At 30.9% G+C, this 57,671-nt stretch carries 54 protein-coding genes (2 of these 54 cut by a window edge); 27 read left to right on the forward strand and 27 right to left on the reverse strand.

Translation table 11 applies throughout. From position 1 onward, the window contains the following. The 9 genes from ABWO08_RS01250 to ABWO08_RS01290 all read left to right on the forward strand — a co-directional run. Window positions 1-1,491, forward strand: the 3' portion of a protein-coding gene (locus ABWO08_RS01250; RefSeq protein ID WP_353083193.1) for a T9SS type A sorting domain-containing protein. The gene continues 285 nt to the left of window position 1, outside the view; only the last 1,491 of its 1,776 coding nucleotides appear in the window; the start codon falls outside the window, past its left edge; it ends in the stop codon at window positions 1,489-1,491. A 124-nt stretch (window positions 1,492-1,615) separates the two neighbouring features. Then, window positions 1,616-4,435: a helix-turn-helix and ligand-binding sensor domain-containing protein gene (locus ABWO08_RS01255; protein ID WP_353083195.1), complete on the forward strand. Its 2,820-nt coding sequence runs from the start codon at window positions 1,616-1,618 to the stop codon at window positions 4,433-4,435. 279 nt (window positions 4,436-4,714) lie between these two features. Beyond that, window positions 4,715-7,840 (forward strand): glycoside hydrolase 5 family protein, encoded by a 3,126-nt coding sequence (locus ABWO08_RS01260; RefSeq protein WP_353083197.1) that lies wholly within the window; start codon window positions 4,715-4,717, stop codon window positions 7,838-7,840. Window positions 7,841-7,856: 16 nt separating this feature from the next. Then, window positions 7,857-9,302 (forward strand): immunoglobulin-like domain-containing protein, encoded by a 1,446-nt coding sequence (locus ABWO08_RS01265; RefSeq protein WP_353083198.1) that lies wholly within the window; start codon window positions 7,857-7,859, stop codon window positions 9,300-9,302. A gap of 13 nt (window positions 9,303-9,315) precedes the next feature. After that, the gene (locus ABWO08_RS01270) at window positions 9,316-10,128 is read left to right on the forward strand and encodes a glycoside hydrolase family 16 protein (RefSeq protein WP_353083200.1); all 813 of its coding nucleotides are present in this window, start codon (window positions 9,316-9,318) and stop codon (window positions 10,126-10,128) included. 99 nt (window positions 10,129-10,227) lie between these two features. After that, complete coding sequence (locus tag ABWO08_RS01275; protein ID WP_353083201.1) at window positions 10,228-13,704, forward strand: 1,3-beta-D-glucan phosphorylase, GH149 family; 3,477 nt, start codon at window positions 10,228-10,230, stop codon at window positions 13,702-13,704. Between the two features lie 48 nt (window positions 13,705-13,752). Continuing rightward, window positions 13,753-15,225, forward strand: a complete 1,473-nt coding sequence (locus ABWO08_RS01280; protein WP_353083203.1) for an MFS transporter — start codon at window positions 13,753-13,755, stop codon at window positions 15,223-15,225. A gap of 19 nt (window positions 15,226-15,244) precedes the next feature. Then, the gene (locus tag ABWO08_RS01285; protein ID WP_353083205.1) at window positions 15,245-16,942 is read left to right on the forward strand and encodes a family 16 glycosylhydrolase; all 1,698 of its coding nucleotides are present in this window, start codon (window positions 15,245-15,247) and stop codon (window positions 16,940-16,942) included. Window positions 16,943-17,166: 224 nt separating this feature from the next. Continuing rightward, entirely contained in the window at window positions 17,167-17,751 is a 585-nt protein-coding gene (locus ABWO08_RS01290) for an RNA polymerase sigma factor (protein ID WP_353083207.1), read from the forward strand. Window positions 17,752-17,960: 209 nt separating this feature from the next. Here ABWO08_RS01290 and ABWO08_RS01295 read toward each other — a convergent pair whose 3' ends face one another. Further along, window positions 17,961-18,620: an endonuclease III domain-containing protein gene (locus tag ABWO08_RS01295; RefSeq protein WP_353083208.1), complete on the reverse strand. Its 660-nt coding sequence runs from the start codon at window positions 18,618-18,620 to the stop codon at window positions 17,961-17,963. 67 nt (window positions 18,621-18,687) lie between these two features. Between ABWO08_RS01295 and bcp the strand changes: the two genes are divergently transcribed. Beyond that, the gene (gene bcp, locus ABWO08_RS01300; RefSeq protein ID WP_353083210.1) at window positions 18,688-19,146 is read left to right on the forward strand and encodes a thioredoxin-dependent thiol peroxidase; all 459 of its coding nucleotides are present in this window, start codon (window positions 18,688-18,690) and stop codon (window positions 19,144-19,146) included. Here bcp and ABWO08_RS01305 read toward each other — a convergent pair. Both ABWO08_RS01305 and ABWO08_RS01310 read right to left on the reverse strand, forming a co-directional pair. Beyond that, window positions 19,143-19,709 carry a helix-turn-helix domain-containing protein gene (locus tag ABWO08_RS01305; protein WP_353083212.1) on the reverse strand — a complete coding sequence of 189 codons (567 nt, stop codon included), beginning with the start codon at window positions 19,707-19,709 and terminating at the stop codon, window positions 19,143-19,145. The genes bcp and ABWO08_RS01305 overlap by 4 nt on opposite strands. A 247-nt stretch (window positions 19,710-19,956) precedes the next feature. Next, the gene (locus tag ABWO08_RS01310; protein WP_353083213.1) at window positions 19,957-21,429 is read right to left on the reverse strand and encodes a TonB-dependent receptor; all 1,473 of its coding nucleotides are present in this window, start codon (window positions 21,427-21,429) and stop codon (window positions 19,957-19,959) included. Window positions 21,430-21,549: 120 nt separating this feature from the next. Here ABWO08_RS01310 and ABWO08_RS01315 point away from each other — a divergent pair, with 120 nt between their 5' ends. Genes ABWO08_RS01315 through ABWO08_RS01325 form a run of 3 tightly spaced genes read left to right on the forward strand, consistent with a single transcriptional unit; the run spans window position 21,550 to window position 23,325 of the window. Continuing rightward, the gene (locus tag ABWO08_RS01315; RefSeq protein WP_353083215.1) at window positions 21,550-22,314 is read left to right on the forward strand and encodes an MBL fold metallo-hydrolase; all 765 of its coding nucleotides are present in this window, start codon (window positions 21,550-21,552) and stop codon (window positions 22,312-22,314) included. 2 nt (window positions 22,315-22,316) lie between these two features. Further along, complete coding sequence (locus tag ABWO08_RS01320; RefSeq protein ID WP_353083216.1) at window positions 22,317-22,808, forward strand: hypothetical protein; 492 nt, start codon at window positions 22,317-22,319, stop codon at window positions 22,806-22,808. A 37-nt stretch (window positions 22,809-22,845) separates the two neighbouring features. Further along, window positions 22,846-23,325: a hypothetical protein gene (locus ABWO08_RS01325; protein ID WP_353083218.1), complete on the forward strand. Its 480-nt coding sequence runs from the start codon at window positions 22,846-22,848 to the stop codon at window positions 23,323-23,325. 32 nt (window positions 23,326-23,357) lie between these two features. Here the strand turns inward: ABWO08_RS01325 and ABWO08_RS01330 are convergent, their stop codons facing one another. The 9 genes from ABWO08_RS01330 to ABWO08_RS01370 all read right to left on the reverse strand — a co-directional run bounded on the left by ABWO08_RS01330 (window position 23,358) and on the right by ABWO08_RS01370 (window position 33,099). Further along, a complete protein-coding gene (locus ABWO08_RS01330) occupies window positions 23,358-23,996 on the reverse strand; it encodes an alpha/beta hydrolase (RefSeq protein WP_353083220.1) in 639 nt (212 codons plus the stop codon). Between the two features lie 8 nt (window positions 23,997-24,004). Then, on the reverse strand, window positions 24,005-24,331 hold the full coding sequence (locus ABWO08_RS01335; protein ID WP_353083222.1) for a magnetosome magnetite crystal formation protein family: 327 nt from the start codon (window positions 24,329-24,331) through the stop codon (window positions 24,005-24,007). Next, window positions 24,331-25,584 (reverse strand): dihydroorotase, encoded by a 1,254-nt coding sequence (locus ABWO08_RS01340; protein WP_353083224.1) that lies wholly within the window; start codon window positions 25,582-25,584, stop codon window positions 24,331-24,333. Before ABWO08_RS01340 ends, ABWO08_RS01335 begins: the two co-directional genes overlap by 1 nt. A gap of 40 nt (window positions 25,585-25,624) precedes the next feature. Beyond that, window positions 25,625-27,553 (reverse strand): BatA domain-containing protein, encoded by a 1,929-nt coding sequence (locus tag ABWO08_RS01345; protein ID WP_353083226.1) that lies wholly within the window; start codon window positions 27,551-27,553, stop codon window positions 25,625-25,627. A gap of 97 nt (window positions 27,554-27,650) precedes the next feature. Further along, window positions 27,651-28,997: a DEAD/DEAH box helicase gene (locus ABWO08_RS01350; RefSeq protein WP_353083228.1), complete on the reverse strand. Its 1,347-nt coding sequence runs from the start codon at window positions 28,995-28,997 to the stop codon at window positions 27,651-27,653. Window positions 28,998-29,052: 55 nt separating this feature from the next. Further along, the gene (locus tag ABWO08_RS01355) at window positions 29,053-30,846 is read right to left on the reverse strand and encodes a BamA/TamA family outer membrane protein (RefSeq protein ID WP_353083230.1); all 1,794 of its coding nucleotides are present in this window, start codon (window positions 30,844-30,846) and stop codon (window positions 29,053-29,055) included. 161 nt (window positions 30,847-31,007) lie between these two features. Further along, window positions 31,008-32,066: a nucleoid-associated protein gene (locus ABWO08_RS01360; protein ID WP_353083231.1), complete on the reverse strand. Its 1,059-nt coding sequence runs from the start codon at window positions 32,064-32,066 to the stop codon at window positions 31,008-31,010. A 43-nt stretch (window positions 32,067-32,109) separates the two neighbouring features. Beyond that, window positions 32,110-32,469 (reverse strand): four helix bundle protein, encoded by a 360-nt coding sequence (locus ABWO08_RS01365; RefSeq protein ID WP_353083233.1) that lies wholly within the window; start codon window positions 32,467-32,469, stop codon window positions 32,110-32,112. 84 nt (window positions 32,470-32,553) lie between these two features. Beyond that, window positions 32,554-33,099 (reverse strand): IS1096 element passenger TnpR family protein, encoded by a 546-nt coding sequence (locus ABWO08_RS01370; protein WP_353083235.1) that lies wholly within the window; start codon window positions 33,097-33,099, stop codon window positions 32,554-32,556. A 130-nt stretch (window positions 33,100-33,229) separates the two neighbouring features. Here ABWO08_RS01370 and yaaA point away from each other — a divergent pair, with 130 nt between their 5' ends. Then, window positions 33,230-33,991 carry a peroxide stress protein YaaA gene (gene yaaA, locus ABWO08_RS01375; RefSeq protein ID WP_353083237.1) on the forward strand — a complete coding sequence of 254 codons (762 nt, stop codon included), beginning with the start codon at window positions 33,230-33,232 and terminating at the stop codon, window positions 33,989-33,991. A 113-nt stretch (window positions 33,992-34,104) separates the two neighbouring features. Here the strand turns inward: yaaA and ABWO08_RS01380 are convergent, their stop codons facing one another. The 4 genes from ABWO08_RS01380 to ABWO08_RS01395 all read right to left on the reverse strand — a co-directional run bounded on the left by ABWO08_RS01380 (window position 34,105) and on the right by ABWO08_RS01395 (window position 36,434). Continuing rightward, window positions 34,105-34,671: an anthranilate synthase component II gene (locus tag ABWO08_RS01380; RefSeq protein WP_353083239.1), complete on the reverse strand. Its 567-nt coding sequence runs from the start codon at window positions 34,669-34,671 to the stop codon at window positions 34,105-34,107. 77 nt (window positions 34,672-34,748) lie between these two features. Next, window positions 34,749-35,312, reverse strand: a complete 564-nt coding sequence (locus ABWO08_RS01385) for a YceI family protein (protein ID WP_353083241.1) — start codon at window positions 35,310-35,312, stop codon at window positions 34,749-34,751. A 25-nt stretch (window positions 35,313-35,337) separates the two neighbouring features. Next, on the reverse strand, window positions 35,338-35,970 hold the full coding sequence (locus ABWO08_RS01390; RefSeq protein WP_353083243.1) for an NAD(P)H-dependent oxidoreductase: 633 nt from the start codon (window positions 35,968-35,970) through the stop codon (window positions 35,338-35,340). A gap of 5 nt (window positions 35,971-35,975) precedes the next feature. Further along, the gene (locus tag ABWO08_RS01395) at window positions 35,976-36,434 is read right to left on the reverse strand and encodes a MarR family winged helix-turn-helix transcriptional regulator (protein ID WP_353083245.1); all 459 of its coding nucleotides are present in this window, start codon (window positions 36,432-36,434) and stop codon (window positions 35,976-35,978) included. Window positions 36,435-36,589: 155 nt separating this feature from the next. On the opposite strand from ABWO08_RS01395, the gene ABWO08_RS01400 reads away from it, so the two are divergent. Both ABWO08_RS01400 and ABWO08_RS01405 read left to right on the forward strand, forming a co-directional pair. Beyond that, window positions 36,590-36,904: a rhodanese-like domain-containing protein gene (locus tag ABWO08_RS01400; RefSeq protein ID WP_353083247.1), complete on the forward strand. Its 315-nt coding sequence runs from the start codon at window positions 36,590-36,592 to the stop codon at window positions 36,902-36,904. A gap of 215 nt (window positions 36,905-37,119) precedes the next feature. Then, a complete protein-coding gene (locus ABWO08_RS01405; RefSeq protein WP_353083249.1) occupies window positions 37,120-37,320 on the forward strand; it encodes a hypothetical protein in 201 nt (66 codons plus the stop codon). Between the two features lie 138 nt (window positions 37,321-37,458). On the opposite strand, the gene ABWO08_RS01410 is transcribed toward ABWO08_RS01405, so the two are convergent. The 10 genes from ABWO08_RS01410 to ABWO08_RS01455 all read right to left on the reverse strand — a co-directional run bounded on the left by ABWO08_RS01410 (window position 37,459) and on the right by ABWO08_RS01455 (window position 47,211). After that, window positions 37,459-38,028 (reverse strand): TPM domain-containing protein, encoded by a 570-nt coding sequence (locus ABWO08_RS01410; RefSeq protein ID WP_353083251.1) that lies wholly within the window; start codon window positions 38,026-38,028, stop codon window positions 37,459-37,461. 22 nt (window positions 38,029-38,050) lie between these two features. Next, the gene (locus tag ABWO08_RS01415; protein WP_353083253.1) at window positions 38,051-38,749 is read right to left on the reverse strand and encodes a hypothetical protein; all 699 of its coding nucleotides are present in this window, start codon (window positions 38,747-38,749) and stop codon (window positions 38,051-38,053) included. A gap of 11 nt (window positions 38,750-38,760) precedes the next feature. Beyond that, the gene (locus ABWO08_RS01420; protein ID WP_353083255.1) at window positions 38,761-39,375 is read right to left on the reverse strand and encodes a hypothetical protein; all 615 of its coding nucleotides are present in this window, start codon (window positions 39,373-39,375) and stop codon (window positions 38,761-38,763) included. Window positions 39,376-39,379: 4 nt separating this feature from the next. Then, window positions 39,380-40,708: an ATP dependent DNA ligase gene (locus tag ABWO08_RS01425; protein WP_353083257.1), complete on the reverse strand. Its 1,329-nt coding sequence runs from the start codon at window positions 40,706-40,708 to the stop codon at window positions 39,380-39,382. A 184-nt stretch (window positions 40,709-40,892) separates the two neighbouring features. Next, entirely contained in the window at window positions 40,893-41,579 is a 687-nt protein-coding gene (locus tag ABWO08_RS01430; RefSeq protein ID WP_353083259.1) for a hypothetical protein, read from the reverse strand. 63 nt (window positions 41,580-41,642) lie between these two features. Further along, window positions 41,643-43,490, reverse strand: coding sequence for a fibrobacter succinogenes major paralogous domain-containing protein (locus tag ABWO08_RS01435; protein WP_353083261.1), 1,848 nt, complete (start codon window positions 43,488-43,490; stop codon window positions 41,643-41,645). A gap of 50 nt (window positions 43,491-43,540) precedes the next feature. Beyond that, complete coding sequence (locus ABWO08_RS01440) at window positions 43,541-45,373, reverse strand: fibrobacter succinogenes major paralogous domain-containing protein (protein ID WP_353083263.1); 1,833 nt, start codon at window positions 45,371-45,373, stop codon at window positions 43,541-43,543. Between the two features lie 76 nt (window positions 45,374-45,449). Then, the gene (locus tag ABWO08_RS01445) at window positions 45,450-45,911 is read right to left on the reverse strand and encodes a hypothetical protein (protein WP_353083265.1); all 462 of its coding nucleotides are present in this window, start codon (window positions 45,909-45,911) and stop codon (window positions 45,450-45,452) included. Between the two features lie 12 nt (window positions 45,912-45,923). Further along, window positions 45,924-46,268 (reverse strand): hypothetical protein, encoded by a 345-nt coding sequence (locus ABWO08_RS01450; protein WP_353083267.1) that lies wholly within the window; start codon window positions 46,266-46,268, stop codon window positions 45,924-45,926. A 13-nt stretch (window positions 46,269-46,281) separates the two neighbouring features. After that, window positions 46,282-47,211, reverse strand: a complete 930-nt coding sequence (locus ABWO08_RS01455) for an FISUMP domain-containing protein (protein ID WP_353083269.1) — start codon at window positions 47,209-47,211, stop codon at window positions 46,282-46,284. Window positions 47,212-47,327: 116 nt separating this feature from the next. On the opposite strand from ABWO08_RS01455, the gene ABWO08_RS01460 reads away from it, so the two are divergent. After that, entirely contained in the window at window positions 47,328-48,161 is an 834-nt protein-coding gene (locus ABWO08_RS01460) for an ion transporter (protein WP_353083271.1), read from the forward strand. A gap of 46 nt (window positions 48,162-48,207) precedes the next feature. On the opposite strand, the gene ABWO08_RS01465 is transcribed toward ABWO08_RS01460, so the two are convergent. Further along, window positions 48,208-48,777: a hypothetical protein gene (locus ABWO08_RS01465; RefSeq protein WP_353083273.1), complete on the reverse strand. Its 570-nt coding sequence runs from the start codon at window positions 48,775-48,777 to the stop codon at window positions 48,208-48,210. Window positions 48,778-48,875: 98 nt separating this feature from the next. Here ABWO08_RS01465 and ABWO08_RS01470 point away from each other — a divergent pair, with 98 nt between their 5' ends. The 10 genes from ABWO08_RS01470 to ABWO08_RS01515 form a co-directional block, all read left to right on the forward strand. Further along, complete coding sequence (locus ABWO08_RS01470) at window positions 48,876-49,580, forward strand: SIR2 family NAD-dependent protein deacylase (RefSeq protein ID WP_353083275.1); 705 nt, start codon at window positions 48,876-48,878, stop codon at window positions 49,578-49,580. A gap of 134 nt (window positions 49,581-49,714) precedes the next feature. Beyond that, entirely contained in the window at window positions 49,715-50,374 is a 660-nt protein-coding gene (locus ABWO08_RS01475) for a hypothetical protein (RefSeq protein ID WP_353083277.1), read from the forward strand. A gap of 21 nt (window positions 50,375-50,395) precedes the next feature. Further along, window positions 50,396-51,652 carry a DUF4407 domain-containing protein gene (locus ABWO08_RS01480; protein ID WP_353083278.1) on the forward strand — a complete coding sequence of 419 codons (1,257 nt, stop codon included), beginning with the start codon at window positions 50,396-50,398 and terminating at the stop codon, window positions 51,650-51,652. A 28-nt stretch (window positions 51,653-51,680) separates the two neighbouring features. After that, window positions 51,681-52,829 (forward strand): hypothetical protein, encoded by a 1,149-nt coding sequence (locus ABWO08_RS01485; protein WP_353083279.1) that lies wholly within the window; start codon window positions 51,681-51,683, stop codon window positions 52,827-52,829. Beyond that, a complete protein-coding gene (locus ABWO08_RS01490) occupies window positions 52,822-54,210 on the forward strand; it encodes an OmpA family protein (RefSeq protein WP_353083280.1) in 1,389 nt (462 codons plus the stop codon). Before ABWO08_RS01485 ends, ABWO08_RS01490 begins: the two co-directional genes overlap by 8 nt. A gap of 6 nt (window positions 54,211-54,216) precedes the next feature. Next, window positions 54,217-55,923, forward strand: a complete 1,707-nt coding sequence (locus ABWO08_RS01495; protein ID WP_353083281.1) for a hypothetical protein — start codon at window positions 54,217-54,219, stop codon at window positions 55,921-55,923. Between the two features lie 13 nt (window positions 55,924-55,936). After that, window positions 55,937-56,443, forward strand: coding sequence for a DUF350 domain-containing protein (locus ABWO08_RS01500; RefSeq protein WP_502902941.1), 507 nt, complete (start codon window positions 55,937-55,939; stop codon window positions 56,441-56,443). A 2-nt stretch (window positions 56,444-56,445) separates the two neighbouring features. Further along, complete coding sequence (locus ABWO08_RS01505) at window positions 56,446-56,994, forward strand: acyl-CoA thioesterase (protein ID WP_353083283.1); 549 nt, start codon at window positions 56,446-56,448, stop codon at window positions 56,992-56,994. Between the two features lie 33 nt (window positions 56,995-57,027). Then, window positions 57,028-57,378 (forward strand): hypothetical protein, encoded by a 351-nt coding sequence (locus tag ABWO08_RS01510; protein WP_353083284.1) that lies wholly within the window; start codon window positions 57,028-57,030, stop codon window positions 57,376-57,378. Window positions 57,379-57,385: 7 nt separating this feature from the next. Next, window positions 57,386-57,671 carry the 5' portion of a hypothetical protein gene (locus tag ABWO08_RS01515; RefSeq protein WP_353083285.1) on the forward strand. It continues 206 nt past the right edge of the window, so 286 of the gene's 492 nt are visible here — the first part of the coding sequence; its start codon is at window positions 57,386-57,388; its stop codon lies beyond the right edge, outside the window.

Here is a 57,671-nt window from a genome sequence, read left to right on the forward strand (position 1 = left end):
ATTATATGTGGTTTAGGGCAAACAGGCGCTCCTTTTGCAGCTTTAACTTCAACCATTACCTTAACACCTAATCCTCAAACTTTCACTTTCGAATATACAATTAATTATGGTAATACAGTTTCGGACAGAGTTATTTTTGATATGGGTGCAGCAACAGGATTTGTATTTATTGATAATGTATCTGTTGTAGAGGTATTACCATTAATTCAAAATTTTGAGAATGCAGCAAGCTATACTGCAGTTAATGGTTTTCAAGGTGCTTCAGCTTCTTTAGTTGCAGATCCTTTTACTGGTGGAACTAATGGTCAAGTTTTTAGGGGTGTTCAAATTTCTGGAAGTGCGCCAGCAGTTCAAACATATCAAGGTATTGAATTTCAACAAACTATTAAAAAAGCTAAATTAACAACTAACAAAACAATGTCTGTAGACGTATTTTGTTCTCAACCATTTAATGTTTTAGCAAAAGTAGCTCAAGGAGGAGCAGGTGTTCCTGAATCAGCAACTGCACAAGCTTATACTACCCCAGGGCAATGGCAAACATTAACATTTAATTTTGCGGTACCTATGGATAATACTGGAGTAGCCAATGGAGAATATGAAAAAATTATTTTCTTTGGAAATTGGAATTCTGGTAATACCGGTTTTAACAATCCAATTGTACCTTTAACTTTTTATGTTGATAATATTAGAGCTGAAGAGGCTGCATTTCCTCTTCCACCTGCTGGACCTTCAGTAGCAGCGCCAACTCCACCAGCAAGAAATGCCTGGGATGTTATTTCTTTATTTAGTAATGCATACAATAATATAGCTATTGCTGAATGGGGAACATCATGGGATACCGCTTCTATTTCAGATCTTGTTTCTGTACCTGGTGATGATATTAAAAGAATTACTTATGGAGATTTTATAGCTGTTCAATTTGCAAATTATGAAAATGCTACAAGCATGACTAATTTTCATATGGATTATTTTATTACAGCTGGTACAGATTTAGTGGGTAAAGTATTAAATCCAAAATTTTCTAATCATGCTGCAATGGCTGGTGAAACTAACGCTATTTTATTAACTCATTTGCCTACAACTGCAGGTTCATGGTTTTCAATTGATGTAGCGCTTTCTTCTATGTCACCGCAAGGTCCTGGTGTAGCTTTTGCTAGACAAAATCTATTACAATTTTTAATGCAATCAAATTTAGGAATTGTATATGTTGATAATATTTATTTATACAGAGCAGCTACTGCTTCAGCAGATACATTCAATACATCTAATGTTAGATTATATCCAAATCCAACTTCAACGAGTTTAACAATTGAGGCTAAGGATGCTATTGAGAGTATTTCAATTTACAATGTTTTAGGACAAGAAGTAATTAGTAAAAACCCTATGTCAAGTACAATGACTTTGGATGTATCTAATCTTCAAAACGGACTTTACTTTGTAAATTCTACAATAGATGGTAAAACAGCTACAACAAAATTTATCAAAAATTAATTTAAGTTAAGTTTTTTAATGATTAAAGCACGCTATTTATAGCGTGCTTTTTTTTATATTACTTTTTGATATTTAGCAATATTGTATATCTTTAGGCCTTATAAATATTAAATAATAAAAAAATATGCCCAAAGTATTTTGTGTTAGAATATTAACAATTATTATTTTATTAATTTCTTTTTTTGGATTCTCCCAAGAATTACCCCCTATAGTAAAATTTAATCCGGTTACCTACAATGCAGGCAATCAAAACTGGATGGTGTCTCAAGATAAAAACCATATCCTATATTTTGCAAATAACGAAGGATTACTTGAATATAATGGAACCAACTGGACTTTATATAAATCTCCAAATGAAACGATAATAAGGTCTGTAAAAGCCATTGATGATATGGTATATACAGGAAGTTATATGGAATTTGGATATTGGAAAAGAAATTCAAATGGCCGATTGGTATATTATTCATTAAGTAAAAGTATTAAAGACAAGCTTATTGATGATGAACAGTTTTGGAATATCCTAAATTTTGATAAATGGGTTGTTTTTCAATCTTTAAATAGAATTTATATTTATGATTTAGAATCCAAAAAGTATAAAATAATTACACCAAAAAATAACATTACCAAGTCATTTAAAACTGATAATGCAATTTATTTTCAGGTTTTTAACGAAGGTTTATTTGAAATTGAAAACGGAAAAAGTAAATTAGTTTCTAATGATGCACTTTTTAAAAACAACAAAATTGTTAATGTTGTTGCAGATGCTTATGGTTTAATTGTTCATACTCAATCAAACGGTTTTTTTAGATTAAATAGGAATGGAATTTCAAAATTTAGCACTGCAGCTGATTCCGAATTAAGTTTTACCAGTATTTACAGTAGTTGTCAATTAAATAATGGAAGTTTTGCAATAGGAACTATTTCAGATGGGATTTATATTGTTTCCAAAACAGGAAACATAGATTATCATATCTCACAAACAAATGGTTTAAGTAATAACACCATACTTTCATTATTTGAAGATGCAGATCGAAACTTATGGATTGGACTTGATAATGGTATTAATTGTATTAATCTACAATCACCAATAAAAAGTTTTTCTGACGAATCGGGTAAATTAGGTACGGTATACGCTTCGGTTTTATTTAACGGAAAATTATATATAGGAACTAACCAAGGCTTGTTTTATAAACTAAATAATTCTTCGGATACATTCCATTTAATCAGTGGTACAAAAGGTCAGGTATGGTCTTTGTTTGTGTATCAAAATGTATTATTTTGTGGCCATGATTCAGGGACATTTATTATTGATAATTTTTCAGCCAAATGTATATTTAATCAATCGGGAACCTGGAAATTTCAAAACATTTCAAATTCTAATTTAGTACTTCAAGGTAATTATTATGGTATTTCAGTTCTGGAAAAAAAGAACAACCAATGGACTTTTAGAAATAAAATTTCTGGCTTTGATTATTCATCGAAATATTTTGAATTAAGCACACCCAATGAAATTTATGTGAGTCATGAATACAAAGGAGTTTTTAAATTTAAAATCGATAATGACTTTTCAAAAGCAGTTAATGTTGTTAAATTAAAATATCCATCAAAAGGTAAAAATGCTAGTTTAATTAAATATAACAATACCATTTACTATGCTTATAAAGAAGGGGTATTGAAGTTAAATAATAAAAATAAAACTTTTGTTAAAGATGCTACATTAAGTAAAATTTTCACCGATGATGAGTTTACTTCAGGAAAAATGATTGTAGATAAATCAAATAAAATTTGGTTCTTTTCTAAACATTACATCTATTATTTTTATAGAAATAAGTTTAATTATGAACTTAAACAGAATGCAATTCCTATTCCTTCTAAGTTTACAAATGCATTAACTGGGTATGAAAACATAACCCAACTTAATGATCATAGTTATTTAATTGGAACTACAGACGGTTATAATACAATTAACATAAACGACCTTAGTTTTAAAAATTATAAAGTTTTTATTTCTACAATTAGTGTTAATGAGTTAAATAAAAAATCAAATTTTATTTCTATTAATGAAGAAGTAGAATTAAATCACGATGAAAATAATGTTACTATTAATTACTCTGTTGCTCAATTTAATAAATATATCGCTGCAGAGTATCAATACAAACTTGAAGGACTTCAAGATAATTGGAGTCATTGGAACAACAAACCATCAGTAAGTTTTAAAAATCTTTCTCCGGGAGATTATAAATTTGTAGTTAGATCGAAAATAGCAAATACAAACCTTGACAACAATGCTGTTTATAAATTTACTATTTTAAAACCTTGGTATATTACTAATTTTGCGTTGTTTATTTATTTAATTGGATTTGTTTATTTAGCTTTTTGGATAAACAAAAGATATCAAGATTATTACCATCAACAAAGGTTAAAACTTATTGAAGAAAATAATTTATTATTAGAAATTAAAGAGTTAGAAAACGAACAGCAATTAATGAAGTTACGAAATGACCAATTATCTATGGATGTTGATGCAAAGAACAAGGAATTGGCTGTTTCCAATATGAGTTTGATTAAGAAAGATGAACTCCTTACTCTTATTAAAGAAGATTTAAAGAAAACAACCGACGAAGAAAATAAAAATACGAGTATAAAATCGGTTATTTCAACCATTACCAAAAATATCAATAATGAGGACACTTGGAATGTTTTCAAAGATGCATTTGACACTGTAGATAAAGACTTTTTGAAAAAACTAAAGGGTCTTCACCAAACTTTAACTCCAAATGATTTAAGGCTTTGCGCTTATTTAAGATTAAATTTATCATCAAAAGAAATAGCTCCGTTATTAAATATTTCTGTTCGAAGTGTGGAGATAAAACGATATCGATTGCGTAAAAAAATGAATTTAAGCCACGAAAACGGTTTAGCTGAGTATATTTTATCTATTTAATACAGTAGTTTATATCGTTTTCACCTATACAATAACTCAACAAAATTGTAGTTTAAGTTAAAATTATTTATTATATTTTTACATTTTATTTTATTTAATTAATTGATAATTAAATATTTAACATTGAGCTTCAATACTTTCCTTTAGGGTTGTTAAGTGTATGTTTTTTGTTGTATTTATTTTTTATCATTTTAAATATATATCCTATACTTTTACACTAATTTTATAAATTAAATCAAGCCAAGTTTTATATTACAAACAACAAATTGTGTACATCTTATGAAAAAAATTATTTTACTATTTTCATTATTAATTTATTCTTCTTCTATTTTTTCTCAAGCAGATAAAGTAGCAGTCGAGAAAAGTAATTCTGGATTTAAACTTAAAGTTAACGGAAAAGACTTTATTATTAATGGAATGAATTGGGATTACTATCCAATTGGCACTAATTATTCTTACAGCTTGTGGAGTCAAACAGATGCTTTTATTCAAAATGCACTAGATGATGAAATGGGATTGTTAAAAAATATGGGGGTAAATACCATTCGTGTTTACACAGGAATACCAAAAAAATGGATTGAATACATCTACAGTACCTATGGAATTCATACCATGCTAAATCACTCTTTTGGAAGATATGGTTTAACAATTGATGGAGTATGGAAGCCAAATACAGAATATTCTGATGCTAAAACTCGAGATCTTCTACTTAAAGAAGTAAATCAATTGGCTAATGAATATAAAGATACAAAAGGATTGTTATTATTTCTTTTAGGAAATGAAAACAACTATGGCTTGTTTTGGGATGGAGCTGAAACAGAAAATATACCAGTTAAAGATAGAAAGTCTACAGCAAGAGCTCATTCAATGTATAAATTATTCAATGAAGCTGTTGTTAAAATGAAATCTATTGACACTAATCATCCAATCGCAATATGTAATGGTGATTTACTTTTCTTAGATATAGTTGCCCAAGAATGTAAGGATGTTGATATATTGGGTTCTAATGTTTATCGTGGAGTTTCTTTTGGAGATTTATTTGAAAGAGTTAAAAATGAGTATGGTAAGCCAATTATATTTACTGAATTTGGTTCTGATGCATTTAATGTTCTTACAAATCAAGAAGATCAAAATGCTCAAGCATTCTACCTTAAAGGTAATTGGAAAGAAATTTACGAAAATGCCGCAGGAATGGGGAAAGTTGGTAACTCTTTAGGTGGATTTACTTTCCAATTTAGTGATGGATGGTGGAAATATGGTCAAACTAAAAATTTAGATACCCATGAAAACAATGCCTCATGGTCTAATGGTGGTTATCAAAAAGATTTTACTGAAGGTGAGAACAACATGAACGAGGAATGGTTTGGTATATGTGCCAAAGGACCAACAAATGAAAAAGGGTTTTATCAATTGTATCCGAGATCAGCTTATTATGTTTTAAAAGAAATCCATAAATTTAATCCCTTTTCAGAATCAGCAAATAAAGCGATAATGAATACTCAATTTGATGAAGCAAATCTTATTGACGCTTCATTAAGAGCTAGAGCTGATAAAGCTGCACTGGAAAGTAATAAAGGGGGAATTTTAAATATTAGTAATCTTAGAGCTGAATTTACAACCTTTAATACTGGAGGAAGTTTAATTTCAACACCAAAAAGTGATGATCCTGCAACAACTAATTTCCCTAATAAGTTAGGTTTTGATCACATGCAATCATATTTTGTTGGTGTTGAGGGTAATCCATCTTCTAATATGAAAGCAAATGTAAATTTTAATATTTTAGGAAGAGTTGCTGAAAATCCTATCAACGAAATTTTTTATGAAAATAGAGGTAGAGCTCAGGCTTTTAGCACACCAGATGGTCCTCTTGTTGTAAGTGATTTTAATAGAGTACAAGTTTATAATGCATCATACACATGGAATGCAAAGGATTTTGATGTGAAAGGTTTTTACAGAACAGGTCATTATCATTGGGGTTATGAAGGCGATTTCTTTGCTTTATATTCAGAAGCTAATTATGGACCTAATTTAGACATATATAATGGAGAAACTTTAGGGTTTGAAATTGATGGAAAAAGAAGTTTAAAAGGTTTAAAAGCCGCTTTTGGTCCGCAGCTTTGGTGGGGAGCAAATCCAGCTTACCTTGTAAAATATGGAACAAAAATAGGTAATGTTGATGCTACAGCAGTATATCATGAAGATATTAATCAAGTAGAAATTTCTGAAACGGTTTCCTCTATTGCTTTTCCAGTTCCCAAAACAAGAAGAGCAACTATTCACTTTAAAACAAAGTTAGGTAACCTTGGAGTTGAAGCAGGTGGAATTTGGGCTGGACAACCACTAAATGGTAGAGAGTTTCAAATGATGGATGGTGACATTGTTAAAGTTGACAAGATAAATAATAAAGACAATTGGGGAGCAAAGGCAAAGTTTACATTTTCTAAAGGTAGAATCAATGCTTACACACAAGGAGCAGTGCAAGGACTTGTTGCCAATGGAGGAGCTGATAATGTTCAGACATTTACAGGATGGAGATTAAAAGATTCAGGAAGTGGTAATCAAATGAATTTTTTAGCTGGTTTTACATATAATATTAACTCAAATTTACAAATTGCGCCAAACTTTTTATGGCAAAAACCTATAGTAGAAGCAATGCCAAACGGAGTTGATGCTCCAGGTAGATTAAGAAATGTTCTAGACGACCCATTTTTTGTAAGAGCAAATAGAGAAACTTTAGGTGGAGAGTTATTAATTACTTTTGACCCAACACCTGCTACATGGATGTATGAGTGGAATAATGACATACTTGAAGACGCAAAATTTGCTATAAGTTCAGGTTTTGTATATAGAAAATTACCTACTACAATGGATGCTGCTATTGGATTTTTAGCAAATCGAACAGCATTCGCTTTTGTAAAATCTGCACCAGCTCAAAATTTATGGGAGTCAAATACAAGAATAGTTTCTAAACTTACTCCAGACTTTGGTATGATTGCTAATATTTATTTTGGTAATGGTCAAGCAAATGGCGACTCTGAAAGAATAATTAATAGAATGGGTGGTGACTTAAGAATGATTTATAAAAAAGTAAAATTAGTTTCATCATTAAAAATTAATGATTGGGGACCTTATGATTATCATCGTGACTTTAACCTTACATACCCTATTCAAAGTTCAATAGATATTTCTACATCTGTTGGTAAACCAAATTGGTTTATATTGCCTGATACAAAAATTGGTATAATGGGTATTTGGCGTTCATTAGATCAATATTCACCTAGGTATTTACCTACTTTTGTGCCAGCAAATACCTATCCTGCAGTACCTGCATTGAGCCCTGTAGGTTTTGGAAATGGCTCTGAATGGGAAATTAGAACATACATTCATATTAATATTGGAAAATAATTTAATAAATAAAAAAATGAAAAATATAAAAATTAATTATTTAAGAAACTCGCTTTTATTTGGATTAATTATATTAATCAATAGTAGTTGTGAAAGAGATTTGTCTGATGAAGCTAGAAATGCAACATTTAGCAAAACAGCAGAAGTCTTTACTGATGGACCTGTTGCAATGGGTACTAATTTTTATTTTCCATATGGTCCAGATGCAAATAATCCTGTTGGTTCAAAATTTAGCGCATGGTCAATAGATGAAAATGTAAGTTATAAAGGAAATGCGTCTATGCGTTTTGACGTACCCAATTCAAATGACCCCCAAGGAAATTATGCTGGAGGTATATTAAGAATAGATGGAGCAGGTAGAGATTTAACAGATTTTGACGCCCTTACTTTTTGGGCTAAAGCCTCTCAAGGTGTAACTATTGGTGAGATTGGTTTTGGGGAAGATTTTTATCCAAATAAGTACATGACTACAATGACAAATGTTAGTTTAGGAACAGCTTGGACAAAATATATTATTCCAATTCCTGATGCATCAAAATTGTTGAATGAAAAAGGTATGTTTAGATATTCTGCTGGTACTCAAGGTACAAATGGTGCAGGATATACATTTTGGATTGATGAATTAAAATTTGAAAAACTGGGAACTATTTTACCTCTTCAAGCTTCTATAATGAACGGTAACAACATTACTAGATCTACTTTTGTTGGTGTAAAATCATCAGTAACAGGAGTGCTAGCTTCTTTTAATATGCCAAATGGCATCAATCAATCAGTTACTATTAGTCCGGCATTTTTAAATTTTACTTCTTCAAACACTTCTGTAGCAACAGTTAATGATTCTGGAGTGGTAACACCAATAGGTGCAGGAACTGCAGTAATTACTGCTACTTTTAATGGTCAGCCTGCAATTGGTAGTTTAATAATAAATTGTACAGGCAGTTATAATAATGCACCTACACCTACATTAAGTCCGGCTAATGTAATTTCAATATTCTCAGATGTTTATTCAAATGTTCCTGTGAATTATTATAATGGCTACTGGCAACCATGGCAAACTACTCTATCTAGTGATTTTTCAGTTTTAGGCGACAACGTATTAGGTTATACCAACTTTAATTTTGTTGGGATTGAGTTTAGTAATCCAACTGTAAATGCTAATAGTATGACGCACATTCACCTTGATGCTTTTATTCCAGGTCCAATTGCCCCTGGAAGACAGCTAAGAGTTCTTGTAGTTGACTTTGGTGCGAATGGAGTTTTTGGTGGTGGAGATGATACCAGACATTCAACAACATTTACTGCGACTACTTCTACCCCTGTTGTTTCACAAAATTGGATTTCAATTGAAATTCCATTTTCTGCTATGCCTGGTTTATTGAGTAGATCTAACCTAGCCCAAATTATTTTGGAAGGTGGGGATAATTCAATTTTGTATGTAGATAATATATATTTTCACAATTAAAAAGTAATTAAAGATGATTTTAAATAAAATAAAACACAAAATTTTTATTCCTACAGCTATTGTTTTTTTATTAATTAGTTGTACAAAAGATGATAAACAAACAGTTGTCACTAAAAATAATTTAGTGATGAGCGATGAATTTAACATAAATGGAGCACCCAACACTAATTTATGGTCTTATAATATTGGAACAGGTGCTAACGGCTGGGGAAATAATGAGTTACAATATTATACAAGTAGACCTGAAAATATCAAAATTGAAAATGGGGTTTTGAAAATTACAGCTCGTAGAGAGCAATATATGGGAGCAGCGTTTACATCTGCACGTATCCTTACAAAAGGTAAATATGAAACCAAGTACGGAAGAATTGAAGCAAGAATAAAATTACCAAGAGGTAAAGGTTTATGGCCAGCTTTTTGGATGTTAGGATCTAATTCTGATACAGCTATTTGGCCGCAATGTGGAGAAATTGATATTATGGAATATTTGGGAAATAGTCCTACTAAAGTTTTTGGAACAGTTCATGGTCCAGGTTATTTTGCAGGAAATGCAATAACAAAATCTTATATGTTACCAAATAGCAGATTTGATACTGATTTCCATATTTTTGGTATTGAATGGGATGAAAATTATATTAATTTTTATGTTGATGATGTGCTTTACAATCAAATTACTCCATTTAATGTAACAGGCGAATGGGTATTTAACAAACCTTTTTACATAATATTAAACATGGCTGTAGGAGGAAATTATCCTGGTGCTCCTAATAGTGAAACACCATTTCCACAAGAAATGTTAGTAGATTATGTAAGAGTATACCAATAATTAATCCAATAAATAAACTTCTTGACAATCAGTAGACTTTTATACCAAAAAGTCTACTTGGTTTTTATATAAATAAAATAATTGTTTCATAAATTAATCATGAATCAAAGCATTAATTCCATATTGGATTCCGATTTGAAAAATAAAAATAAAACTGCTTCAATGGAAACAGCATTTATTGATAGAGAAAAATATTATAAGATCATAAACAATGAGGCAATGCGTCCTTTTTTTATGAGTAAAGTAAGCTACTCTAATCATTGGATGTTTATTTCAAGTAATGGTGGTTTGTCTGCAGGAAGAAAAAATTCAGAATTTGCATTATTTCCTTACTATACGGATGATAAGATAACCGAATCGGCAGATATTACAGGAAGTAAAACTATTTTTCAAATTGATCACGATGGGCAATTAGTAGTTTGGGAACCCTTTTCAGAGCGTTATACAGATCAGTATACCATCACCCGAAATTTATATAAAAACTTCTATGGTAATAAAATTATTTTTGAAGAAATAAACCACGATTTACAATTAACTTTCAGGTACCACTGGAATTCCAGTAACAAATATGGTTTTGTAAAAAAATCAGAAATTCATAATCACTCTGATAAAGAGTATAAAATTTCTCTTTTAGACGGGCTTCAAAATATTATGCCTTATGGAGTCAATACCGATTTGCAAGCCACAACTAGTAATCTTGTTGATGCTTATAAAAGAAGTGAATTGCATGAAAATTCTGGACTAGGAATTTTTGCTTTAAGCGCAATTATCGTTGATAAAGCAGAGCCAAGTGAAGCACTAAAAGCTAATATTGTTTGGTCTTTAGGATTAAACAATCCAAAGTATTTAGTTTCTTCATTACAGCTTTCCAACTTTAGAAAAAAGCAAAAAGTAGCTTCTGAAAACGATATTAAAGGCGAAAAAGGTGCTTACTTTATAAATTCAGATATAGTTTTAAACTCCAATTCTAAGAAAGAATGGATGTTTGTTGCCAATGTGAATCAAGATCATTCAGATATTGTTCAAATAATTGAAACGATAACGAAGCATAAAAACATTGAAAGTTTAGTAAAAGAAGATGTTGAGTTAGGAACCAAAAAATTAATTGAAATTAATGCTTCTTCTGATGGGCTTCAAGCAACAGCAGATCACTTAAGAGATACAAGGCATTTTTCGAACACCCTATTTAATATAATGCGTGGCGGAATATTTGATTTTAATTATCAAATTGAAAAACCCGATTTTATTGGTTATTTGAAAAAAGCAAATACAGTTGTTTTTCAAAATTTTGAAAAAGAAATAAAGCAGCTACCTGAATTATTTTCGTTGCAAACTTTAAAAGAATTTGCAGCAAAGCAAAATAATGCCGACTTATTTCGTTTGGCATCAGAATATTTGCCGCTTAAATTCAGTAGAAGACATGGAGATCCAAGTCGCCCTTGGAATAAATTTTCTATCAATACACAAAGTGAAATTGACGGGTCTAAAATATTAGATTACCAAGGAAACTGGCGTGATATTTTTCAAAACTGGGAAGCATTAGCGCATTCGTATCCTGATTTTATTGACAGTATGATTCATAAATTCTTGAATGCCTCTACTTTTGACGGATACAATCCGTATCGCGTTACCAAAGATGGTTTTGATTGGGAAACGATCGAACATGATAATCCATGGTCATACATTGGATATTGGGGAGACCACCAAATTATTTATTTATTAAAATTTCTTGAATTTATAGAAAAATACGAGCCAAATAAATTGGATTCGTATTTTGAAAATGAATGTTTTGTATATGCAGCCGTTCCTTATAACATAAAACCGTATGAGGATATATTGAAAAATCCAAAGGATACAGTTGGATATAATCACGAATGGGAAAAACTAATTAATCAAAGAAAACAAGCTATAGGTGCAGATGGTGCTTTATTAAATAGTAACGATAAAGAAATTTATCATGTGAATTTCATCGAAAAGATATTAGCGACTGTGTTGTCTAAAATGTCTAATTTCATTCCGGAAGGTGGTATTTGGATGAATACCCAACGACCAGAATGGAACGATGCCAACAATGCGTTAGTAGGTAATGGGGTTTCCATGGTGACGCTATATTATTTAAGACGATTTTTGAAATTCTTCCAACAAATTTTAGAGAATTCAAAATTAGAAAATATCAAAATCTCGAATGAAATGGTTGAGTTTTACCATGAAGTAAGAGAATGTTTAGTCGAAAATAAGCAGTTACTTTCCGGTAAGATTGATGATAGATCTCGAAGAATAATAATAGATCGTTTGGGTAAAGCGGCTTCCGATTATCGTTTTCAAATTTATAACAGTGGTTTTTGGGGTAAAAAAAGAACCCATTCAATGGCTGGTTTAAAAACATTTACTCAAGTGTGTTTGGATTTTATTGATCATTCCATTGAAGCAAATAAAAGGGCCGATAATTTATACCACGCCTATAATTTAGTTACGATTAAAAACGAAAAGGAAATGTCAATTTCTTATCTAAGCGAAATGCTTGAAGGTCAAGTTGCCGTTTTAAGCTCGGGTTATTTAAGTTCAAAAGAAGCATTAGTGGTTTTAGATAATTTAAAATCTAGTAAATTATTTAGAGAAGATCAATACAGTTATTTGTTGTATCCAAACATAGAATTGCCAAAATTCTTAGTAAAGAATACAATTCCAAAAGAAGCCGTTGCAAAATCAGAATTACTTACTCAATTGGTTTCCAAAAAGAACCTACAAGTGATTAAATTGGATTGCGATGGTAACTATCATTTTAATGGAAATTTCAACAATGCCAATGATTTAAAGGCGGCACTTGAGCAATTAAAAAGGCAAGAAGAATTTAAAACTTTAGTTGAAAAAGAAATCAATATTATAACTGAGATTTTTGAGCAAGTATTTAATCATAAAGCATTTACCGGAAGATCGGGAACGTTTTATGGATATGAAGGTTTGGGATCAATTTATTGGCATATGGTTTCTAAACTGCAATTAGCAGTGCAAGAATGTTGTTTTAAAGCGCAAAAAGAAAACGAATCTCCAGAAATAATTGGTCGTTTATTAGAACATTATTATGAAGTAAACGCCGGAATTGGAGTGCATAAATCACCTTCATTATATGGTGCTTTCCCTACCGATCCGTATTCGCATACGCCTGCTGGAAAAGGGGCACAACAGCCAGGAATGACTGGTCAAGTGAAGGAAGATGTATTGAGTCGATTTGGAGAACTTGGAGTTTTTGTAAAAAAGGGTTGTCTACATTTAGCACCCTTATTATTACGAAAAGAAGAATTCTTAAAAGAATCTAAAACATTCCATTTTGTGGATGTACATATAAAGCAAAAAACAATTGAATTGCAAGAAGATTCCCTTGGATTTACTTATTGTCAAACACCAATTGTATATAAAATTGGTGATTCAAATAGTATTGAAGTAACCTATTCTAATGGTACTGATGCTGTTTTTAATTCAAATAAATTAGATATTCAAACCAGTCAAAAGTTGTTTTTACGAACAGGAGAAATCATAAAAATAAAAGTAACTATTGATAAAATAGTATTACGATAATAATAAGTTGGGTGTAAACTCAAAAAAAATTAAATTAAAATAGTAATTATGTCAAATAACAACAGCAACACAAACGGATCAGTTTCTATGGGTCAAAAGATTGCCTTTGGATTAGGAATGTTAGCCAACCAAATGTTCCCTGCAGCTTTAGGTATATTTATGGTTGTGTTGGTTCAGAATTTAGGTTTTCCTGCTTGGATGTGGGGTATTTTATTCTTTTTACCACGAATTTTCGATGCCTTTATAGATCCGATTATGGGTTTTATTTCAGATAATACTAGATCTAGATGGGGTAGAAGAAGACATTATGTTTTTATTGGCGCCATAATCATGGGGATTTCATTTGTTTCAATGTGGCAACTTTATAAAGAAAACGGAGTTCAATATAATTTTATTTTCTTCCTGTTGTGGTCGTTTATTTTTTATTTAGGTCTTACAATTTTTAGTGTTCCTTATGTAGCAATGGGTTATGAAATGAGTGATGACTTTCACGAAAGAACAAGTATTATGGCAATCTCACAATGGATTGGTCAATGGGCTTGGGTTATTGCACCTTGGTTTTGGGTTATTATGTATGATCCCAATTGGTTTCCAAATGCCAATTCTATCGATCCATTAAATCCAGATGCAGATACAGCTCTTGCAACAAGAACTTTGGCAATTTGGGTTGGAGTAATTTGTATGCTATTAGCAATGGTTCCTGCGCTATTTATAAAAAGTAAATCAACAAAAGATGAAACTAGTTTTTCGCCCTTAACATTTAAAGCAATTGGCGGTAGTTTCAAAGAAATACTAAAAAGTTTCAAAGAAGCATTTAGCAATAAACCATTTACAAAACTTTGTATATCTACTTTTCTAATTTTTAACGCATTTAATACAGTTGCCGGATTTACTTTCTTTATTGTAGTGTATTATCTTTTTAATGGAAGTCCCGCAGATGCTGGAATATGGCCGACTCTTTTTGGTTGTGTTGGTGCCTTAGCAACTACTTTTATTGTAATTCCTATTGTTGCCTACATATCTAAAAAAATGGGTAAGAAGAATGCATTTTTATTATGTCAAGGGATTTCAGTATTTGGATATATCTTGCTTTGGTTTCTTTTTATTCCAGGTAAACCGTACATGTTCTTATTTGCACTTCCCTTCTTCTCTTTTGGGATAGGAAGTTTATTTACCCTTATGATGTCTATGACTGCCGATGTTTGTGATATGGATGAACTTACATCTGGTAAACGAAGAGAAGGCATATTCGGAGCCATTTATTGGTGGATGGTTAAATTTGGGTTTGCAATAGCAGGTCTTTTAACCGGTGTAATTATGTCGGCAGTAGGATTTGATCCAAATGTATCAGTTCAAGCTGATGGCGCGGTTACTGGTTTGCGTTTATTTTTCTCTGGAATTCCAATATTAGGCACATTAATTGCTATGTGGATCATGCGTAATTATGATTTGACCGAAGATAAAGCCAAAGAAATTAAAGAGCAATTAGTGATTTCAAGAGGTGATCAAGCAGCTAAATAATTATTATATAAAACTAAAAATGAAAAATACTACTCCTTACAAATTACTTTTATCTTTTTTCCTGTTCTGCCAATTTGGATTTGCACAGGTGGATGTAGTATACAATAATTTAGTTTGGTCGGATGAATTTAATTCAAGCGGCTCGATAGATTCAAATAAATGGCATCATCAAACACAAATTCCAGCTGGTGGAAGTTGGTTTAACAATGAAGTACAACATTACACCAATCGATTGGCGAATTCATTTGTAGATGCTGGGGCACTAAATATTGTTGCAAAAAGAGAAAATTTTACTGATCAAAATGTAACAAAACAGTTTACATCCGCTAGATTAAATTCTAAATTTGCATTTAAATATGGTCGAGTTGATATAAGAGCAAAAGTTCCAAATGGTCAAGGAACATGGCCGGCCTTGTGGTTGTTAGGAAAAAATATTAACGAAGATGGAGGTTTTTTTGATTCTAATTTTGGAACTACTAGTTGGCCAGCATGTGGTGAAATTGATATTATGGAGCATGGAATTTTTCCAGGTCAACCATTAAATTATATTGGTGCTGCGATTCATACTCCTTCTTCATCAGGAAATACTATAAATAAAGGTGGTATTCAAGCATCTGATATCTCTCAAAATTATCATATATATTCAATGAATTGGTCTCCAAACCAAATTTCTTTTTTACTTGATAATGTTGTTTTTTACACATATAATCCAACAATAAAGAATTCAAGTACTTGGCCTTTTGATGCAGATCAATATTTAATATTTAATATTGCAATGGGTGGTTTTGCAGGAACTATTCCAGCTAATTTTAATCAAACGTCTATGATTATTGATTATGTAAGGGTATATCAAAATACTGCCACAGATACTCAAGCCCCTACTAACTTTGTTGCTTCTATAGGCTCAATAACCGGTTCATCAATTGAGTTATTAATGAATGCTAATGATAATTCAGGCACAATAGCATATACAATTTCCTATAACGGAGAATCATTTACCGTTTACAACCCATCTGGAAATCAAAAATCTGTTATAATACCAAATTTGTTATCAAATACAAATTATGTTTTTACAATAACAGCATCAGATATGGTTGGAAATCCTGTCGCAAATAACCCAATAATCCTTAATGCAACTACATCATTTAGTCCTCAATGTTCAGGAACTTCTAATTTAGCTCAAATAGGAAGTTTTTCTTCCGGTTATAATTATATATTTCAAACAAATGGTACTGATGTAAAAATCACATACAATTTATTAGATACTGATAAAGTTGGAGTAGTAGCCTTTTTGTGGAGACAAAGTCCATTTACTGAATACCAAATGACAAATGTGTCTGGAAATAGTTTTACTCATACAATAACCAATCAAACAATTGGGTCAACAATTAATTATGGAGTAAAATTTGCTTATTCTGGCGGTATGTCAGTTACTAATTACTATTCTTATGTTGTAGGAAGTGCTTGTGCAATGGGTGTTAGTGCTTTTACAGAATTAAATCAACTTACATTTTCAAACCCTATTGGTGATGTTATTGAAATAAACTCCACAATATCAATTGATAATGTTGAAATTTATAATCTATTGGGTACTATCGTAGTTAAACAAGAATCAAATACCAAACGAATTGATGTAAGTGATTTACAATCTGGAGTTTACCTTATCTCACTTTATTCAGGTGAAGAAAAAATAGTTAAAAAAATTATTATTAAATAATCTTATTATTTCTACTTATTTTTAGTATTTTTTCTTTATAAATACCTCAATAATTAATCATTTTTTACAATTAATATGTTAAAAATTAATTTTTTGTTTGGATGTTAAGAAATAATTAAGTTATATTTGTCAACACTTTATTAACAATTAACAGTCGCCTATCGTATAAAATTACTTTTAGAAATAAATATTTAGATTATTATTAACTACTAAAAGGTAATTTTATGGCTACTACTCAAATTCCTGATGCTTTATTGGTAAAGAATTATATAGCTGGCGACGAGAACGCATTGTCTATATTAATTAAGAAACATCAATCTAAAATTTATGGATTTATCTATTCCAAAATGCCAGATCGTGATGTTGCTGACGACATCTTTCAAGACACCTTTATTAAGGTAATAAAAACCTTAAAATCTAATTCTTATAATGAAGAGGGTAAATTTTTACCTTGGGTTATGCGTATTTCTCATAATCTTATTGTAGATCATTACAGAAAAAATAAGAAGATGCCAATGCTTCGAGAAACCGAAGAATTTTCTATATTTTCTATCCTTTCAGATAATTCTCTAAATGTTGAAGGCAGAATTATTACAGATGCAATAGAAAAAGATTTGCAAAAAATTATTCAAGAACTTCCAAGTGATCAAAAAGAAGTGTTAGAGATGCGCATCTATCAAGACTTGAGTTTCAATGAAATTGCAGAACTTACCGGAGTAAGTATAAATACTGCTTTAGGGAGAATGAGATATGCCTTAATGAACTTGAGAAAAATTATCGAAAAAAATAATATTATTTTAACTAATTAAACAATATTTCGTTTGCTAAATCGTTATAGAATAAACTTAAATATTTCTATGGCGAAACTTTACTCTAAAAAAGCATTAGCAAACAACAAAATGTTACCAAAAAAAGAAACTATTAGTTTTATTCTTAATTATTCAAAAGCTTTGAATATCGTTAAAATTGGTAACCACAACTTTGAAGTTATTGCTAATTAAAAAAAATATCCCGTTTATTAGCGGGATATTTTTTTTTCTATTTCTTTGATAATTGATTTTCTGCCTATTGTTTTGGTAATGAAATCCTTTTCTAAATTCCAGCCTCTCGCAGGTGAATATTCCCTGCCATACCAAATTATTTGAAGGTGTAAATCATTCCATAATTCTTTCGGGAAAAGCGCTTTGGCATCCTTTTCTGTTTGGGTTACATTTTTTCCATTACTCAATCCCCAACGATACATTAACCGATGAATATGAGTATCAACAGGAAATGCTGGCACGCCAAATGCCTGACTCATTACAACACTTGCGGTTTTATGACCAACAGCCGGGAGCGATTCTAAAGCTTCAAAAGTTTGAGGAACTTTGCCTTCATATTTATCAAGTAATATATGGGATAATCCATGAATGCCTTTAGATTTCATTGGTGACAAACCACAAGGACGAATAATTTCTTTAATTTCATCCACAGTCATTTTTACCATATCCAAAGGGTTATCTGCTTTTGCAAATAATAGAGGAGTGATTTGATTAACTCTAACATCGGTGCATTGTGCAGAAAGTAATACCGCAATAAGCAAGGTATACGGATCTTTATGATCTAATGGAATTGGTATACTTGGATAAATTTCTTTTAACGAATTTATAACAAATGTTACACGCTCTTTTTTGGTCATTAATTGTTAAATTTGATTTGTAAAATAAATCAATTTAGCCGACAATCACAATAAATAAATTATATCTATGACTACATTAAAAAAAGGAGATAAAGCACCAAATTTTTCAGGTTTGGATCAAAATGGTTCATCGCATTCATTGGCGGATTATAAAGGAAAAAAATTAGTTGTTTTCTTTTATCCAAAAGCAAATACTCCTGGATGTACAGCAGAAGCTTGTGATTTGAGAGATAACTTTGATCGTTTTCAGGCAAATAATTATGCTTTGATTGGTGTAAGTGCCGACTCTCAAAATGCTCAATTAAAATTTAAAGACAAATTTAATTTCCCTTTTCCTTTACTTGCAGATGAAGATAAATCAGTGATTCAAGCATTTGGTGTTTGGGGTCCTAAAAAATTTATGGGAAAAGAGTATGACGGCATCCATAGAACTACTTTTGTTATTGATGAAAATGGAATTATAGATGAAGTAATTTCTGATGTTAAGACAAAAGTACATGCTTCTCAAATATTAGGCGCTTCTTAAATCTTTTCTAATAAAACTCTAGTATTAAAAGTTTTTACTTTTTTAAAATGAGTGGGTGTAATTCCGGTTATTTGTTTAAATTGATTAGATAAATGTGCCACACTGCTGTATTGTAATTGGTGCGTAATTTCATTGAGTGATAATTCGTCGTATAAAATCAGTTCTTTTGCTTTTTCAATTTTATGGAGTACAATAAAATGTTGAATTGTCATTCCGGTTACTTCTTTAAATAAATTAGATAAATAGGTGTAATTAAGGTTTAATTTTTTACTTAAGTAAATTGACAGTTTTATTTTTGGTAATTCATCGCTATAATGCACCATTTCAATAACACTAGTTTTTATTTTTTCAACAGTTGTAGTTTTTTTTTCTTGTAATATTTCCAACCCACATTCTGAAAGTAAAGACTTGAGTTCTTCTTTTTTTGAATCCATTAAATTCATTTCAAGCAATTCTACTTCACCTAATTTTACTTGCTTAAATTCAATTCCGGTTGTGTTTAGCGCTTCTTTAACTACCAGTATACATCGGAAGGAAACCATGTGTTTTATGTGTATTATCATGCAATAATTTGAATTAGCTAATTTGTTAAATACAAAATGCAACAGAATTCTGTTCTGATACATAGCCAATCTAATTAGTAGGGTAGTAGTTTATTTTATTTCTTCGGGGACTGAAGAATTAACTATAGGATAGTTAAATATTTTTATAAAATTAATAATTAATATTGTATTGAACAAATTCAAAACTAATTAATTAGGAAATAACTTATAAAATAAAAAACCTCAATTGAAAATTGAGGTTTGAAATTTATGCATTGGTTACATCTTCTAATACTTTATTAGGATCGTAGCCAAATAGTTTATGATGTTTAATAAGCTCTGCGGTACCTATTGGAAGTAAGCTTTCCCAACCACTTGTGCCCGAACTAATCATTTTTAATACTTCTCGAGAAAAGATTTTTAAATTTTCTTTATCATATCCGGCAACATCAATTACTTTTCCATTATAGGCGAAAAATTTATATAATTCCTTCATTCTAGGATGTACTTTTAGATTTTGTGAAGTTATGACTTCTCCATCTTCAAGCATTGGGTATAGGTAAACTTTTAAATCTCTGTAGAATAATTTTCCAAAAGCTTCTAATATACCTCCACTTAAGTGTCGATAGTATTTTTCGTCAAAAATATCTACTAAATTATTAACTCCCATTACCAACCCCATTCGGGCTTTAGTATAACTTGAGAAATATTCAACCACTTTGTAGTATTCTTGGAAATTAGATATCATAACTGTTTGTCCAAGTGAACAAAGTAATTCAGCTCGATCCATGAAATCTCTCTCGTCAATTTCACCTTCCGAACGAAGGTTAGATAAAGTAATTTCAAATATTACAAAAGTATTTTCTTTTTCTACTTTATTTTCTTTGGTAAACATCTCAAGGGAACGTTCCAACATGTCCATGTTCACCTTAGTAACCGGACGAAAACTTCCTCTTAATGCTAGAATGTTCTTTTTATATAAAACAGCTGCAGGTAAAATATTGTGTCCATCTGGACTGAACATAACGGCATCTGTCATTCCATTTTTTACCAATTGCAAACTCATTAATCGGTTGTCTACATTAGCAAATCGAGGTCCAGAAAAGTTAATTGTATCAATTTCTAATTGATCTTTATCAAGATGATCGTATAAATAACGAAGTAATTTTTTTGGATCATTGTATTTGTAAAATGCTCCATAGATTAAGTTTACACCAAGAATTCCAAGTGTTTCTTGTTGCAAACGGGCATCGGTTTCTTTAAATCGAATGTGAAGAATAATTTCGTTATATTCTTCTTCAGGCTCTAATTGGTATTTAATTCCAACCCAACCGTGGCCTTTAAACTGCTTTGCAAAATCTATAGTTGCAACTGTATTAGCATAACTAAAGAATAATTTATTTGGGTGTTTTGCTCGGTCTAATCTTTTCTCAATTAATTCAACTTCATGAGAAAGCATTCGGGTTAGTCTACTTTCAGTAACATAACGGCCATCCGTTTCCACTCCATAAATAGCATCACTAAAATCCTTGTCATAAGCAGACATTGCTTTTGCGATAGTTCCAGAAGATCCACCAGCTCTGAAAAAATGACGAACGGTTTCTTGCCCAGCACCAATTTCTGCGAAAGTTCCGTAAATGTTTTCGTTCAAATTTATGCGTAAAGCCTTGTCTTTAATTGAGGGTATTTGCTCAATTACTTTGTCTCCTTTTAATTTTATGTCTAATCCGGAATTTCCCATAATCTAGTTAATAGGTAGCAAAGTTAGAAAAAATGGTGTTTATAAAAAGATAATTAATGCTATTTTTGTATTAATTTAACGAAGATTTAATTTTTTGGTTTAATTCCCAAATTAATACTTATGAAAGTTTATTTTTTAGGTACTGGCACATCTCAAGGTATTCCTGTTATAGGAAGCGACCACGAGGTTTGCAAAAGTGAAAATCCGAAGGATAAAAGGCTTCGAGTTTCCGTTTGGATTCATACCGAAAATACTTCAATAGTAGTAGATTGTGGCCCCGATTTTAGACAGCAAATGCTAACTTCGAAATGCAGTAAAATAGATGCTTTTTTGTTTACACACGAACATGCCGATCATACCTCGGGAATTGATGATATTAGACCATTTAATTTTAAGCAAGGTAAAATTCCAGTATATGCTCATACACGAGTTATTGAAAATTTAAAAAAACGTTTTGATTATATTTTTGAAACTGAAAATCGGTATCCAGGAGCGCCTTCAGTTCAAGCAATTGAAGTAAAGAATAATATCCCGTTTATTATTGGCGATATTCATGTTGTTCCAATTAATGCTTACCATGCCAATCTTCAGGTTTTTGGGTATAAAATGAATGATTTTGCTTATTTAACCGATGTTAAATCCATTGATTCCGAAGAGATCGAAAAAATAAAAGGTGTAAATGTTTTGGTTATCAATGCCTTAAGAGAGGATATGCACCACTCGCACTTTAGTTTGCAGGAAGCTCTAGATTTTGTAACTTTGGTGCAACCCAAAAAAGCATACTTTACACATATTAGTCATTTATTAGGCTTTCATGACGAAGTTGAAAAGAAGTTACCTTCTAATGTTTTTTTGGCTTATGATAATTTAGAAATAGCACTTTAGCAATGAAAAGACAATTGTATTTATACTTATTTATTTTAACGGCATTAGTTGCTGCTTTTACCTATATGTATTATTCAAAAGCACTTTCTTTTGAAATGAAAAAAAATGAAAGTGAAATAAAGTACTATAAAGACAGTATATCAGTAGTTACCAATAAATTATTTGAAGCCGACCATTTTTCGTTAGAGAACAATGATTTTGCTAAAGAATATTTTGTTGATTATGATTTGCAAAAGCTAATGCCACAAATTAAAGAGGCGTTGTTGGCATATAATGACGATCCAAAAGGAAATATTTACACAGGTCAAGAGAAATTAGGAGAACAAAAATTCATTATCAATAAAATAAAAATTCTAAACCACCGTTGGATTATTGCTGACTACAGTGACGGTCAATATTGGGGCGATGTTGTACTTAAATATTTTGTTGAAAAAGACGGAAAAATAACCTTTCAAATAATGGATACTTTTATTTATCCGAAACAAGAATACTAAATCAATAAAATTTTAAGCCCAATAAAATTTTAATCTTATGAAAAACCTACTAATAGTAATTGCAATAACTTCAATTTTCATTTCTTGTAAATTAAATGATGCTACTGATGAAGAAGTAAAAGCGCCTGTTAAAGATTCAACAATTTTTGGCGCAGATAAAGATGATGACGGTTGTTTGGCTTCTGCCGGTTATACGTGGTCTAAGCTAAACAAAGAATGTGTAAAAGCCTTTACTGGAATTCAGTTAAATCCTGCTTCAGATGCTGCAACCGAAGATGAAACTTTGTGCGCCTATGTTTTATTTAATGAAGAAGGAGATCAAGCCGAAATATTTTTACCAGACGATAAATCATTTATTGTTACTAAAGGCACTTCAGATAAATTATGGGTTTTTAAAGATTACCAATTAATTGCTCAAAATGGCTACCAACTTAAAAAAGCTGGACAAGTGGTTTTTTCTGGAGATGGTGAAATAGGAAGTAAAGTTTCCGGTTCGGATAATCCGGACGCGCAATAATAAAAATAAAAAAGTCTCATTTGAGACTTTTTTTATTGCTGTAACCAATTTTTGAAATCATAAAAATTCTGTGGAGCAACGCCATGACCCACAGGATATTCCTTATAAACTATTTCTATTCCTAGTTGCGTTAATGCAGGTGCGGCTTTTCTAGCCCAGTCAACTGGAACTACTTGGTCTACCGTCCCGTGAGAAGCAAATATTTTTAGATTGCTAAAATTATTATTTTCAAAATTTGGTTTAATCATTTCGGTGTTTAAATAGCCGCTCATAGCAACCACTCGTTGAATTTTCTCAGGGTAGGAGAGTGCAATTGCATAACTCAAAATCGTACCTTGACTAAATCCAATTAAAGTAACATTTGAGGAATCGATAGGATAATTCGCAATTAATTCATCAATGAAACTTGCAATTAAATCTCTAGATTGTTGTGCCTGTGGAATATCAGAAAATTTATTTTCATCGGCATCAAAATTAATGGCATACCACGCATAACTCCCAAAGCCCATATCGAATGGTGCTCTAGCTGATATTACATAATATTCCTCTGGAAGTTCAGACGCAAAAGAAAATAAATCTTCTTCATTGCTTCCATATCCATGTAATAATAACAGTAATGGATTTTTATCTAATATAATTTTTGGAGCTCTAACTAAATGGTGAAGTGTCATAAGAAAAATTAAAAATTACTAAACCATTTTTGGTACCATTTCCCTAACAAAGGCAACGGAATTGTTTCTCCTTTGGCAGCAGTGAAAATTCCATAAATGGTCAATATTGAAATGAAAATCCACATGGGTGCTGCAATCATAATGCTTTCAAAATAGCTAATAGAAACTCCCAAAGTAATGAAAGTTAGGGTTAAACCCAATCCTTGGCGGATGTGAAAAGAAGCAAATGAATTCTTATTTTCTGAATTCATAGAAATGGCAATTAAAACACCTACAATTAAAATATAGCTGGTTATGGCTGCCGATTTTCCTTCGTCAATTGTTTTTTGATCCATTACGCCTCAATAAAAGTTTTATTGTTGTAGATTCCGATTACTTTTCCTTTCATTTTGGTTCCAAGAAAAGCCGAATTTTTAGATTTAGAAAGTATATTTTCTTTTGCAAAAATCCATTCGCCATCTGTGGAGAAAAGAGAAATGTTAGCTGGTTTGCCTTCTGCAATTTCGGAATTTGTTACATTAAATACCGATTTGGCATTTGTAAGTTTTGCAACAATAGTTTCTACAGGTAAAACGGTAAGTAAAGCTCCAAAAGCACTTTCCAGTCCAATTGAACCATTTTTAGCACCATCAAATTCCATTTTCTTGTGTTCAATATCCATCGGATTGTGATCGGAAGTAATAATGTCAATGGTATTATCTGTAACTCCTGCAAGTAGTGCCAATCGATCTTCATTGGTTCTTAACGGAGGTGAAAGTTTAAAGCGGGTATCAAAACCATCTAGTTTTTCATCGGTTAAAACCAAATTAGAAACCGCAACGCTACAGGTGACTTGAAGTCCTTTGGCTTTAGCCTCACGAATCAATTCAACCGACTTGGCTGTAGATATTGTTGGAATATGAAGTTTACCACCGGTGTATTCTAGCAAAAACAAGTTTCGTGCTACTATAAGTTCTTCGGCAAGATTCGGAATTCCTTTTAATCCCAATCGGGTTGAGACAATACCTTCGTTAACTACGCCACTTCCTTTTATTTTTTCATCTTGACAAAAAGCAAGTACTAATCCGTCAAAATCTTGAACATATTGCAACCCAATTTTCAATAAATTGGCATTAGTTAAACTTTTTCCATAATCTCCAAAGGCTATGGCTCCCGCATTTTTCATATCTAATAATTCGGCTAAATCGGTTCCTTCCCTGTTTTTCGTTAAGGCGCCAATTGGATATAAATCGGTTGCCGATTGTGCTGCTTTTTGTTTTACAAAATGTATTTGTGATTGATTGTCAATTACCGGAAAACTATTAGGTTGTAAGGCTATTGCAGTAAAACCGCTTTTTGCAGCTACTTGAAGTCCGTTGCTTATTGTTTCTCTATCTTCATAGCCAGGCTCACCAAGCGAAACGCTGCTGTCCATCCAACCTTGAGATAGGTGTAAATTGGAATGACTTATTTCCTTGTAATCGGATGGATTAGTAATATTTTTTCCAATTTGTTCAATGATACCATCACCAATTTTTACATCAACAATTTGTTGGTGAAACGGACTTTTAGGGTCGATAATCTTGGCTTCTCGGATTAGGATTTTCATATTTTAGTTTATTGGATTTTCAATTCGAATGAGTTAAAAATCATTTTACAAATTTTTGAATTAATACTTCAAGTATAATAAATAATAAAGATAATAAAATAAATAATTTCCACATTTGATTGTCACTTCGGTTTGCTTGAAGTGTATCAAAAATAGAACTTACATTGCTTATCTCTTTGTAATTATTAAATGAATTAGTATTGATGTTGTCTAAATTGCTTTCGGTACGGCTGTAATTAAAGCTAACTGTATTTACAGGAACTTGATTGTTGAATATTCCAAAATTCCCGGCTTCTTTTGGATTTTCATTACAAGTAATTTTTACTTTATTGTTAAGTAGTTGCTGCAATGGGATGAAACTTTCTTTATTGTTTTTTACAGTTACAATTTCATCTTTACCTAATTTTGAATCGACTAAAAATGGTTTATTTTCTCCAATCTGTAACACATTGATTCCCACTTTTTGAGCATTTTGTCCCATATTGTAAAACACTGGAACTACAATAGGTGAATTTTGAAAGTTGCTATTCAATTTGTTTAATGGAGCTGAAAAAACATAAGCAGTCGCAACTTCACTTTGTGAGGAACTTAAAAACGCTGTTTGATCATTATAGCCTAATACTACGGGTGAAGTGTTACTTATTTCGAAAGAAGTTTTTGTTTTTGGAAATTGAAAATTAGTGACTTGTTTTTCAAATACACTGCTGAATAGGGGATGGCTAAAATTAATTTTAGTCACTAATTTCTCAGTACTATTTTTTGTTTTGTATTGAATGCTGCTTATGGTTGATAAAAATGCATTCATATTGGAGACTGACGCTTCTTCGCTTGGAATAATTATAATATTTCCGCCTTTTTCGGCGAATGATTTTAATGTTGTTTGTAAGGCTTGAGGTATTTCTTTCAGCTCATTCAATACAATAGCATCTTGTTTTTCGATTGAATTATAATCTAAACCGGATAATTCTGTATTGGAATAATTAAATTCGGAATCTGTATAAATTCGTGATAAAAATTGACTTTTATTGTTATTCCCGATGCTAATTACATTGCTTTTTTGAGGTTTTGAAAGACTAAAATAATAGCAGTTGTCGTATTCTAAGCTGTTGTCAGAAACTGATACATAACCATGAAAATCGGCTTTCGGAATGGTGAAATTAATAACCTTATTTTTTGATTCAAGATTTACTAAAGTCTTCGCCACTAATTTATTCTTGTTGAATAATGCAATCGGAATGTCATTAAAATCCTCTCCATAAGCAGCTAATTTTACACCAATTTCATAAAAATTATCCATGGTTTGATTAATGAAAACACTATCAATGGCAATGTTGTTTGTTTTTTCGGCTTCCGAAATTATATAATATAAATTTTCGTCCTCACTTTTTGAAGGAGTATTTTTTGATTGCAATCCAACTGCATCGGTAATGACAACTATGTCTTTTCTAAACGCCGATTTGTGTGCTTTAATTTTTGAAAGTATGGATTCTAATTGAAAAGGGGTTGCACTGTATTTTAAATTCTGTAATTCCTTTTGAATCGATTTTATATCGGTATTCCAATAATTATCAGTACAAGTTAATAAGGAAAAATTGGCGCCTTCGGGGGTGTGTTCTAATAAATCTTGTACGGCTCTTTTTAGTAATTCCCCTTTTTGACCTTTGGCCTGCATACTAAACGAATTGTCGAGTACAATATAAAGTTCGTTTTTTGCGTCTTTGTGGTCTTTAGCAATAAAGAAGGGTTTTGCAAAGGCAAGGATTAATGCAGCAAGCAATAATAATCGGGTTGCTAGTAATAAGTATTTTTTAATTTTCGAACTTTTTCGGGTTTGAACAACAAGTTCTTTAAGGAATTTTACATTCGTAAAATATTCGGTTTTGAATTTACGAAGCTGAAAAAGATGCACCAGAATTGGAATTACCAATAAGAAAAGGAAATATAGAATTTCTGGATGTTGGAACTGCATTTTAAATTAATTTGTCAAAAGTAATAAAAAGTTTAAAGGTTTAAAAGTTTAAAGGTTTAAAAGTTTTATTCACTGCAGTATTCCTAGTTTTTGATTGCTACTTTTTCTTCTTTTTAGCATCTCTTTTTCGTTCTACACCGCGATTCCTCGATTCGGTTTTTCGAGGCTTAGTTTTAGCTGGACCACCAAGATTAACTTTCTGATTTTTCTTAGATTTTTCGTGAAAAGCAGCGCCACCTTCTTGTTTTACGCGTTTTAAAAGTTGTTTTACTTTCTTTTTATCCTTTTCAAATTCTAATAAACGCTCGGCTACTTCTACATCTTCTGGAAAATCTAAAAACTGAATTTCTTTTTCCATTAGCATTTCTGCCTCAATTTGAATTTCTTCTTCTTTTGGGCTAATGAAACTTATGGCAATACCCGATTTATCCGCACGACCAGTTCTACCAATACGGTGAATGTATTGCTCTGGAATTTCAGTAAATTCAAAATTGATTACATGAGTAACATCCGAAATATCCAATCCACGCGCCATTACATCAGTGGTAACAATACCTCGTAATTCACCTGCTTGAAATGAAGCCATGGTGTTTAATCGGTAATTTTGTGATTTATTTGAGTGGATAACACCAAATTGTTCTGGGTAATTTTCTTCAATACTGTTGGCAATTAAATCAACTGACTTTTTATTATTTGCAAATATCAAAACCCTACTCGTATTTTCATCTGTTGCAAGAATATGATTCAGCAAATTTAGTTTGGTTAGAAAATTCGGAGTTGAATACGCTAATTGTTCAATTTTTTCTAAAGGTGTTCCTGATGGAGCTAAAGTAATTTCTTCAGGTAGTTCAAAATATTCTTCAAGCATTTCATCTACTTCATCGGTCATGGTTGCCGAGAATAAGATATTTTGACGCTTGTTTTTCATCATTGATAATAAGGAAGTCACTTGAAAACGGAATCCTAAGTTTAAGATTTCGTCAAATTCATCAATTACCAATTTTTGAAGCGAATCAAATCGAACGACATTGTCCAAAGCTAAATCCATGGTTCTTCCTGGAGTTCCAACCAAGATATCAATGCCTTCATAAACCGCTTTCTTTTGCGTATTGATGTTTACACCGCCATAAATACCTAAAGTTCTAACCGACATGTATTGGGTTAAACTTTCAATAACTTCAACTATTTGCACCACTAATTCTCTTGTTGGGACAATAATCACCACTCGAGCAGAATCGGTTGGAACAAATTTCCATTGTTTTAAAAGAGGTAATAAATAGGCTAATGTTTTTCCGGTACCAGTTTGTGCAATTCCCATAACATCCCTTCCCGACATGATAGAGGAGAATGATTTTTCCTGAATAGGAGTTGGGGTAGTTAAACCTAAATCATCGACTGCTTTTTGTAAAGATTTAGGAAGATTGAATTGCTCAAAAGTACTCATTAGGTATTATTTTCGGCAAAGGTAAGGAATTCTTTTGGGTTTAGTCTACTTGCAATTACTGATAAGGAATAAGCGCTGGCTGCCCAATTTGAAAATCACGAAACTCAATGTTATTGTTTTGAAATGTATTGGTTTTTATTATATTACTTCCTTCAATAGGTAATGAAGGATAGTAAGAAAAGGATAATTGAAAGCTATTAAATACTAAATAATTGTTGTTTACCAATACTCCAACTCCAATTTGAGAATACATTTTGTTGCTAAAAAAGATTTGATCACCTTGGTCTAAAAAGCCTAAGGTGAAATTAATGTATGGGCTAAAATTAAAACCATACCACTCTTTTTGATTGTAAGACTGCGTTTGAAATGTGGCTAAGAATTTTTTTGTACCTGTAAGCGGAGCACTATTAAAACCTGGAATTCCATTTACATCAATTAGGTTTAATCGGTCTTGTGTCGTGTTTATTCTATTGGTGCCAAGAACTAAAACGGGTTTGAAAAATTGTCTAAATTTCCAGGATCCAATTGGGAATAAATTGGTAAAATAATTCAATTCAAATTTATAAATGCTTTGTTCTGATTTTCCATTATTAAAGAAACTTCCGGTTTCAAAATTTCCTTGTAAGTAACCAAAATTGAAATAGTTTCCATAAGCAATTCGGCCTCCAAAGTAGGCTCTGTTTATTGTGTTTTTATTTTCAAAACCTCCTGTAAATGATATTAATTTTCCATAAGGGATGTCTTCTACGTTTCCAAAACGAAATAAATATTTGTCTTGATAAAATTTTTGAGTAGAAATTCCAATGGTTGATAATGCTAATTTGGAAGAACTAAAATATTGAAGTGGATCAAGTGTTATGTCGGGCTTTGTTTGATAATTTGAATTAGTAAATCCAGCTGTAACAACTAGGTGAGAGGTTTTAGAAATTTCTGATTTCCTTCCAAAAACATTAAATGAATGACCTCCCCAAAAGGAATACGAATTGGTATTGAAGTTTTGAGTAACTGCAATCGAATTTTGATCAAAAAGAGTTTGATTGAAAGACTTGTAGTCAAAATACATTCCTCCCGCCCAATGGGTGAATGTAGAGAAAAAAGGTCGGTCAACTTTTATTGATTTATAGGTGTTGTTGTTTAGATCTTTTTTAGAAGCAACCGAAGTATTTATGAAAGTATTTAATACGTTTGGAATAGTATATTTGGAATCATACCCATAATTATTTGCCGTGCTGTTGTCTAAACTTTTTAAATAATTAATATCAAATTCGTGTCCTAATCCTATAAAATTTCTTTCATTGATGTCAAAATTTGACACGTTGTTAGCATAGGCACCCGTTATGGCAGCACTCCATGTATCTAAAACCCGAATAGAAACATCAATTGAATCCTTGCAATTTGGTATAACTACTGGCAAAATTTTCACACTTCGAACATACCGCTGCCCACGAATTAAACGCTCTGATTCTTTTATTAATAAGGAATCTAATTCTTCATATTTATTGAATAATAGTAAATTTCGGATTGTCCAGTTTTTTGTTTTTATGTGCAAGGAGTTTCCAATTTTTTCTAATTTATTTGTGGGAATACTATTTTTGTTTTCTGCTGAAAACCCAAATGGATCAAGTGTTTCAATTGTGATATTTCTAATTATTTTGCAATTGTAATTTGAATAGGGAATAGGAGCAATTGAAGCAGAATTCTGTCTTTTTTTATTGCTTATTTCAGAAGCATCAACACTACGAAACAGTACTTTATGTAAAAATTTGTAAAATTTCTTTTCTTGCGATTTATTATAAATTTTGGCATACACACTATCAGACTTTGTAGGAACGCTTATTTGAGCCATCATATTGAAACAGCCCAAGAAATAGACCAATATGTATAAATAATAGCGCAATGGTAGAGTGTTTATTTAGTTTATAAAGATATCATTAATATATTTGAAAAACTAAGTCTTTAACAAAGCAAAAAATCCCTAATAAATAGGGATTTTAGATTTAATATAAAGGGTTATGATTTTTGTTCTTTATTAAAATATACTAAGTAATAATACATTTGTTTTTCTTCGTCCCATCCTTTTTCTACAAATTTTTCAACGCTTTCAGCATTAATGAAATCTAATTTAATTTGAATATTTGTATCTAAATTAATAACATTTCTCATTGATTTTCTAGCGTCAGTTACTGCTGCATTAGCAATAGGAAAAGTTGTTACATCTTCAATGCTGTATTTTTCTCCACGGTCTGCTTTATAGCTTTTAAACTCCGGAATCAAGTCTGGGTTTTCCATTACATCGTTCAAGAACGCTGTTTCTTCAAAGTTGTCATTTTTGGCAAAATGATTCACCGCACGATTCATAAACATTACTTCTTGCTTTTTATCTTCGGCAGGAAAAACAATTTCTTTTGCAAATTCTTGGCAGAATTTCAAGTATTTTTTGGTCATGAAATTCTCATCCTGAAACGCATCTACCGAAAGGAAATGCTCCAGCCAATAGCGCGCATCATAGCGGTTGCTGTCAACAGTTAAAATTTTGTAACCTTCCTCTTTTTTGTGATTGAAAATCAGGCAGCCTTTGTCTAATTTATTTAAGTTAATACCTTCTTGAAGAATCATTTCAAGATTACTTTCTTTTTCTTCAAATTGTAAGAAATCGGTACGCAATTCACTTTTGAAAACGCCTATTGCATCAACTATATTATTATCAATCGATACATTAGTTAAATAAGTCACATAAACCTCTCCATTTTTAATGTGTGGATGATTGGATTGCTCAAATAAATGCTGGGTGATTTTTTTAGAAACTTCGTGAACAGCACTTGGGTTGGTAAAAATCTCATCTGCCAATTTGAACATTTCATTGTATTCTAAATCTACTTCATGAGCAAATTGATAATAATTTTCTTCTTTTTCTCGGAAAGATTTGAAAAAGTATTCCTTTAATATTGGAACTATTTCGTCATTTAACCCATATTGGTTATCAGATAAGAAAATTGCTTCATTGCGGCTTTTATTTCCAACTTTATGAATAGATAAAGTTTCAATGTGCGTATTAAATAGGTTAATCATTTTTTAAGTTGCTAAGGTGTTTAGGTCCTAAGTTGCTGAGGTTTTAGTTTCGTTCTTTTATTTTGTTAATGAAGGAAACAAGCATTCTCTCTAACTCACGGCTGTCCTCATAAAGGTTATTAAATTCTATTTCGTTTATGTAATTTATATTTTTTGCAATTTCCAATTGTGTCTGAAATTCAAATAAGGAACTAATTGACACATTTAAAAATCTTAAGTATTCTTTGTTGCTTTCTCTTCCGCAGCCTTCTGCAATATTACTCGGTACTGAAATTATGCATCTTCTAATTTGTGAAGTCAATCCGAAAATTTCTTCTTTTGGAAATTGTATAGTACTACTGTAAGTATTTGTCACTAAGTTCATGGCTTTTTGCCAAATGAGAAGGTTTCTAAAATTACTCATGATTTTTAATATTTAAGTTCAATTAAATATACAATAAAAATCTCAGAACCTTTTTTTTCTTAGTGTCTCAGAGCCTAAAAGAATTTAATTCCAATTCTCTTCGAATCCATAATCTTCAAAGCTGTCGTCTCCGCTAAACATATCTAAATCGTCTTCGTCTAAATCGTCTTCAAATTCATTGTAGCTTTCTTCTTCATCAAAGTCGGAAACAAAATGTTTTTCCATTGCTTCTGCAGGCATTTCTCCATGAGTAAACAACAAGTTAGGGTAGATTACTCCGGGCTCTATTGAATCTTCAATTGCTGCAAGCTCCACTAAGAAAGTCCACATATTGATAAAATCATAAACATAAATGATCTTAGTATTTTCATTATCTAAAATAGAATTTAGAGTATAATCGCTCATGATTTTGGTTTCTCCAGGAACATCACCTGAATCAAACATCGGAATTTCGTCTTCTTGATTCCAAGTGTCATCACAAGTATAAAAAGAAGCTACTTCCAATCCGTCAAAGCCAAAAGCGTTAACAATTGCATTGTGTAAATCTTCTAAAGTATCATTCTCTAAGATGGCGATATCTCTAAATACATCTTCTTCTGCATCTAGAATTACTCTAAATTTATAGACCATAGGTTGTAATTTTATTTGAGAGCTCAAATGTAAAATATTAATTAAGAATATCGAATTAAGAAATACGATTTGTTGATAATATTTTTTATTGAAAAGGAATTTGTATTTTTGGATTTTTAACCGTATTGTTATGAAAATTGTAATCTCTCCTGCCAAAACTTTAGATTTTGAATCGCCATTGCCTACAAAGGCATATTCGGAATATGGATTTCAAAAGCAATCACTTGCAATAGATAAAGTTCTAAAAAAGAAAAAACCCAAACAGATAGCTGAATTAATGGATATTTCTGAAAAGTTGGCTGATTTAAATTGGCAGCGAAATCAGGAGCGAAATGTGGCAGAAATTACTCCTCAAAATGCGCGTCCTGCTATTTTTGCTTTCAGTGGGGAAGTATATGTTGGCCTGGATGCTTATTCGTTATCAGAAGACAAAATAAAACTTTTACAAGACCGATTGCGAATTTTATCTGGATTGTATGGTTTGCTTAATCCATTGGATTTAATGCAGCCGTATCGATTGGAAATGGGAACCAAACTTGCTATTGGGACTAAAAAGAATTTGTATGAATTTTGGAAGGCAACTTTAACTAAAGAATTGAATTCGCAATTAGATAAAGACGAACTTTTTATTAATCTTGCAAGCGCCGAATATTTTGATGCGATAGATGTAAAAAAATTGAAGGTTCCAGTAATCACTCCAGAATTTAAAGATTACAAAGACGGCAAACTAAAAATGATTAGTTTCTTTGCTAAAAAGGCTAGGGGAATGATGGTACGATATATTTTAGATACCAATGCGCAAACTTTAGATGACTTGAAAGGATTTAATTATGAAGGTTACGCTTTTGATGCTAATTTGAGTAAAGGAAGTACTTTGGTTTTTACTCGGTAATTTCTCCTTTTTTATATATCTTTTTATATATAGATAATATCTATTATTGTGTGTTAAATAATTTATTTTCAATTATTTAAACTTATTTTATTAAATTAATAGTTTAATATTTTTCATTCACTTAACCAATTTGATAATATTATTTTCCCTTGCGGAGTTAAGATGCTTTCAGGGTGAAATTGAATCCCTTTTACATTATATAGTTTGTGTCGAATCGACATGATGTCTCCGTTTTCAGAAAGTGAAGTTATTTCTAATGTTTCTGGAAATTCCTCGTTGTTAATTACCCATGAATGATAGCGGCCAACTTCTAGTTGTTGAGGTAAGTTGTTGAATAAGTTGTCATCACTAGTTTGCGTGATGGTGTTTGCTACTCCGTGATAAACCGTATTTAAATTTTGAAGTGTCGCCCCAAATACTTCGCCTATTGCTTGATGTCCAAGGCAAATTCCGAGTATTTTTTTTGTTGAAGCATATGTTTTAATAACATCTAATAAAATCCCTGATTCTGAAGGAATTCCGGGTCCGGGAGAAAGTAAAATAGCATCAAAATTTTTAAGTTCGTCTAAGTCAAATTCATCATTTCGAAAAACCAAAACTTCGCAATTTAAGTCTTCCAAATAATGAACTAAATTAAAAGTGAAACTATCGTAATTATCTATGAGAGCTATTTTTTTCATTAAGCAAATATAATATAACTGCATAAAAAAAACCTTAAAGAATTCTTTAAGGTTTTTTAATATAAGATAAGTTTTGATTAGAACTGTAAATTCACATTTAATTCAAATTCATCAGCAATAGCTCTATCTCCTAGGCTATCAAAGAAACTTCCTGAACCGTATTTAATTCCAAATTTAGTTCTGTCAATTTTTAAAGCTGTAGTAGCTGTAGCGCCCTTAACTGTGATTACAAAGTTGATTGGTGCAGTTACATCTTTAATTGTTAAATCGCCAGTTACATTGTAAACTCCATTTCCTTTATCAGTGATTTTTTTGAAAACTAATTTAGAAGTTGGGTATTTTTCAGTTCCAAAGAAATCATCATCTTTTAAGTGACCGTTTAGTTTTTCTTGGTATTCACCGCTTAAATCAGTAGTGTTTAAGCTAGTCATATTAACCACGAAAGAACCTCCGGTTAATTTTTTTCCTTTAAAATTAAGGCTTCCTTCTTTTAAGTTGATAGTTCCACTGTGTTGACCAGTCACTTTTTTACCTATCCAAGTAATACTACTTTTTGAAGCATCTACTTTTTTCATTTGTGCTGAAGCAATTGTTGAAACTGCCATTAATAATGCGATTGCGATTGTTTTTAAATTTTTCATTTTGTTAAATATTAGGGATTAGAAATTAAATTGTAATAAATAAATCTTGGTTTGATTTTCTAACTTTAGCTACGTGTTGTGTAGCGTCTTCTTCATGGCGGTATCCTATTGGAGCTACAAGTGCTGCGTTTAGATTTAGTTTGTCTAAACCTAGAATTTCATTGTATTGTGCAGCTACAAATCCCTCCATAGGAGTAACATCAATTTTAAGCTCTGCTGCAGCATTTAATAAATTACTCAATGCAATGTAGGTTTGCTTTGAAGTCCAAATTGGTTTGATATCATCGGGTATGTTTTTGATAGTAGATTTCATATAATCACTAAAACCAGACAAAGAATCTAAGGGAATGTTTCTTGTGTTAGCGGTGTTTTGAATATAGCTATCAACATCAGTATCAGTTACTGTTGTTTGATTAGCAAAAACAATTAAGTGGGACGCGTCAACAACTTGCGCCTGTCCCCAAGAGGCCTCTTTAAGTTTTGCTCTTACTTCTGGGTTTTCAACCACAATTACTTTGTATAATTGCAAGCCAAATGAAGATGCAGATAGGCGAATTGCTTCTTTTAAAGTTGCTAAATCTTCAGCAGACACTTTTTTAAAAGCATCAAATTTTTTAGTGGCGTAACGCCATTTTGCATTCTCATTAAATTGACTCATAGTTTTTATTTTAAGGTTCTGTATTTTTCTAATAAGGCGTTAAGTTTTATTTTTTCGTCGTTACTTAAATTTTCAGCAAATTGATTTTCGTTTTCGGCTACTTTAGGATCTAAAATCTTTAATAATTCAAGACCTTTATTAGTTATGAGAACTTCAATTTTTCTTCGGTTATTTGGGCAAACTTCTCTTGTAACTAATTCTTTTAAGAGTAATTTATCAATTAGCCTTGTTGTATTACTGTTTTTGGATAACATTCTTTCCTGAATGATACTCATATTGGCTGGACTGCCTTTTTGACCTCTTAAAATTCGTAATACATTATATTGTTCACTTGACAAATCATATGGTTTTATGATTTCATTAAATTTATCGGTAATAACATTTTGAGTATAAATAATATTCAAGATGATTTTTTTAGAATCATCCAGCTTAATATTTGATTTGGTTATTTTTTCAATTTCCATTTTACACCCATAATATTTGTAGATACAAATGTAAATATTTTTTATTTGTATATACAAATGTTTTGTTATTTTTTTGTTAAGATATGCTTAAGCCCTATGAATGCTACTGTTTATAAATGAAAGAAATTTCCTATTTTTGAAAAAAAATAATTAATATGAACTTATCACAAGAAGATTGGGCTAACCAATTGGCAGCAGATGCCAATGCAGTAATACTAGATGTACGTACCGAAGACGAATGGCAAGAGGGAGTTATTCCAGGAGCGCTTTTAAATGATATATATAAAGGGCAGGGTTTTATTTATCGATTGGAAGAATTGGATAAATCAAAAAATTATTATGTGTATTGCAAAGCAGGCGGAAGAAGCGCACAAGCTTGTTCGATCATGAATCAAATGGGTTTTGCCAATACATATAATTTAGAAGGAGGAATGATGCATTGGGAAGGTGCTGTTGTTGCTCCGGAGTAAAAAATTAAAAATAGCCTCTAAAAATTTTAGAGGCTATTTTTGTGGAGCAGAGAGGAGTTCTCTCGAACTATTTCATGTCGGATTTGGAAATACTGAAAAAAATAAATAATAGAAATCGTCAATAAATTATTTGTAAATAGACATTTTATGTCAACTTGAAATTTAGTTTTGTATTGATAAAGTTGGTTTATTATTAAATTAAAATCCAAATTATTATGATAGAAAGTCTAATTAATGTCATTTTTTCAATACCTTACTTGTTAAGCGGTGTAGTAATTGCAATTGCGCTTGATTATTTTATTCATAAGTCAAAAGCTGCCACTCGTTTAACTTTTTTAGAGATTTGGGGTTGTGTTATGTTTTGGCCAGTTCTCTTACTTCTTGTAGTAATGGTTTATATTATTGGTGAAGTATAATTATATTTATTTTTTTGAAGTGTATTTAGATATTAAAATTATATTTGGACAAATATTTAAACTTTAACTTTGATTAAAGTCACTTTTAAGTGAAAAAATAATTTATGCCAAAAATTAGTTGGTAGTAAGTTTTTCTAATTAAAGTTTTGATTTCAAAAGTTTAATTATTGCTTTTAATCCATTTAGAGTTCCATTGTAAAATTTGTTTTTTCTAAATTCTGCAAGAAAATAATTTTGAATTATTTCTGAAGTTTCTTTTTCTTTTATTAATTTTTCTGTTCCGGTTCCATTTTCAATTCTAATTTTTTTATGACTTTTAGAAATTAAAATTAATATTCCATTATCTTTATTTTTCTTTCCAATCCCCCAAGTTTTTGCAATATGCATTGATAAATTATTAAAATTTTCTTTTGCTACTTTTATTGTGTCAATTGTTACAATTGCAATTTCAAATGTTGTTTCTCTTTCAAATTCGGTTATTATACTATCTAGTGTTTTTTGTTCAGCATCGGAATAAAGATTCTCATAATCGTTTGTCCAATTTGTTGGTTTTGGCAAGTTATCCCAAAACTCTTTTCTTGATAATTCTATTGATTTATTTATCAGACTATAACTTTTTACTTCTTGTGTGTTTTGAGCATACAAATTAATTGCAAAAAAGTAAAAAAGAATACATTTTGGAATTTGTATTATAAATTTATGTTTCATGATTTAGTTATTTTTCTATTTATTAAATTGCTTTCAATTCTAAATTGGTTATGTGCAACAAAAGGATATAAGAACCCTCTTTAACTCTTCCTTCCAAGAAACCACGGTAGCTTTTTCCTCCGTCCTGAAATACTAAAGGCTCATTTGATTTTGCACCTGCAGCAAGCATCATCAAAGAATCTTTATCACTAAGTTCTTTTGCAATTTCAAACAAGAAGTCAAAAGTCAATCCATTTATATGTGACAATTGGTATTTTTTTGCAAAAACTAATTTGTTGTAAATTTCGTTTTTAGGAAAAAGTTTTCCTGTAAGTTTAACCGGTATTTCACCCAAAATGTTTGCAATCAATTCTTTTGGAATTCGCTCTTCGGTAATGGTCCCATCTGGAGTAAAAACCACTTCTTTTTTATTGATTTTGGAAACAGGTTTTAGGTTCTTATCAATAATTAATCGGCTGGATCCTTGAATCATTCTGCCACTCATTTCTAAGTCGATTTCTGGATTTCCATTGATTAACTCATTTGCAACTTTTGAAGCATCTCCAAATTGGTTCAATAAAGCTGGATAAGAATTTTTTGATGTATATTTTAAAATCTTTTGACTAAATACTTCTTTCCCATCAGTAGTTTGTTTTTTAACGCTGCTTTTCTTTGTAAAGTTGGTAAAAATAACTTCTGCATTTCTACCTTTTGTATCTCCTAAGTTTATATATCTTGACATAATAATAGTTTTTATAGCATTCCGAAATCCATTGCATCTTCTTCAACTGTTGGTTCATTTTCAGTATCCTCTGCAATAATAATTTGTTTATTTTCCAAGAATTTAAACTCCAATAATTTTCCAGTAAGAGCAAATACTTGGTCTTGAGCGGTTATTAAAACGGCATCAGCTCCTTCGTAATCGGCTCTGTAATTGAATACAAATTTCAATACTTTGTTTGTATTTAAATATGAAATTAAATCAAGTTTTGCCGCTTCGTCATCCCAAACTAATTGGTAAACTGTGGTTATCTCTAAATTAAATAAATCATTTAGAGTTCCGGGTGTCAACACTACATCAATATCATATGATGAAGGAACCAATATGGCATCGGTTCCATCTAAATTTACTGTTTTTATAACGTCTTTACTAATTTCTTTATTTTCAGAATCAACTGTTTTTAATGCTGTAGCACCCGAAACAATTATCGTTTGCCCATCCTCTAATATAGATGCAACTGAGCACAATTCGCCATTGCTATCTGATATAATTTCTTCAACATGTCCGTAAACTTTATTTCTGTCAACTTTAGAAATTCCAGCACTCCATGATTTTTCTTCTATTACAAAATGTATGTTCTTTCCCATTTAATTAACTTTTAAGTTGCCAACCTTTTTTAATATTCTCTAATTTCACTGCTTCAAAAGTTGTTTTCATTTCTTCTTCCGAATAATTTAAAAATACATCCTGGTCTAAAGGCGAACTTCTATCGGCACTAAAATCAGTGTAAACCACCATGTAAGGAGCATAAAGTCCGGTATTTTCTTTATTGGTTTTAATACCCATAATTTTTCTAACGGCGGTGGCGGTTTTTCCTTCTTTGCAATACACTTCTCGAAGTATTATTTCGCTTAAAACATTTGATTCCGCTCCTGAAGTTTCTTCTTCGGGTGAAACAATTGCATAGGCTTGCATGGCACCGGCATCTTTACTATTCGCTTGTTTATCATCTCTGATTTTAATAAATACAGGAGCAAAACAACTCAATGTGTTGGCTTGGTTAATTATAGTATATCCATTAACTGCAGAAAAATTTAAAACTGGTTTTCTAATACTTCCATTGGTTGTGGTGCTATTTAAATCCAAACAAGAAATTTCAACTACCATTTCAGGTTTCACCATTACAAAAGCAGTTTTAGCACCCGAAACTTCTGTGAATTCTGAAGGGACAATTGTTTTTTGTAACGTTTCTAATATTGATTTTCGTTCCGAATCTTTATAACCTGTTCCGCATTTTGTCAAGATTTGATAGTTCCCATCTTCTAGTATAACACCTAAAAGCAATTCTCGCAAAGTGTTATTTTCTGGGTCATTAGTTTCCGCATATCCTAAAACTACAAGATCTAAGGTGGTAGTTTTTTTAATTTTATTTATGATTCCGTTGGCCGATTTAACAACAACACCTTCATAGTCATTGGCTACCGATTCATAAAAAGTAACTATGTCTTTTCGGCTTTCAAAATAATTTTGCTCGATGCAAAAAACTGCTCCTGGCTGCTTAAAAAGGTCCTGCATTAATTTGATTTTTTCTTTCAGATCTGACTGCGGTGGATTTCCATCTATTTCTAGAATATCAAAAACACCAAAACGAAGGTCTTGCTTTTCAGGATTGGCAATTGCTTTGGCAACCTCAGCATGCGAAGTAGATTTATTGTCTTTAAAAACACATATTTCGCCAGCTAAAATTGCATTTTTAAGTCCAATATCGCTAGATGTTATTGAGGGACAAGCTAACAATTTTCCTGATTTGTTATAAAGTTGAGCCGCTCCGTTAGTGATTACCAAAACACCAAAATAACCATCGTGTTTTATGGAGCAATAGTAATAATCGGATTCTATGGTTTTCATGCCTATAGACTCTGATGCAATAGGAATATAGCGAGAGGCTATTTTATCTTTGTATTTTTTTATTAGGTCCATTTAGTTTTTTAGTTAATTGTATTATTAAAAGTCTTTAAACTTACACATAATCTTCGGTTTGGCTAGATTCAACTGTAAAAGTAACTGTTAGTTAAGTGGTTACTGATTGAGTCAAATAAATTTCAAATTTTTCCATTGTGTTTTTTATATATCCATTTAAATCAAGTTTTTTTAATTTAAATATTTATTTTAATAATTTATTTACATTAGAATTAACTTCATTTAACGCAAAATATAATAGTCTGTCAAATTCCCAATCTTCTTTAATTATTTCGCGTCCAATATGATTATTTCTCCACTCAATAATTTCATTTTCATGTTTATCAGAATCCGACCAATTATATCCAAGGTACTTAGAAACTTTTTTCCAATTATTATCAATCGGTATTGAGCCATTTCTAAATTCGGGATGATACAAATCCATTGGAATGTTCCTTGCTTGCTTGCTTCCAATTCCGTCAATTTCATTTAGGTTTCTTATAATAACATTTCTTTTAAGATTTTTATCGAATAATATATTAATGTTATTTTCTTGTATTGTTTTTATGGCGGTTAGTATATCAATAATTTTATTTTCTCTTGATCTAAATCTTCCACCAGGTACAAAACTTAAAAGTAATTCCTTTTGCTCTATAGAAGTTAGATTAATTATTGCATTATAATTAGATGCTATACTAAATTCATTATTTTTTTGCCGTTTAATTAATGTCTTTGAATTTGTTCCTACATGCATAAAGTTAGAAAGTATTTTTTTCCAATATTCTTCTGGAACTTTCCATAATTCATTTTTTGAATTTTCAATTTTATTACGGATGGAATTATTGGAATAATCTAATAGCATAGCATTTGAAAAGAAATCTGATTTAATCATTGTTATTTTAATTTTTTAATTTTTCCTACTCTTAAGGCTTTTCAGATTACGCCAATCATTATTTTAATCTTTTATGCAACGCACGGAAAACCCTTTTATCTTATCCGCAAGATTTTCATCCTTAAAAACTCGAGTGTCACTGCAATCCAAACTGCGATAGAATACTCCACAATTTGTTTCTGTATTACTCCACATGTAAGCCATTTTTCCAATAAAATCAAATTTTCCGTTTTTTAAACGCAAACCTCCAGGAAGAGAGCTAAAACCATATTCGTTTGTAGATAATAAACCAGCTGCTGATTCCCTAGTCCAATGTGTTTTTCCTGTTTCTTTTAACTTGAGACCTGCAATTCGTTCTCCTCCTAAAAATTCAGTTAAAACAGTCCATTCTTCATCAGTTGGAATATGAAATCCCTCGGGCGCTAATCCTCTTGGGTCATTTATAGCATATCCATTATATAATTTACCATAGGTGGTGCCGTTTTCATCAATGTTTTCATAATAACACCAAGCCCCTGTAGTTAATTCCGCCCATTTTTTTGCATTTTGTACTTGAGGAATTTCATCTCCATTTCTGTATTTAGAAACATTCAGGTTTTCGGATGTCCACAGTTGCGATCCTATTTGAACACCATTATATGCTTTGCCATCAAGGTCTGTAACAATATTTTTTTCGATTTTTGGAGGAGCTGGATATTTGTAACATCTTACTGAGAAACCATAATTTATGTAGTCATCAGACCATTGAGCTGAACCTCCTTTAGCGTGCATAAAGAAGCGGTATTTTCCTGTTTCATTTATTTCGGTAGTAGTCCACCAATGTGCTTCATCACCAATATTATGAAAAGTACCATCGTTAAAGCGACTACCTCCTGGAAGTGCTGTAAAACCAATAGTATTAGTATTCAGATAGATTTGCCCACTTTCACCATACCTATCCGTTTTCCAATGCTTTGTGCCTCTTTCTTTTAATTTACTTACATTAAAATCGCTTCCGCAAGTTAATGTTTCCCAATCTTCTTTTGAAGGAATAAAATAACCTTCTGGGGCTAATCCTCGAGGATCATTAATAGCATACCAATTATATAACTTGCCATAAATAGTTCCGTTTTCATCTTTGTTTTCATAATAACACCAAGCCCCGGTTTTTAAGGTTGACCATTCTGCAGCATCCTGTACTTGGGGTATTTCATCTCCATTTCTATATTTGCAAACATCCAGGTTTTTAGTGTCCCAAAGTTTTTCTCCTATGAGAATATCTTTAGGGTTAATGTACTGTTGTACTGAATCTTCTTTTTTTTCATCGGTTTCCTTAATACAACGAATAGAAAATCCACTACATTTTTCGGAAGCTAACTCTATTACATTCGAACTGTAGGCACCTAACTGCTTGAAAAAAGACATGTCAGAACTTTTTTCTGAAGAAGTCCACCATTGTCCACCAGAGCAAATATTTGAAAAAGAAATTACTCTACCTCCTCCTGGCAGTCCTGTAAAGCCACTTTGATTCGTAGCATCCTTATCATTTGCCCAGTGTTCTTTTCCAATTTGTTTCATCTTGGCGCCCGCATCATGCTCTCCACCTAAATAGTCAATTAATGTAGCCCATTCCTCATCTGAGGGAACCTTAAAACCTTCCGGCATTAATCCTCTTGGGTCATTTAAAGCATACCAATTGTATAACTTTCCATAAGTTTTTTCATATCGGTCTTTTTGGTTATCATAGTAACACCATGCTCCAGTGGTTAATGAACGCCATTCATTTATATCAGTTACTTCGGGAATTTCATCTCCATTTCTATATTTAGAAACATTCAAGTTTTCGGCAGTCCAAAGTTGTTTACCAATTTGAATTACATTGTAGGTATTGCCATCAATATCTGTAACGGTATTATTTTCTATGTTTTCCATTAAGGTTATATTTTATTAATTTAAATTTTCAGGGAGGGACAAACTTTCTTTTAATCTTTTAAACAACGTATGGAGATGCCCATTGTTAATTCAGGACACCCTTGTTCTCTATGAATTAGACGTGTGCGGTCACTCAATGTGCGATTATTTCGATATTCTGATTTACACCAAAAAACACCTTGACATCCAATTTGATCAAAACTTCCATCGTATTTGCGAAAACCACCTGGAAGACCTGTAAATCCTGATGAGTTAGTAGCGAATGGATTTCTCTCCCAATGTGTAATACCTGTTTCCATAAGTTGACTTCCAGCTATTCGTTTTCCTCCCAAATAGTCGGTTAAAGTAGTCCATTCCTCGTCTGAAGGAATATGAAAACCTTCGGGCGCCAATCCTCTCGGGTCATTTACGGCAAACCAGTTGTATAATTTGCCATAGATAGTGCCATTTTCATCTTTGTTTTCATAATAACACCAAGCTCCAGTGGTTAAAGCGGCCCACTCTGCTGCATCTTGTACTTGTGGTATTTCATCTCCATTTCTATATTTTGAAACATTCAAATTTTCGGCTGTCCATAATTGCGTTCCTATTTGAATACCCTTGTATCCCTTGCCATCTAGGTCTGTAATAATATTGTTTTCGATTTTTGGTGGGGTTGGATATTTGAAACATCGTATGGAAAACCCACAAACTTTTGTTCCACCTGCAAAGCTAAAATCACTTCCAATTTCTCTATTCCCAATCTCTGGACCAGTTGCAAGAAAATAAAATCGATTTCCTTTTTCACATTCTGAAGAGGTCCAAAACCTACCTTGTTGGCCAACATTACCAAATGAGCCGTCATCAAATCGATAACCCCCAGGAAGGCCTGTGAAACCACTTGTATTAGTATTGTCTCTCGAAATCCCCCAATGAGTTTTACCTACTTCTTTCATTTTTCCTCCTGCATAACGAGCTCCTCCTAAATAATTCATTAAAATTGTTATATCTAGATCAGATGGAATAATATAACCCTCTGGAGCTAATCCTCTTGGGTCATTTACGGCAAATCCATTATATAATTTGCCATAAGTAGTTCCGTTCTCATTAAGATTTTCATAATAACACCAAGCTCCGGTTTTTAAGTTTGCCCATTCTGCAGCATCCTGTACTTGGGGAATTACATCTCCATTTCTGTAATTGGAAACATCTAGGTTTTGTGTAGACCAAAGTTGAGTACCTATTAAAACTTCGGAGGGTTTATTAGATTCCTTATTTATACTCTCTTTTTTTTCATCAGTTTCCTTAATACAACGTACTGAAATCCCAAAATACTTTTCTCGTTGCGAATTGCGAATTGCTGAATGATCTGATGCTAATTTCTTTTCAATGGCTTCCTCAATACTTATTTCGGTAGACGTCCACCAATTACCGCCATAACCTAAATATTGATCAAAACTATACCTCCCTCCTCCAGGAAGACCTGTAAAACCGCTGCTATTTGAAGCGTCTACATTAGGATTTTTCCAAAAATTTTTACCTTTAGGTTTCATTTTACCACCAGCAATATCTTCCCCTCCTAAAAAATTAATTAAAATGTTCCATTCCTCATCTGAGGGAATCTTAAATCCTTCTGGGGCTAAACCTCTCGGGTCATTTAAAGCATACCAATTGTATAACTTTCCATAAGTTTTTCCAAGATAGGAGTCGTTACTATAATAACACCAAGCACCTGTGGTTAATTCGCCCCATTCGGTTAAATTAGTTACTTCGGGAATTTCATCTCCGTTTCTATATTTAGAAACATTCAAGTTTTCGGCAGTCCAAAGTTGTTTACCAATTTGAACGAGATTATAGGTATTGCCATCAATATCTGTAATGGTATTATTTTCTGTTATTTCCATAAGATTATATTATTATTACATGCAATGAAACATAGTTATTTAGTTTTAATTTATTGATTGAATTCCAATTTTAATTTTATCCTAAGGAAGGAGATCCATCATTGTGAATATGCTTTTGATATTTACCATCCACTTTACAGTCATGTAGGTCTTCGTTTCTAGCAAAGTCACAAACAGCAGCTACTATTGAATTAAAATTCTCGCGACCATTTGAATCAAACAAGCTAAAAATTTCATCTTGAATGCCCAAATCAGAAATTTGCAAATAGGTTTCATCCTCAGATTCATTATATCCAATCCACCAATTGTTACCCTCAATAAGCCAATTGGCACTTGCAGAATATTGATAAGCATCTCCAGTAGCAATTTCATCTGAAACGCCCACTAACTCTCCAGAATTTAAATCGAGAAAGAAATAAGGAAATTCAGACATGTCATTTGATTCATCATTTAATTGCGCTAAATCAATTTGAAATTGGAATAAAACAATTGAGGATAAATCGTAATTCCATTTAAAAGGTAATTCTATTTTTTTCATATTTTAATTTATTTATTGATTTAGTATTTTGTTTATCAGTTCAGATATCACATTAATGTCATAATCATCATTGGTGTTTTTATATTTTTCTGGATTTCGTTCTGCTAAAAATTCTTTAATATGATAAAGGTTGTCTTCTTTTTGAATTTTTGCTTCAAAAACATGATAGCCGGTCCAAGAGCGAAGAAAACATAAGGTGTCCTCTTCAAAATAAATACGCCATCTGTTCTCCATTTGTTTAGGTTTTAATCCAAGAATTAACTTTTGGTACTGTTCGTAATTAAAGGTTAAATTAATGGCTATAGTATGTGGCACATCAATTGGAAAATTTCTTGTTTGGCGTTTATTTGGTATCATATATTTTTAGTACTTAAATACCTCTAACGGGTCTCACAAAAGTTTTATGACTTCTACTGTAAATATTTGGACGACCATCACTAAATCGTTGTCCCCATGCACATCCAGTAGCTTCATCGTCAGCATTGGTAGAGCTACAATAAAATCCGTCAGTAAAATGACCTATAGTTTCTTTGTTTTCAAATAATTGATTTAACTCTTCTTTTGTAGGAACTCTCCAACCTCCTCCAATTTTTGCACATTCTAACATTGCGTCATTAAAGCTAAACTCGCCAATATCCTTTTTGAATACTTCAAGATTTCCAAGTTTAATTCCTGTTATTATTTCTTCATTGTCTTTTATACATCTAACCGAACTTCCTTGCCTTTTTTGACTATATGAAAGAATTACATTCTTAAGGCTGTTGTTTATTCTTCTTTCTTTTCCTAACTCTGGATTGTATTCTGAAACTGACCAAAACGCACCTGTCTTTCCTATATAATCAAAACTATCTTCTTCCCAGCGTATTCCGCCTGGAAGTGCTGTAAACCCACTTTGATTATTTGCTTTTTCGTTAGGGCTATTCCAATGAACGGTTCCTTTTTCTTTCATTTTACCACCGGCCCCATAATCTCCTCCTAAATTGGCAACTAAAGTATCCCATTCTTCATTTGAAGGAATATGATACCCTTCTGGGGCTAATCCTCTGGGGTCATTTACCGCATACCAATTATATAATTTACCATACACGGAACCATTTTCAGCGTTATTTTCATAATAACACCAAGCACCAGTCGTTAACTTTTTCCATTCCTTTTTATCTTTAACTTCAGGTATTTCATCTCCATTTCTATATTTAGAAACAGTAAGGTTTTCGGTTAACCAAAATTGATTATCAATTTGAATTCCGTTATAAGTGTTACCGTCAATATCGGTAATACTATTTTTTATTGCTTTTTCCATGATAATAAAACAAATTTTTTAAACAAATTTTTCAATATAAACTTAAAAAATAATAATAATATTTGTAAGACAATATTACTAAATATTTGTTAATTTTGGAAAATAAAAACACACTTATGAAGAATATTTTTCAAAATGAAAAGCTTATTTTTTCATTAATAGTAATTAATATTTTAGTTATTTATTTTCATTCCTTTGATTTTTTTGAGCCTTTTTTTTATGTTTTTGATCTATTAGATATTGCTCTTACTATTTTTTTTAGTTTTGAAATTATTCATTCCATTTTTTTTGTCAATAAAAGTTTTTCTGTTTATATAAAAAACAATTGGAACAAGTTAGATTTTATTGCAATTATATTATCGCTTCCTAGTATTTTAGTTTTGTTTAATAGTGAATTTGAAATGCTTACAGGATTTATTGCCTTGCGAACACTTCGAATTTTTAAAACACTTCGTATAATTGAATTCATTCCTGGAGGAAAGAAAATTAGTAAAAAAGTATTAGGCGCATTTAAAGGGGTAGCGTTCATTTTATTCACTTTTGTTGTATTTACCACTGTTATTTCATTAGTGTCTGTTGGTTTGTTTAAACATGTAGCTCCAGACTATTTTCAAAATGCATTTGATAGTTTCTATACTATTTTCAAAATATTTTCTGGTGATGGTTTCTCTGATGTGGTTTCTCAAATTCAAGAGAATTCAAATACTGCCGCCACAGTCTTTGCTAAGTTGTATTTTGTATTAATTGTGTTTTCTGGAAGTATTCTTGGATTATCATTAGTAAACAGTGTATTCATTAATGAAATGACTACTATAGTTGATGAAGTTGATGAAAATAATGATAAAGCTATTGATGAGTTGAAATTACAAATTAAGGCGCTTAATGATAAGCAAGATGTTATATTGAATCAACTTACTCAATTAATGGAAGATAAGAAAAATCAATCTTAATTCGGATAAATGGATTATTTATCTAATAATGGTTTAAAAGTTAAATTTAAACTTCAAAACTAATTAGCCTAGTTATATTGCAATCTGTTTTTTTTAAACTTAAAAATTTGCCTTTGTAAGAAAAATTATTTTGCAGCAATAAGTTAGTGCCATAATTTATAAAATTGAATTCTAGATTTTCTCTCTCATAATTATCAATTGTTGTTTCAAAAGAACCAATTTTTCCAAATTCTTTAGTCTCAATATAGATGCCATTTGATAGTGTGTTTTCAATCGTTTCAAATTTTAATTTATAAGTAGGAAAAAGTGAAGTGTTTTTTAAATTAGCTATCCATATTTTTTCTTTGTTTCCATTGTGCCAAATTTCAATTTGGTTTAAAGAGTGGTTGGTAATTCCAGAGATGATAGTTCCTTTTAAATCAAAAAACGATTGTGTATTTTCAAGTTTTAATTTTGGGTAGAAAAAGGGGTCTATTAATGCATTGTGCAAGGATAAGTTCATCCCAGCTGCAATACTACCATAATAGTCTAATTCAATAGGGGATAAGGCAACTTTTTTTAAAGTCCAAAGTTCTCCAAAAACATTTATTTTCAGTTTTTTTTGAGTTTCTGGCATTAATTTTTAATTTTTTTATAAAGGTAATATTATTTTTTAGGTTGTAGTTATTTTATATTTGTTTGAAAATTATCAATTCTTTTTTGTGAACTAATTTTATGAAAAAACCTAAAATTCTTTTCTTTACTGGCGCAGGAATTTCTGCAGAAAGTGGTATTCAGACCTTTAGAGATTCTAAGGATGGTCTTTGGGAAAATTATAAAATTGAGGAAGTTTGTACTCCCGATGCATGGAGGAATAATCCCAGTTTAGTATTAGATTTTTATAACCTTCGTAGAAGAAATTGCAAAGCTGTAAAGCCAAATTTGGCTCACCAATTAATTGCACAATTAGAAAAGCAATATGAAGTAGTTGTAGTAACACAAAATGTAGATAATTTGCATGAACGAGCTGGATCAAGTAAAGTAATACATTTACATGGTGAATTAATGAAAGTGCGCTCTACAACTGATGCTAGCTTAATTTACGATTGGGATCAGGATGTAAAGTTGGGAGATGTATGTAGTAAGCAAAGTCAATTGCGCCCTCATATTGTTTGGTTTGGTGAAAACCTTGATACAGATTTATTAGACTATGCCATTAAAGAAGCAGTTACCTGTTCTATTTGTATAGTTGTTGGTACTTCCTTGCAAGTTTATCCAGCAAATTCTTTACCTCATTATGTTCCATTTGCTAGCCAGATGATAGTTATTGATCCGCATGCAAAAGAAATGGAAATCGATGAAGACCGTTCTATATATTACCTTTCTGAAAAAGCAACTGATGGAATGCAAAAAGTGTATGATTCATTGAGTAAAATTTAATATTTTTTAGTTTAATTAGTATTTATTTATACAATATTAACCCAACTAATCTTGTTAATAAATGTTTGATTGTAATTAATCATCAAGTTATAATATATATTATATTTGTTAATCTTGATAATTAAAAGTTACAAATGCAGTTAAAGTTTGAAATCAATAATTCCAATAGCTATGAATATATAATTCATGGTCAGGATTTACATATTGAGTTCGAAATTAGTAATGCTTTATTTACCATTGTAAACTACAAACAGCTTCATACAAGAGTATGGTTTCATAAATTATTTTCAAGTATTTATTATGTAGCTCCTTTCTATCGATTTTATAATTTTTTAATTAAAAAAAATATTCCAGGATTTAGAAATCGGAAATTAGTAGCTACAAACTTTGATTATCCGGGTACTTCTTATAATTACAAATCCAATTTTATTCCGAATTGTGTTTTGGATAATAAGATTAAAATTAAATCTAATCAAGGATTTATTAATACTAGTGCTAATTTCCACTATCCTACGATTATTTTTATTGGAATTGGTTTTGGCTTTAAAATATTTAAAAAGCAACTTGTTGTTAAAATTATAGATTTAAAGGAGGAAGAAACAACAATAAAAAATTCGGTACAATATCCAACTATTTTAAAAGATTTGACAAAGTTAAATGCGGTTACCCCGGTAATTAATATTTATCAAAATTCAATTTCTTTAAATAAATCAAATTTTAATTTAAAAACAACTCAACCAAAAATAACCATAAATAAATCATTAACTAACATAAACCATTATATAGAAAATTAACAATATTTAAAAAATAAATTTATGAATACGAACAAAAATGTTATGGATACTAATACCTATATGACCGAAACAAATCAGGGAACAATAACTCAATTTTTATGGTGGTGTGCCGGAGCAGATGAATATTTTTTAAAAAAATCACCTAGACAAGACCGAGTGAAATATGCAGGAATTGGAGCAATTGTTTTGTTTACAGGTGTATTAGCTGCAATTTCAGGAGGTGTAGCATTTAATACTATGTTCGGACCTAAGTTATTAGCTGGTGAAGATACCCAACAGCTGTCGTGGTTGGAGAATAATTTTTGGATCCCTACTTTAATTTTTGGATTATTATGGGGTACTTTAATTTTTAATTTAGATCGATTTATAGTATCTAGTACCGGAAAAGGGGATGGAACTGATACTATTACACCGAAAGAAATAGGTCAAGCTATTCCAAGAATTTTAATTGCTTTAGTCTTGGGTTTTTCTATTTCAAAACCTTTAGAAATATTGATGTTAAAATCAGAAATTGATGTTCAGTTAAATTTTGAACAACAAAAAAAACGTGAAGAATTGGATAAAATATCTTACGCTAAATTTGACAAACAAATTTTAGATTTAAATAAACGATTGAATAAAATTGAGGAAGAAAAAAATGGATTAATACAAGATCAAAAATTAGCTGAAGCAAAATATACTGATCAAATGGAAGGAAAATCAGGAGGAAAAGTTGGAGATGGTCCTATTGCAAAAAAATTAAAGATAATAGCTGATGAAAAAAAGAAAGTTATTGAAGTTTTTGATATCAAAAATAAAAATGAAATTACAAGTTTAAAATTACAATTAGAAAAAAAGCATGAAGATCTTGAAAAAGAATTAAATGTAATAAATATTGATAACGTAAAAAAATTAGATGGTTTATTAGCTCGATTAGATATTAGCCATAAAATAGGTTTTTGGTTGGGAGTTTTTATTACAGCAATTCTGTTATGTATCGAAATGGGACCTATTTTCTTCAAAATGATGATGACCAAAGGACCATACGATTATATGGTTGAGAATTTCAATCATAAAATTCAAACCGAAAACGGAGTGTTTAAAGAAGATAAATTATATGAAGGTCGAAATGGATTAATTCATATGGAAACTTATCGTTATGCCGACGCTGAAATAGCTAAACAAGAAGTTGAAGATAAAGTAAAGAGTCAAATTGAAATTAACTCTGTTGCTGTTGCTGCAGCCAAAGATAAGTTGATGAAGGAATTAAAAGAAAATCCAGATAAATTCATTAGTTAATCATGATTTTTAATACGTTTCTTTTTTAATGATAAATAATATATTAACTCATATTACTCATGCTTTTTTTGGCATTGAGGATTCTATTTGGAATACTATAGATAGCAATGAAAGACAAAAATTCAATTCTTTGTCTTTTACAATTGTATTGCTTTCTATGGTTACACTAATTGGATTATATGAGTTTTTTATTTTATTATTAAATGATGTTTTTATTGCAATAGTATTGGGTTTGGTATTCACTTTAATAGTAGTTAATATATTCCGTTTTTCAGTATTTACGATTCAAAAACCAATTTATTACGAACCTGAAATTCAAAAGCCAGTAGCAGAAACAGCTACTTCCTTATCAGCAAACTCTACTGAGCAAGCAACTAATCCATTAGTTGGAAATCAAATTACGACTTCATTGAAAGATAAGCTACTAAAATTGGTTTCCTTTTTTTCAATTGGAATGCTACTTAGAGGTATTATTAATTTAATCTTGTTGTTGTTTATTGCTTTTCCATTTGCTTGTATTTTATCTAATAATTCTATTACTAGAGTTAATGAAAACAGAAGAACTGAATTAATTGAAGGATTCAAGAATACCGAACTAATTAAGTTTAAATCTCAATGTGACAAATTAGATTCCAAAATTCGGTTATTAAATGATAAAGTTCGTTTGCATTCAAATGCCATGTATATTTCTGAACTCAATAACGAATTAATATCAAGACAAGAACTTGTAAATACTTGTGAGACTGAAAAGGAGCAAAACATTGCTGATTATGAAGCTAAAATAGCAAACAGAAATTTTATTATTCTTTCCTATTCCAAAATAGCAAACGAAATGATATTAAAAATTTCTCTAATTTTTTTAGGGTTGTTACTCTTATTATGTCATATTCAAAAATACCAATTGGTTAATAATAGCATCTATAAATACTACACGTTAGCAAATAAACATTATAGTAATCTTGCTATAGAAAATTATAAGGAGGTCGAAAAATTAATAAAAGTTGAACTAGCCAAAAAGTACTCTAATAGCGTTAGATACGATTTGTTAATGGAAAATTATGAAAAGATTATATCAAATTCAAAATATACCAATCCGCCATTCAATTCAATAGAAAAGGAATATAAATTACCTGTCAAACAAATGACAACAACAGAATTTATAAATCATTATGTCTGAAAAAATAATTAGAAAAGAAATAACCATATATAAAGGAATCTTAGAATGTCAGTTTTCTGATATAAAAAAGAATCCCCTTGGCTATTCGAAAAAAAATTCTAGAATAAAATTAGAGCCAAGATTTAAATTGCATAATGCAGAAATTGTTGAGGTATTTCCTATTGTAGATGATTATAAAGACAATATAGCATACATTCATCAAAGAGATGATTTGTTTGCAATTGAATGTTATTTCAAATCTAAAAAAATAAAGCCAGGTCGTTATGTTGCTGAGGAAGTAATGTTATTATTGAAAAGTGATAGTTTTGATGCATCCGAAAATAATATTGGTGATTTTAATGCGGTACTCTTAGAAAATATTAACAAAAAAGCTAGTGAACCTTTTTTATCTACTAATATTGATAAACAACATGGTAAAATATCAGGGGAAGCTTATGTAAAAGTTATTAGAGAATTTAATGAGCTAAATGAAGAAACAAAGTACAGAATTTCTCCAACCGGATTAGTTGAACCTATAATTGTAACTGCATTAGGAAATGGACAAGGAACAGTAAATGAGCCAAAAGGTTGTTTACCATTTGCTTCTTTTTTAGCTAGTATTTTTTCACCAATTTTTAAATATTTTTTTGCTTTTAATTCTTGGATTAAAAGATACATCAACAGTATTAGTTCGAAAGTATTTAATAAAAACATTATCAACAATGATCCTACTAATGCAGGGTGCTTTAATCGTATGTTGCCAACAGGGTGTACTAGTAGTGGTTGTTCACAATTTGGTTGTGGCTGTTTATCTTTATTACTTGCCTTAGCCTTTTTATTTTGGTTTATTTGGTGTTTACTATTAGGAAAATGCAATCAAGATGCTCAAGATTCAAGTTCAAATACAAAAGTAATCCACGACACCGTTTATGTAGAAGTTAACAAGGCTAAGATCGATACCATTGTTAAAAAGGATACAATAGTTTATGAGGATAAAACAACAAGAACTAAAACTAGTGTAGTGAGTTTGCCTAACGTTCAATTTGAAAAAAATAAAGCAAAACTTCTTAATTCATCGAAAGAAGATTTAGATAAATTAGCGAAACACTTAAATGAAAACAAACAAGTGCAAGCTGAAATTATTGGTCATACCGATGGTTCTGGAGATGATAAAGCAAATCAAGTTTTATCTCAGGATAGAGCAGAAAGTGTGCGTCAATATTTAATTAAGAATGGGGTAGAACCAAATAGAATAAAAGCAGTAGGAAAAGGTGAATCAGAACCTAAAACTACCAATGAAACTCTTGAAGGGCGCGCTATGAATAGACGTGTAGAGGTGAAATTATCTCAAACCGAGAAAGTTGAGCAGTCAAAAAAACGAGTAAAAAAAGGAACTAATTAATTTAGTATGAATTATAAATATTATAAAGGAGATTTTACAGGACTTTCTACTAAAAAAGATTCCGTTTTAAGTATTGGAAAACATAATTTCTATGATTTTAAATGGTCCTACATTCAAATTAAAAACATTCAAGAAATTGAAGCTTATGATGTTGAAAAAGAGAAACTAGGCGATTACTATTTCAGCAATGTAATTAAGCCAAAAAAATATTTATTATTACCTTTTTATTTTCAATCTATTCACTCTAGATCATTTGAAATAAAAAGTAAGAAAGATTTTTTTTGGATTGAATATGTAAGTGTTTTTCTTCCAAAATTAAGGAGAAGGCCAGATGTTTTTATATCGGTAAACGAAGAAAATTATTTCAATGAAAATTTGCATGATGTATTATTAAGGGATATTCAACTTAATGAAGATTCTAATGTCTATGCAAAGAAAGATTTCATTGAACTAAATGGTACCATTTATTTTAAAATTGAAATTCCAAAAGTAGTTCCACCAACACCTATTGTATTTGAAAGTAACAACGGCTTAAATCGATCTGAAAATGTTGATTTGATTGGTGCTGATAGTACTTTAACAGTTGAAGCAGATTCAGTATCAACTGGTTCGGGCGCTACTATTCAAGAGCCAATTATTGATCCAATTAAAGAACCACAACCCGGACCAACATTACCTAAATTATCGTCTAAATTTTTCAGTATATTTTTTACCACTCTATTTTGGTTAATGTTGCTTGCTTCATTTTGGGTATTTTTTCCAAACTACTTTTATTTTGCTTTGGTAGCATTTATAGGTTGGTTTATCACTCGATTTACTTCAAATAGCACTTTGAAATCAATTTTTAGTGTTCTTTTTGCAGGAGCATTATTGTTTTTTATATTCTCATTATTTTCAAATAAAGAGGCTTTTGTAGATCCAACAGTAGCCAAAAAAGACGGTTCAATTGTAGTTAGTCCGCCCAAACAGGTTGATAAAAATGGTGAAATAGATTATGAAATAACAAAAAATATTAATTGGTATGATTTTCTAACAAATAAATTCCAACTGATATATACAACCTCTGTTCAATCTTTTTTTGAAACTCAAAAAGAACACAATCAAGCTGAAATTAACTTAAGAAAAACAGCTAAAAATCCTATTTCCTATTACAATAAATTATTTTTAAAATTAGAATTATTAGATGAAACTAAAATTGATTCAATTGTTCGTGTGTTATCAAACAAAGCAGTAGCAAAAAAATTAAATCAATTACAAACTGCCGAAATGGTAACCACATTTATTCAAGAAATACCCTACGTGTTAATTCATCAAAGTTCTTGTAAACAAATCATGGATTCTTCTCCAGATGACTCATTTGTGGTTAAATACCATAACGAACAAAAACCGTGTATGCCTAATGTTCCCGGTGGAGTACAATCTCCCTATGAGTTTTTGCACAATTTAAAAGGAGACTGTGATACTCGAAGTTTATTGGGATATTCAATTTTAAAAAAATTAAATATTGCATCCTCCGTATGGTTGAGTGAAGCCTATGGCCATAGCGTTTTGGGAATTGGATTACCAATAGGTAATGGCGTTTATAAAAATATTAAAGGAATAAATCATTATCCTGTTGAACTAACGGCCAAAGGTTTTAGACTAGGTATGATTGCTCCCCAACACCGAGATATGTCCAATTGGGATATCGCATTATATTCAAACAATTATTAAATCAACTTAAATTATGAAAACAATTAGCATTATTCAATTTTTATTAGCATTTGCAATAGGTATCAGTTCCTTATTTGTATTATTTAAAATCATTAATTTTTCAATGAAAAAAATATACAAAATTGAACAGGACAACACATCATTTTCAATTTTTCAAGCAGGAATTGTTATTTCAGGTTCCTTCATATTATCTTCAATTATTAGTCCGGCATTAAATGCGATTCGTTTTCTAAATCCGGATAATAATTTTACATCACAATCCCTATTAAGTTCATTCGGATACCTTACAGTTTTCGTCTTGATTGGTCTTTTTTGTACAATTCTAGTAATTGCATCTGGTTTGCTTGTACTATTTCAATTAACTAAAGTAAATGAAGGAGTAGAGATAAAAAACAATAATATTCCTATTTCATTAATTACAGTTGCAATAATTTTAGGATTATCAATTATTGTTGATGAATATGTTGGGGCATTATGCGAAGCACTTATTCCTTATCCAGCAATTCCTAAATTTTATTAAAAATGCAAAGCAAAAGAATTACCGATTCCGAAACTACCATTACCGAGTTAATGATCCCTTCGTATGCTAATTTTGGAGGAAAAGTTCATGGCGGTATTCTTTTGTCGTTGATGGATAAAGTAGCCTATGTAACAGCAACAAAACACTGTTCAAGTTATTGTGTTACCGTAGCGGTTGATGGGGTTGAATTCTTAAATCCAGTGGAAGTGGGTGATTTAATCCATTTAAAATCATCGGTAAATTATGTTGGTAACACATCTTTAATTATAGGCATCCGAGTGGAATCTTTAAATCCAAGAACTGGCATTCAGAAGCATACCAACTCTTGCTATTTTACAATGGCTGCCAAAGATGAATCAGGGAATCTTACCAAAGTTCCTGGCTTACTGATTGAAAGTGAAGTACAATTGCGCCGCTTTTGTGAAGGTATGGAGCTTAAAAAGTTATCCAAACAAAAAAGAGTAATGTTGAAGTCGGATTTGAATGGTTTTTCAGTTGACCAATTGAAAGGTATGTGTTCTGAGGAGAATTGTGAGGTGGTGATTAATTAGTTTTAAACAAGAATAAATAATAATTTTAAAAATATGGCAATTACAATCGACTTTAATATTTTTTGGCCAGGCCAAGAAGATTTAGAAACACAATGCACAGAATTTATTGAGGGTATTGTTGGTACTCCTGATAAAGCAACAATTGTAAATGAAGATGAATCAGATTCAGAAGCTGGATATTCATTGTTGTTTTACTACAAAGATTTATCATTAAATGATTTTTCGTTTTGGGATGAATTGTATGATTATGCAAATGAAACAGAATTGTATGTGTTAGTTTATGATCATGAAACGCACATTAGAAAAGGATATTGGTATGATGAGGATGCAGAATGGATCGAACAAGAAGTTGGCGAACAGGATTCTTACCTATCTAATATTTAATTATTAAATGGAATTTCTAATTCAATATTCAAATGAATGTATAGAAAATCAATCCATTCGAAATTTAAGGATTTTTTCAGGTTATAAAAGAATATTTTTACCCGCTTCCAATTCCTTTCGTCATTATGTAGTTGTGATCGGTTATTCTGGAGGAGGTTGTCAGGAAGAGTGTTCTTATGTAATGTATGGTTCAAACCCTAATAATTCAAAAATTAATAGGGCCTATTCTTCTTTTCCAACAGATTGGGAGTACGAACATTTTAATGAAACAACCAATGAAGTTTCAATAGAAC

The sequence above is a fragment of the Flavobacterium sp. genome, assembly GCF_040383245.1.
GTDB lineage: Bacteria > Bacteroidota > Bacteroidia > Flavobacteriales > Flavobacteriaceae > Flavobacterium.

Bases quoted from the DNA above. Each gene is read 5' to 3' on its own strand.
- ABWO08_RS01255 (WP_353083195.1), top strand. From the start codon at position 1,616: ATGCCCAAAGTATTTTGTGTTAGAATATTAACAATTATTATTTTATTA.
- ABWO08_RS01260 (WP_353083197.1), top strand. From the start codon at position 4,715: ATGAAAAAAATTATTTTACTATTTTCATTATTAATTTATTCTTCTTCT.
- ABWO08_RS01265 (WP_353083198.1), top strand. From the start codon at position 7,857: ATGAAAAATATAAAAATTAATTATTTAAGAAACTCGCTTTTATTTGGA.
- ABWO08_RS01270 (WP_353083200.1), top strand. From the start codon at position 9,316: ATGATTTTAAATAAAATAAAACACAAAATTTTTATTCCTACAGCTATT.
- ABWO08_RS01275 (WP_353083201.1), top strand. From the start codon at position 10,228: ATGAATCAAAGCATTAATTCCATATTGGATTCCGATTTGAAAAATAAA.
- ABWO08_RS01280 (WP_353083203.1), top strand. From the start codon at position 13,753: ATGTCAAATAACAACAGCAACACAAACGGATCAGTTTCTATGGGTCAA.
- ABWO08_RS01285 (WP_353083205.1), top strand. From the start codon at position 15,245: ATGAAAAATACTACTCCTTACAAATTACTTTTATCTTTTTTCCTGTTC.
- ABWO08_RS01290 (WP_353083207.1), top strand. From the start codon at position 17,167: ATGGCTACTACTCAAATTCCTGATGCTTTATTGGTAAAGAATTATATA.
- ABWO08_RS01295 (WP_353083208.1), bottom strand. From the start codon at position 18,620: ATGACCAAAAAAGAGCGTGTAACATTTGTTATAAATTCGTTAAAAGAA.
- bcp (WP_353083210.1), top strand. From the start codon at position 18,688: ATGACTACATTAAAAAAAGGAGATAAAGCACCAAATTTTTCAGGTTTG.
- ABWO08_RS01305 (WP_353083212.1), bottom strand. From the start codon at position 19,709: ATGATAATACACATAAAACACATGGTTTCCTTCCGATGTATACTGGTA.
- ABWO08_RS01310 (WP_353083213.1), bottom strand. From the start codon at position 21,429: ATGGGAAATTCCGGATTAGACATAAAATTAAAAGGAGACAAAGTAATT.
- ABWO08_RS01315 (WP_353083215.1), top strand. From the start codon at position 21,550: ATGAAAGTTTATTTTTTAGGTACTGGCACATCTCAAGGTATTCCTGTT.
- ABWO08_RS01320 (WP_353083216.1), top strand. From the start codon at position 22,317: ATGAAAAGACAATTGTATTTATACTTATTTATTTTAACGGCATTAGTT.
- ABWO08_RS01325 (WP_353083218.1), top strand. From the start codon at position 22,846: ATGAAAAACCTACTAATAGTAATTGCAATAACTTCAATTTTCATTTCT.
- ABWO08_RS01330 (WP_353083220.1), bottom strand. From the start codon at position 23,996: ATGACACTTCACCATTTAGTTAGAGCTCCAAAAATTATATTAGATAAA.
- ABWO08_RS01335 (WP_353083222.1), bottom strand. From the start codon at position 24,331: ATGGATCAAAAAACAATTGACGAAGGAAAATCGGCAGCCATAACCAGC.
- ABWO08_RS01340 (WP_353083224.1), bottom strand. From the start codon at position 25,584: ATGAAAATCCTAATCCGAGAAGCCAAGATTATCGACCCTAAAAGTCCG.
- ABWO08_RS01345 (WP_353083226.1), bottom strand. From the start codon at position 27,553: ATGCAGTTCCAACATCCAGAAATTCTATATTTCCTTTTCTTATTGGTA.
- ABWO08_RS01350 (WP_353083228.1), bottom strand. From the start codon at position 28,997: ATGAGTACTTTTGAGCAATTCAATCTTCCTAAATCTTTACAAAAAGCA.
- ABWO08_RS01355 (WP_353083230.1), bottom strand. From the start codon at position 30,846: ATGATGGCTCAAATAAGCGTTCCTACAAAGTCTGATAGTGTGTATGCC.
- ABWO08_RS01360 (WP_353083231.1), bottom strand. From the start codon at position 32,066: ATGATTAACCTATTTAATACGCACATTGAAACTTTATCTATTCATAAA.
- ABWO08_RS01365 (WP_353083233.1), bottom strand. From the start codon at position 32,469: ATGAGTAATTTTAGAAACCTTCTCATTTGGCAAAAAGCCATGAACTTA.
- ABWO08_RS01370 (WP_353083235.1), bottom strand. From the start codon at position 33,099: ATGGTCTATAAATTTAGAGTAATTCTAGATGCAGAAGAAGATGTATTT.
- yaaA (WP_353083237.1), top strand. From the start codon at position 33,230: ATGAAAATTGTAATCTCTCCTGCCAAAACTTTAGATTTTGAATCGCCA.
- ABWO08_RS01380 (WP_353083239.1), bottom strand. From the start codon at position 34,671: ATGAAAAAAATAGCTCTCATAGATAATTACGATAGTTTCACTTTTAAT.
- ABWO08_RS01385 (WP_353083241.1), bottom strand. From the start codon at position 35,312: ATGAAAAATTTAAAAACAATCGCAATCGCATTATTAATGGCAGTTTCA.
- ABWO08_RS01390 (WP_353083243.1), bottom strand. From the start codon at position 35,970: ATGAGTCAATTTAATGAGAATGCAAAATGGCGTTACGCCACTAAAAAA.
- ABWO08_RS01395 (WP_353083245.1), bottom strand. From the start codon at position 36,434: ATGGAAATTGAAAAAATAACCAAATCAAATATTAAGCTGGATGATTCT.
- ABWO08_RS01400 (WP_353083247.1), top strand. From the start codon at position 36,590: ATGAACTTATCACAAGAAGATTGGGCTAACCAATTGGCAGCAGATGCC.
- ABWO08_RS01405 (WP_353083249.1), top strand. From the start codon at position 37,120: ATGATAGAAAGTCTAATTAATGTCATTTTTTCAATACCTTACTTGTTA.
- ABWO08_RS01410 (WP_353083251.1), bottom strand. From the start codon at position 38,028: ATGAAACATAAATTTATAATACAAATTCCAAAATGTATTCTTTTTTAC.
- ABWO08_RS01415 (WP_353083253.1), bottom strand. From the start codon at position 38,749: ATGTCAAGATATATAAACTTAGGAGATACAAAAGGTAGAAATGCAGAA.
- ABWO08_RS01420 (WP_353083255.1), bottom strand. From the start codon at position 39,375: ATGGGAAAGAACATACATTTTGTAATAGAAGAAAAATCATGGAGTGCT.
- ABWO08_RS01425 (WP_353083257.1), bottom strand. From the start codon at position 40,708: ATGGACCTAATAAAAAAATACAAAGATAAAATAGCCTCTCGCTATATT.
- ABWO08_RS01430 (WP_353083259.1), bottom strand. From the start codon at position 41,579: ATGATTAAATCAGATTTCTTTTCAAATGCTATGCTATTAGATTATTCC.
- ABWO08_RS01435 (WP_353083261.1), bottom strand. From the start codon at position 43,490: ATGGAAAACATAGAAAATAATACCGTTACAGATATTGATGGCAATACC.
- ABWO08_RS01440 (WP_353083263.1), bottom strand. From the start codon at position 45,373: ATGGAAATAACAGAAAATAATACCATTACAGATATTGATGGCAATACC.
- ABWO08_RS01445 (WP_353083265.1), bottom strand. From the start codon at position 45,911: ATGAAAAAAATAGAATTACCTTTTAAATGGAATTACGATTTATCCTCA.
- ABWO08_RS01450 (WP_353083267.1), bottom strand. From the start codon at position 46,268: ATGATACCAAATAAACGCCAAACAAGAAATTTTCCAATTGATGTGCCA.
- ABWO08_RS01455 (WP_353083269.1), bottom strand. From the start codon at position 47,211: ATGGAAAAAGCAATAAAAAATAGTATTACCGATATTGACGGTAACACT.
- ABWO08_RS01460 (WP_353083271.1), top strand. From the start codon at position 47,328: ATGAAGAATATTTTTCAAAATGAAAAGCTTATTTTTTCATTAATAGTA.
- ABWO08_RS01465 (WP_353083273.1), bottom strand. From the start codon at position 48,777: ATGCCAGAAACTCAAAAAAAACTGAAAATAAATGTTTTTGGAGAACTT.
- ABWO08_RS01470 (WP_353083275.1), top strand. From the start codon at position 48,876: ATGAAAAAACCTAAAATTCTTTTCTTTACTGGCGCAGGAATTTCTGCA.
- ABWO08_RS01475 (WP_353083277.1), top strand. From the start codon at position 49,715: ATGCAGTTAAAGTTTGAAATCAATAATTCCAATAGCTATGAATATATA.
- ABWO08_RS01480 (WP_353083278.1), top strand. From the start codon at position 50,396: ATGAATACGAACAAAAATGTTATGGATACTAATACCTATATGACCGAA.
- ABWO08_RS01485 (WP_353083279.1), top strand. From the start codon at position 51,681: ATGATAAATAATATATTAACTCATATTACTCATGCTTTTTTTGGCATT.
- ABWO08_RS01490 (WP_353083280.1), top strand. From the start codon at position 52,822: ATGTCTGAAAAAATAATTAGAAAAGAAATAACCATATATAAAGGAATC.
- ABWO08_RS01495 (WP_353083281.1), top strand. From the start codon at position 54,217: ATGAATTATAAATATTATAAAGGAGATTTTACAGGACTTTCTACTAAA.
- ABWO08_RS01500 (WP_502902941.1), top strand. From the start codon at position 55,937: ATGAAAACAATTAGCATTATTCAATTTTTATTAGCATTTGCAATAGGT.
- ABWO08_RS01505 (WP_353083283.1), top strand. From the start codon at position 56,446: ATGCAAAGCAAAAGAATTACCGATTCCGAAACTACCATTACCGAGTTA.
- ABWO08_RS01510 (WP_353083284.1), top strand. From the start codon at position 57,028: ATGGCAATTACAATCGACTTTAATATTTTTTGGCCAGGCCAAGAAGAT.